The sequence below is a fragment of the Tahibacter sp. genome, assembly GCF_032229445.1.
GTDB lineage: Bacteria > Pseudomonadota > Gammaproteobacteria > Xanthomonadales > Rhodanobacteraceae > Tahibacter.
Genome location: NZ_JAVTWC010000070.1, coordinates 1 through 57,326, shown reverse-complemented (window position 1 = coordinate 57,326; position 57,326 = coordinate 1). Strand labels below are relative to the sequence as shown.

Sequence of the window (57,326 nt, the reverse complement as noted above, 5' to 3'; positions counted from 1 at the left end):
ATCTGATCGGTGCGCAGCGCGAGCGTTGCCGTATCGGTTCGGATCGCGCCGCCGGTCATCGCCGCGACGATGGTGAGCCCTGGGGCACCTGGGGCTGCGCCAGCGTGATCGTGCGGGCCGGCGGTTTTCGCGCACGTTCGCTGACGTTCGAGAACCGCTTCGACTATCGCGCGCATCTGGAAAAGCCGGTATTGGAAACCGTCGGCGCCAACGGCGCCCAGGCCGTTGCGCTGATGCTGGATACGGGCTCCGACCGCGTCGTGCTCGAAGACTGCGACATCGACGGACACCAGGACACCTTGTTCGCCGAGGCCGGCCGCACCTGGCTGCGCCGTTGCCGCGTGCGCGGCAGTGTGGACTTCATCTTCGGTGCGGGCGAGTGCGTACTCGACGACTGCGAAATCGTGTCGCGCTTCCGGCCGGGCAAGGAGCGTCAGGGATACCTGACCGCGCCCTCGACGCCGGCGACGCAGTCCGTCGGCCTGCTGCTGCGCCGCTGCAACCTCTCGCGCGAGGCCGAGGTGCCCGCGGCCAGCGTTGCCTTAGGCCGGCCTTGGCGCCCTACACGCACGTTTGCCGACGGCCGCTACGGCGACCCTGCCGTAAGCGGTAGCGCCGCGTTCATCGACTGCTGGATGGATGCGCACATCGACGCGCGCTGGGATGCGATGAACTACACCGCGCGCGACGGCAGCCGCGTCGCCTTCGAACCCGGCGACGCGCGGTTCGGCGAAGCCGGCAGCCGCGGCCCCGGCGCGCGGGTCAGCGAACGGCGGCCGCTGCTCGATCCGCAGACGGTGCAGCAGTTGCGGCGATATCGGCCGTTCCGGTAGGCCAGGCCGCGCGCGCCTGACGTGCGCGCGACAAACCGGAAGCCGCCAACCGCGCGAGTTGCCGGCTGGCGAAACACGTATGCCGCTATGCTGACGCGGTTTTCGCCAACGACGTTCCAGGCGAGTCCGCGAGCGTGACGGGAAACTTCACTTCGGCCTGCGCTTGGCCGGAAACCCTGCTTTCGGCAACAGCGTCTCCATATCCCACTCGCTTTCGTCGAATGCGCGATAGGTAGCGCCATCGGTGGGGTAGCCGCCGACCTCGTCCTCGCTGTCGATGATCTTGCCGCGGCCTTCGACCGTGTCGGCGACGATGCGCGCGTCGATGCTGTCGCGGTCCCAGGGGCGCGCGCCGGCGTCTTCGAGCACGGCGTCCTGCACGGCGCTGGCCGGCAACGGCGTCACGCCGTGGGGCAGGGCGGGTGCACTCTTACGCATTGTCCATTTTGCCGGCGTTGTCGTATAGCGGCCGAGTTCGGGCAGTGGCCGGCCGAGGCGGTCGACGGCGATGTTGTCGTGCAGATACAGGTCCACGTCGCCGGAGCCGCCGAGCATGAACAGCGCGACGTCCGCTGGCGTCGACGGCCCGGCGCGCAGCACGTTGCCGATCAGGCCGAGCGCACCGATCTGGCGCGCGTGGTCGCCCCATTCTTCCTGGATGAGGTTGTAGTGCACGGCACGCGGGCCCGGGTCGTAGATCAGGTTGTTGACCATGAGGCCGCGCGCGCCGCCCTTGAACAGCGCACTGCGCTCGTGGTTGTGCGCGTAGAGATTGCTGACGATCAGGATGTCGCTGACGTTGTCGTGGATCAGCGAGCCCTTGGAATGCTCGCCCTTGGCGTGCGTCGAATGAGCCAGGCCCTCGGCGATGATGTTGTGGCTGAAGGTGATGCGGTGCGAAACCGCGTCGCGCCAGGCGTCGGGCGTGTCGCCGACGAAGCGCGCGCCCGAGGCGGAGAGGTTTTCGTCGGTCGCCCAGGTCAGGCTGCAGTGGTCGACGATGATGTCGCGCGCGCCGGTCAGCGTCGACAGCGCATCGACGTCCCAGCGGCCGCCCTTGTGCACGCCGGCCTCGCCCGGACGGATGCGGATATGGCGCACCACCACGTCGTGGGTTGCGATATCGATGCCGCCGCGGATCAGCGTGATGCCCGGCGACGGCGCGGTCTGGCCGGCGACGGTGAGGAACGGTTCGCGGATGACGACTTCGCTGCGATTGAGGTCGATCACGCCGCCGACCTCGAACACGACGATGCGCGGCCCTGGGGTGTTGAGTGCTTCGACGAGCGAGCCGGGGCCGCTGGCCTTGAGCGTGGTGACACGTAGAACTTTGCCGCCGCGGCCGCCCGGCGTCTGTGCGGCCCAGCCCTGAGCACCGGGAAATGCGGTGGCGGCCACGGCAGAGCCGAGCATCGACGAGAACAGCAACGCCAGGAGAACGAGGTAGCGAAGCAAGGCCGGTCGGCCGATGGCAACAACGGGGCGGGGCGCCTGCATCACGGGTCTGATCTCCTGGGGGCATAGCAGATTGAACCCGAAACGCGCGTCCCGGGCACCGGTGCATTGTAAATGACACCGGTTTCCTTTATACAAGCCCCACGCTGCCGCCGGCCCGGTCGGCAGGCGCGAGCGGGGTTTCCGGAGCGTTCCCGAAATGAGGTCAGGCATGAGCACAGCGCTGCCCGTCAGCGACAATCCCGCGGAAGCCGTCGCCGACGAGCTGGTCGCCGCGCGTCTCGCGGCGCGGCCGTTGGCGCGTTTTCCGGGCGTGCTGCCGGCGGACCTGGCCGAGGCCTACCGGTGTCAGGACGCTGTTATCGCGCGCTGGCCAACCCCGGTCGCCGGCTGGAAGGTCGGCTATATCGCGCCGGAGCGGCGAGAGCCGCAGGGCGATCCACGCCTGGTCGGCCCTATCTTTGCCGGCAACATCCGTCCGCTCGACGGCGCCGAAGGCGAGTTCGCCGTGATTGCCGGCGGATTCGCCGCGGTCGAGGCGGAGTTCATGTTCCGGCTGGCGCGCGACATCCCGGCGCAGGTGCACGACTGGACTCCCGAGGAGGCCGCGCGAGAAGTCGCGGCGCTGCATGTCGGGATCGAACTCGCCGGCAGCCCGCTGGCCGACATCAACGTGCTCGGTCCCTGCGCGGTCGTCGCCGATTGCGGCAACAACGCGGGCTTGCTGCTGGGGCCGGCGATTGCGAACTGGCAGGATGTCGCGATGGACGACCTGCGCTGCAGTACCTGGATCGATGGCCAGCTGGCAGGGCGCGGCGGCGCCGCGACCCTGGCCGGCGGTCCGCTTGCCGCGCTGGCCTTCGCGCTGTCGCGCAATGCGCGCTGCGGCCGCACGATGCGCGCCGGCGAGTGGATCACGACCGGTGCCGCGACCGGTATCCACGACATCGTCGCCGGCCAGCACGCGGTCGTCGATTTCGGCGCCTACGGCCGCCTGCGTTGTCGCGCCGTGCCGGCGCGCGCCCACGGGGGCGGCGCATGAAGACGCGACGTCAGTTCCTCGGCGCGGCCGCCGCGGTCCTCGGTGCGGCGGCGACGGGCCTGCGCGCGGCGCCGGTGTCGCGCATCGAACTCGCCGCGACCGACGTGCACGTACGCGGCTATCCCACGGTGGAAGCGCTGCGCTGGATCGGCGAGACGCTGGAACGCGAGACAGAAGGCCGCGTCGGTGTGCGTCTTTATCATTCCGGCCAGCTCGGCCGCGAGTCCGACCTGATCGACCTGGCCCGCTTCGGCGCGATCGACATCGCGCGCGTCAACATGGCGGCGCTGAACAACCCGTTCCCGGCGACGCGCATCCTGTGCCTGCCGTACGTGTTCGACGATACCGCGCACATGCGTCGCTCGCTCGACGGCGCGATCGGCAAGGAGATTCTTTCCAAATTTGCACAACGCGATCTCGTCGGTCTCGCGTTCTACGATTCCGGTGCGCGCTGCATCTACAACAACAAGCGGTCCATCGTCGCGCCGCAGGATCTGCGCGGCCTCAAGATCCGCGTGCCGCCGTCGGACATTTTCATGCACCTGATCCGCGCGCTCGGCGCGAACCCGACGCCGCTGCCTTACGGCGAAGTCTATTCGGCGCTGCAGACCCACCTGATCGACGGCGCCGAAAACAACTGGCAGAGCTTCCACACCACGCGTCAGTTCGAGGCGGCGCAGTACTGGTCCTACAGCGGCCATTCGTACTCGCCGGAAGCGCTGCTGATGTCGCGCCGGCGTTTCGATCTGCTGCGGCCTGACGATCGTGAGCGGCTGCTCGACATCGCGCAGCGCTCGGTCGGGTACATGCGCTCGCTGTGGGACGAATCCGAGAAGGCGTCGCGCGACTACGTGCTGGCGCGCGGGGTGCAGGCGAACGACGTCGACCGCGCCGCGTTCGAGCGCGCCGCGGCACCAGTCGTCGCGCGCTATCGCGAGGACGCGGCCGTGGACCGATATTTCCGCGGCATACGCGAACTTTCGGGCAAGGCCTGAGCGCGGCGGCGTACACACGACAGAACAAGTGGCGACCACGCCGCAGGCGTCACCGATGGGAGGAACGATGCAAGTCAGCGAAACCGGGAACTGGTCATCGATGACGGGTGTGCTGCAGCGCTGCGCACGCCTGGCGCTGCTCGTCGCAGGGACCGCGCTCGTCAGCCTGGCCGCAGTCCAGGCCTGGCAGGTGATCGCGCGCTACCTGCTGAACGATTCGCCGGGCTGGACCGAACCGCTCGCGCTGCTGCTGCTCAATACCGCGATGAGCCTGGGTGCCGCCGCCGCGGTTCACCAGCGCGCGCATTTCGGCTTTCCGCTGCTGGTGCACCTGTCGCCGCCACGATTGCGGCGCGTGCTAGAAGCGTTCTCGTCGCTCGTCGTGCTGGCCCTGGGTTCGGTGCTCGCGATCGGCGGCGTGACCTTGCTGTTCGACGGTTGGGGTGTGCGCATGGCCGGCACAGTGCTGCCGCAGGGGCTGATGTTCCTGCCGCTGACGCTCGGCGGCACGCTGATGGCGCTGTTCGCGCTGGCCGAACTGGTGACGCCGCGCAGTCCTGCAGCGGAGCCGCGCTGATGGCCGCGACCCTGCTGTTCGGCTGTTTCATGGTGTTGCTGCTGACCGGCGTGCCGGTCGCGTTCGCGCTGCTCGGCGCATCGCTGACGACGCTCCTGTACGTGGGCATGCCGGCGCTCGTGCTGGTACAGCAGACGGTGTCCGGCGCGAGTGCCGCCTCGCTGATCGCGATTCCGTTGTTCATCTTTGCCGGCGAAATCATGCTGCGCGGCGGTATTTCCGAACGCCTGATCGCGCTCGCCAGTTCGCTGGTCGGCCATCTGCGCGGCGGGCTCGGACAGGTCAGCGTGCTGTCGTCGCTGTTTTTCGGCGGCGTGTCGGGCTCGGCCATTGCCGACGTGTCGGCGATCGGCGGCGCGATGATTCCGCAGATGGTGCAGCGCGGTTTCGACCGCGACTTTGCCGTCAACGTGACCATGACTGCGGCCCTGGTCGCCCTGCTGGTTCCGCCGTCGCACAATCTCATTTTGTACTCGGCCGCAGCCGGTGGCGGCATCTCGATTGCCGACCTGTTCGCCGCGGGCGTGATTCCGGCGTTGCTGCTGACCGCGACCGTGATGCTGACCGCCTGGATCATTGCGCGCCGCCGCGGCTACGCCGTGGAGGCGTTTCCGGGCTTCGGCGCGGTGCTGCGCCGCCTCGTCGCGGCTCTGCCGGGTCTGCTGCTGGTCGCCCTGATCTTCGTCGGCATCCGCGCCGGCGTGTTCACCGCGGTGGAAAGTGCGGCGATTGCCGTGTGTTACGCGCTGCTCGTTACCAGCCTGCTGTACCGCCAGGTCTCGCGCAGCGACTTCGTCGCGACCATGGTCCACGCCGCGCGCACGACCGGCATGATCCTGTTCGTGATCGCCTCGGCCGCGTGCTTCGGCTGGCTGCTGGCCTACCTGCAGCTGCCGGCGGCGGCGGTGGAACTGCTGACCGGCCTCGACGTGAGCCGCCATCTGTTGCTGTTGCTGATGATCCTGATGCTGCTCGCGCTGGGCACCTTCATGGACCTCGCCCCGCTGATCATCATCTGCACGCCGATCTTCCTGCCCGCGGCCAAGGCCATCGGCGTGGATCCGGTGCATTTCGGCGTGATCCTGATCCTCAAGGGCGGCATCGGCCTGATCACGCCGCCACTGGGTTCGGTGCTGTTCGTCGGCACGGCGATCGGCAAGATCACCATCGGAGAGGCGCTGCGCACGATCTGGCCGTTCTACCTGGCCGCGTTGGCGGTACTGCTGATCGTGGCGTTCGTGCCCGAATTGTCGCTGTGGCTGCCGCGGGTGCTGAAGTAAGGCGCAGCGAGCCAGGGCGGCGCACGACGGCGGCGCGGACTTGCCCGGATTTCTCACCCCCCTTCTACTGCGGCCGCCGATACGCTCGCCCTGGCGCGCGCTGCTCCCTCGTGTCGGCTCGACGTAGCGTCGACTACGCCTTCGCCGTCAATGAAGTACGCGGCGCGCGTCAGGACGGCATCCCGACGGCCTCGCTACGAAGCGGCGTGAGAAATCCGGGCTAGAATCGTGGACGCAAGGCACTGCCCGGACGGATCCGCATGACCCGACGCTCCCGCGACGCGAGCAATGACACGGCCGCCACCCTCAGCGGCGGTGGAACCATCAACGACATCGCACGCCTGGCCGGCGTATCGAAGAAAACGGTCTCGCGCGTGATCAACCGTTCGCCGCTGGTGCAGCAGGAGACGCGCGAGAAGATCGAGGCGCTGATCCGCGAAGTCGGCTACGTGCCCGATCCGATGGCGCGAGGGCTCGCGTTCCGCAAGTCCTTCCTGATCGGCATGGTCTACGACAACCCGAATGCCCAGTACATCGTCAACATGCAGGAAGGCGCACTCGCGAGCCTGCGTGGCTCGGGCTTCGAGCTTGTCGTGCATCCCTGCGACAGCAAGAGCGAGGACTACATTGCCGGGGTGCGCCACTTCGTCGTGCAGCAGCGTCTGCACGGCGTGATCCTCGTGCCGCGCGTGTCCGAGGACAGCGCGCTGGTGGAAATGCTCAATCAGGTCGGCTGCCGCTATGCGCGCATCGCCGCCGTGTCGCTCGACGAACCCGCGCGCATGATCGCGACCAATGACCGGCTCGGCGCGGTCGAGGTCGCGAACTACCTGGAATCGCTGGGCCATCGCAACATCGGCCTGATCACCGGTCCACAACGCTACCTGTCCACACGTGAGCGCGGCGCGGGTTTCCTGCAGGCGCTGTCCAGGCGCGGTATCGAACTGCCGGCGACGCACATCGTCGAAGGCGGCTATACCTTCGAATCCGGCGTCGCCTGCGCCGAGCGCCTGCTCGCGCTGGAGCCGCGACCGACTGCGATCTTCACGCTCAACGACGAGATGGCGGCCGGCGTCTACAAGGCCGCCTTCAAGATGGGCCTGTCGATACCCGACCACCTGTCCGTGGTCGGCTTCGACGATTCGCCGATGGCCTCGCGCCTGTGGCCGTCGCTGAGTTCCGTGCGGCTGCCGATCCGCGACATGGGTGCGTTCGCCGCGGCGATGCTGCTGGCGAGCGAGGGCGATGCGCGGGCAGCGCCGCTGATCGCGCCGCATCTGGTGATCCGCGAATCCTGCCAGTCGCCGCGCTGAGGCTAGCCTGGGCGGCCGGTCAGCACCGTGGCGTCCCCGCTCCTTCCACGCCTACTTCATGTCTTCCATCTGCAGGCCGTCGATCGTCGGTATCGGGTTGGTCAGGCGAACGCGCAGCGAGAGGTCCGTCCTCGAATCGGCATTTTCGAGTGCCTCCTTGAGGCTGATGCGGCCCGCGACGTAGAGCCGGTACAGCGACTCGTCGAAGGTCTGCATGCCGATGTTGACACCCTGCTTCATCGCGTCCTTGAGCTGGTCGATCTCGCCTTTCTCGATCAGGTCGGCGACGTAGGCCGTTCGCAGCAGGATTTCCACCGCGGGTACGCGCTTGGCGTCGACCCCCTTGGCCAGGCGCATCGCGATGACGGCCTGCAGGTTCAGGGACAGGTCGATCAGCAACTGGTGGCGCGCTGAATCCGGAAAGAAATTGATGATGCGGTCCAGGGTCTGGTTGGCGTTGTTGGCATGCAGCGTCGACAGGCACAGGTGGCCGGTCTCGGCGTAAGCGATCGCGTGCTTCATCGTTTCGCGGTCGCGGATTTCGCCGATCAGGATGACGTCGGGGGCCTCGCGCATCGCATTCTTCAGCGCGTTTTCGTAGGACAGCGTGTCCAGGCCGACCTCGCGCTGGTCGACGATCGACTGCCGGTGGCTGTGGATGAACTCGATCGGTTCTTCGATCGTGAGGATATGGCCGGTACGGTTGCGGTTGCGGTGGTCGATCATCGAGGCCAGCGTGGTCGACTTTCCCGAGCCGGTACTGCCGACGACGAGGATGAGTCCGCGAGGCAACATGATCAGATCTTTCAGCGTCGACGGCAGCGTCAGCTGCTCCAGCGTCGGGATGTCGCTGCTGATGTAGCGCATCGCGATGGCCACGGTATCGCGCTGCCGGTACACGTTGACGCGGAAGCGGCTCGCATCGGGCAGGGCAACGGCGAGGTTCATCTCCAGCGTCGCCTCGTATTCCTTCTGCTGTTTCTCGCTCATGATCGAGTACGCCATCGTCCGCACGTCCTCGCCCGTCAGCGGGGTCTCGCCCACATGCCGGGTTTCTCCCTCGATCTTTATAGATGGCGGCGCGCCGACACTGAAGAAGCAGTCGGAAGCCTTTTGTTTCACCATCAGCTGCATGTAGCTCGTGAGGTCATGCATCGTCGTCACTCCAGCCGGGTCATGTACGCTTCGTGCAGCGAGATCTCGTGGGCGCGCGCCAGTCCCGTCGCGTGCTCGGTCAGTGCGGTCATGCCGTCGCGCAGCGCCTGCGCCTGCAGTGCCGCTTCGTCGACGCCGGTCGTGATCAGGCTGCGCAGCGCTGGCGTCGCGACGAGGTATTCGTAGGTCATGAGGCGACCGGCAACGCCGGTGCCCGAGCAGCGTGTGCAGCCGGCGCCATGCTGGAACACTTCGTCCGGGCCGACCCCGAGCAGCACGAGCACGTGCGGGTCGACGGCCTCGACGACGCGACAGTACGGACAGTTGCGCCGGACCAGGCGTTGGGCCACGACGCCCAGCAGGGTCGCGCGCAGCAGATAGCTCGGTATTCCCATCTCGATGAGCCGGGCGATCGTCGACACAGCCGAATTCGTGTGCAGCGTCGACAGCAGCAGGTGTCCCGTCTGCGCGCTTTCGACGGCGATGCGCGCGGTTTCCTCGTCGCGGATCTCACCGACCATGATGACGTCGGGGTCGTGGCGCAGGATGTTGCGTAGCGCCTTGGCGAAGGTCATGCCGACTTCCGCGTTGATCGGTATCTGGGTGATGCCGGGGATACGGAATTCGACCGGATCCTCGACCGTGATGATGTTGAGGTTGCTGCGCATGACGGCATGCAGCGCGGCATACAGCGTCGTGCTCTTGCCCGAACCGGTAGGTCCGGTGGCGAGGATCATGCCGTTGCTGCGGTCGAGCGCGTCGACGAGATGCCGGGTATCCGTCGGCGAGAGGCCGATCTCGGTGACGTCGTTGAGGCCGATGCGCGCCAGCAGCAGGCGCAGCACGACGCTGGGACCCTCGACCGACGGCATGATGCTGATGCGGATGTCGATCGTGCGGTTGTGCTCGCGCACGTGCATCTGGCCGTCCTGCGGCAGCCGGTGTTCGGTGATGTCCATGACGCCGAGGATCTTGATGCGCCCGACGATGGCGGGCAGCAGCGTGCGCGAGAAGCGGCGGATCGGCGTCAGTTCGCCGTCGATCCGGAAAATTAGTTCCACGTCCTTCTCGCCCGGGCGGATATGGACGTCCGACGCGTGCCGGCGGATCGCTTCGAGGAGAATGCCGTCGACGAGGTGGACGACTGGCCTGGCCGACGACAGGGCCTCAAGTTCATGCCGGGCAGCGGCCGTCTCGGGCATCGCCGCTTCGAGGGCCGCAAATTCCTCGCTCTCGGCGATGAACTCGTAGCTGGCGTCGATCTTTCTGAGCAGCGAATCCTCCGCGGCGACCTCGATCTGCAGCGAACGACCCGTCAGGAACTGCAGCAACTGCACGGTTTCGATATTCGACGGTTCGGCCATGGCCACACGCAGCTGCTCGCCGTCGTAGCCCAGCGGCAGCACGCGATGGTCGCGGGCGATGCGAGCGGGAATCTCGTCGAGAATCGCCCGCGGGATTTCCTTGTCGAGCGCGGCGATGTGCAGGTTGAACCGGCGCGCCAGCGCCGTGGCGCTGCGAGCCTCGCCCGACGGGGGATCGGGCGCAGAGGACACGGGGTTGCGGACGACGGGCGGCGGCGTCACGGCCAGCCGCGCGCGGGGAGCTGGGCAGCCGTACGCACGACGTTCGCAAGCCTGGCGTCTGGCGGGCCGGAACGGCGTCGCGATGCCACCGGCGACGGCAGCGCCGGAAAGGCGCCGCCACTACCGGGGATTTCCTGGGAATCCTGGTTCATGCCGTCCGCGCGAGGGCCGCGATACGAGCCAGCATACGCTGAATCACGGTTTGGCAGCATTGTCCAGCTTGCTACCTTGTCCACTGACGGCGGGCCGCTCCAAGGCCCGATCGGCCCGGTGTGGCGGTGAAATCGGCTAGCCGCGGCGTGCGCCAGGGAATCGCGTCGCTGAGTCCGGTATCCGTCCGGGCGAGGGGAGCGAGCGCAGGCAAGGCCGCGAGTCAGCGCGAACGCGATGACGACGACGCACGGGCTATGGCGGCCCGCCACCGCCCCGGATGCAACGGGATGGCGAAGGCGAGTGTCCTTTCGCCGTCGCTCGGCGGGTGTTTTTCGCTCGCCATGACACCGGTTACCAACCGGACCGAAAAACGCTACCATCCGGCCCTGTCACGGCCCATCGCGGAGCGCGCATGTATCGCAAGACCTACCACGCCTGTCATCCCGACTCGATGCAGGGCGTCAGCAATGATCAGCTGCGCGAGCGGTTCCTGATCGGTGACCTGTTCGTCGCCGATACCGTGGTGCTGAACTACACGCACTACGAGCGATTCGTGATCGGCGGTGCTGCCCCGGTGACGCAGCCGGTGAGCTTGCCGGCGCAGACCGAGCCCGCTTCGGCGGTGGGCAAGCCCTTTCTCGAGCGTCGTGAACTCGGTGCCGTCAACGTGGGCAAGGGCACGGGCCGCATCCGTGTCGACGGGCAGAGCTATGAGCTCAAGCCGCGCGATGCGCTGTATCTGCCGATGGGCTGTGCCGAGGTCGTGTTCGAGTCGGTTTCGGCCGAGGAACCGGCCGCGTTCTACCTGGCCTCCACGCCGGCGCATGCGCGCTACGAGATCGTGCACATTTCCATCGACAGCGCCGTGCCGCTGCAGCGAGGTGCACTGGCGACGTCGAACGAGCGCACGATCTACCAGTACATCGTGCCGGCGACCTGCAAGTCCTGCCAGTTGCTGTTGGGCCTGACCCTGCTCAATACCGGCAGCGTCTGGAACACGATGCCACCGCACCTGCACGACCGGCGCAGCGAGGTGTATTTCTATTTCGATCTCGGCGCGAGCGACCGTGTCTTCCATTTCATGGGCGAGCCGGATGCGGCACGCCATCTCGTCGTCGCGAACCACGAAGCCGTGGTGTCGCCGCCGTGGTCGATCCACATGGGCTCGGGAACTGCGAACTACGGTTTCATCTGGGCCATGGGCGGGGAAAATCTCGACTACACCGACATGAACGTTCTCGATATCTGCCAGTTGAAATGAGGCGCATATGAGCGACTTGTTCGAGCTGAGCGGCCGCGTCGCGCTGGTGACGGGCGCTAACACGGGGCTGGGGCAGGGCATTGCGCTGGCGCTCGCGCAGGCCGGTGCGGACATCGCGGCGATCGGGCGCTCGGCGCCGGATGAAACCGCGGCGGCGGTGGCCGGCAGCGGCCGGCGCCTGCGCTGGATCGAGGCGGACCTGGATCGCGTCGACGGGCTCGGTGCCGCGGTGGATGCGGCGGTCGCGCAACTCGGCCGTGCCGATATCCTCGTCAACAACGCCGGCACGATCCGGCGCAACGCGGCGCTGGATTTCACCGAGGACGACTGGGACGCGGTGCTCGGCGTCAATTTGAAGACCGCGTTCTTCCTCGCCCAGGCCTTCGCGCGCCACTGCGTCGCCACAGGGCAGGGTGGCAAGATCGTCAACATCGCCTCGATGCTGTCGTTCCAGGGCGGCATCCGCGTCGCTTCGTATACTGCCAGCAAAAGTGGAATCCTCGGCCTGACCCGGCTGCTCGCCAACGAATGGGCAGCGCAGGGCATCAACGTCAACGCGATCGCGCCGGGCTATTTCGCCACGGCCAACACCACCGCTCTGCGCGCCGACGAGCAGCGCAACCGCGACATCCTCGCGCGCATCCCGGCGGCGCGCTGGGGCGAGCCCGCCGATCTCGGCGGCGCGGCAGTGTTCCTGTGCTCGCGCGCGGCGGACTACGTGCACGGCGCGGTGCTGCCGGTCGACGGCGGGTGGCTGGCGCGCTAGGCATGGGGCCACAGCGCCGACAGAGCGTGGTTCTGCGGCGGGCACTCGCGCCGATCGCGCGGGCAGGCGCTGCGTTGGGTAGGTGGTGGCGTGCGGCCGCGCCGGTCGCCGCCAGCGTGCGCATCGCCGATCGACGCAGGGCCTATAGCGGCATTGTCGTCGCGTTCGCCGTGCTCGCTTCGCTCGCATGCATCGGTACCGCTTCCGCGCAGCTGCGCCTGCCGCCGCCACTGCGCATCGTCATCGCCGGCGATTCCACCGCGAGCGAGTACGACGCCTCGCGCTGGCCGCGGCGCGGCTGGGGCCAGGAACTGCCGGGCTGGTTCGACGCGTCGGTCGAGGTGCGCAATCGTGCGCAGAGCGGGCGCAGCGCGCGCAGTTTCATCGAGCAAGGTTGGGTCTACGACGTCGCGCGCGACCTGCGCGCCGGCGACCTGCTGCTGATCCAGTTCGGTCACAACGACGAGAAGCGCGACGACCCGGCGCGGTACAACGAACCGCAGCAGGCGTTTGCGCTGTGGCTGCGGCAATACCTCACGCTGGCGCGCAACGTCGGTGCAACGCCGGTGTTGCTGACCCCGGTCGCGCGGCGGCATTTCGTGGCCGGGCATGCCCGTGACCTGCACGGCCCGTATGCGCAGGCCGTGCACGCGCTCGCAGGGCAGGAACGCGTGGCACTCGTCGATCTCGGCGGTGCCAGCCTGCGCTGGCTCGAGGGCCTCGGCGAGGACGCCTCGCGCGACTACTACCTGCACGTACCCGCACAGAACCTGCACGACAACACCCACTTCCACCAGCGCGGTGCGGCGGCGATCGCCTGTCTCGTCGTGCAGGGGCTGCGTGCGCGCGGCCTGGTCGATGCGACGCGCCTGCGCCGCGATACCGACTGCGGCATTCCGGACGACGCCGACACCGTGCGTCCCGGCGCTTCGCGTGTCGCGCGCGACGGCGACTACCGGCGCGCGCAGCCGGCGCCGCACGGTGGTGGCGGTACGACGGTCGCCTATCCGTTGTTCGATGATGTGCCGGACCTCGACCTGATCCTTCGCCGCCGCGTGCTGCCGCCCGGCGCCGGCATCGGCCTGCACCGGCATACGCACGACGAGATCTACTACGTGCTGTCGGGACAGGGACGCTACGTGCTCGACGGTGTCATCTACGAGGTCGGCGCCGGTGACGCGTTGCTCACGCGTACCGGCAGCCACCATGCGCTGCACCAGGTCGGCGAGGCCGACCTCGTGATCCTCATCAATTACCGCAAGAAATAGCGCCGAAGACTGGGGGTGGTCATGCTCAGGCTGCGGCCAGTGCACGCGGCCGGCGCGAGGCGAACCAGGCGCCGACCAGGCTTTCGAGCACGCCGAGCACGAAGACCGTCGCGGCCATCACCGCGCCCTGCAGCGGCCGGTTGAAGAAGAACGGTCGCATGGCTTCGAGTTCCTTGAGCTGGCTGTCGATCGCGGCGGCGGTCGCGCCGGAATGGCGGATCTGTTCCCCGTAGAACGCGATCATCGCCTCGGGCAGCGCATCGCCAACCGCGGTATAGAACACCCAGGTCGCGAGGCCGAACAGGACTCCCGCGACGGCCGAGACGCCGACACCGGTGGCGAGCGCCGCGCCATAGCCGATGCCGCCGTGCCGCTGCGCTTCGTGGCGCATGGCGAAGTACGTCGCGCTGAGGCAGAGCAGCATGCTCGAGTAGCCGACGATCTCCCCGACCTTCATCCACTCGGGCTTGGCCCCGAAGATGAAGAAGGGCAGAAACAGCGCAACGCTGATGAGGGCGCCGCTGATCAGGCCGTAGCGTACGAAGGTGTTCATGGTGAGGGCTCCGCGTGAAGGTGAAGCCAGCCTAAGCTGGCGCTACGCCGTGCGGCATCGCCCGGGCGGGTGATTTTCGGGTGAGTGCGGCGCGGCGGCAGGTGTGGTCGAGGTCTGCGCCCCCCGCGCGTCGCCGTGGCGTCGCGTGCCCGATTGCCGCGCAGCGGCAGGCGCGGGGGAGACTGGGCCGCACAGGTGGCAGATCCGGCAAGCGCGTTACACGCGCCGGCGCGATCATGCTCAGGCCAGCCCGCGCTCGCGCGCCGCCTTCAGCGCTTCGACGCGCCGGCCGACGCCGAGTTTGGCGTAGACATTGGCCAGATGCGTCTTGACCGTGTTCTCCGACACCGACAGCGCGCGGGCTATCTCCTTGTTGCTGAGTCCCTTGGCGAGGTGCTGCAGGACTTCGCGTTCGCGCAGGCTGAGTTCCGCCGCTGAAGGTGCGCCGTCGCCCGGGTGCGGCACCGGCAGCGGCGCACCCGCGATCGGTGGCGATGGCGCCGGGGTTTCCGCGGGAGGTGATCCGAAGGCTTCGGCTGACCGCGGCGATCCGCGCAGGGCCGCCGCAGGGCCGCCGCAGGCTTTGATGTGTCCTGACGCCGCCGCGCGAGCTGCAGGCCTACGCTCATCGCCACGATCGCGATCGCGGCGCCGACCAGTTCACGCCCCCAGCCCAGTCGCATCGGCGCCAGGGTGATCAGCCACAGGCAGGCCATCACCGCAGCGGCCAAGCCGCCGTAGCCGAGCAGCAGAACGTAGAAGGAAGGAACGCGCATGGCGGCAGGATAGCGCAGGACCGAGCACCGTCAGGCGCTCGGGAAACGGCCTGCCCGGGCGATCCCGGGCACTTCGGGAACCTTGGCGTGTTGCATCTGCACGGTCGGAGCGGGACCCCGCAGCGGCCACGGTCTCACTGCGGGTTGCCACGGCCGCGACGCACCTGCACGAGCTGCGCAAGGATGCTGACCGCGATTTCCTGCGGCGTTTCGGCCGCGACGTCGAGCCCTATCGGCGCCTGCAGGCGCTGCAACGTGTCCGTGTGTTCCTGCAGTGCTTCGATGACCTGGCGGATGCGCCGGCTGCTGCCCATCATGCCGAGGAAGGCCGGCGGACGTGCACACAGTTGGCGCAGGCTCGCGATATCGGCGCCGAAGTCGCGGTTCAGCAGCACGGCGTAGACGTCGCGCGGCGTGTCGAGCGCGTGCGTGAGTTCGGCGTAGCTGCCGCTGTAGACCCGCGCGCCGACGAACGCGGCGTCGGCCACGCAGTCCGCGCGGGTGTCGAATACCGCGATATCGAAGTCCAGCAGCCGTGCCGCTTCGCACAGCGCGGCGCCGCAGTGGCCGGCGCCGACGATCAGCAGGCGCGGATTCGGCCGCAGCGGCAGCCCTGCGTCGGGCCGTGGCAGTTCGACGCGCAACCCCGCGGCGAGTTGCGCGGCGGCGTGCTCGGCGCGGGCACGATCGGTCGCGCCGGCCCAGCAGCGCAGTTCGAGGTGCATGCGTCCGCCGCAGATGCCGGCTGCGTCGATGCCGCCGCCAAGATCGATCTCGAGCGCGACGGCCTCGTCACGCGGCGCTGCGAGCAGTGCGCGTGCGGCGGCGATCGTACGTGCCTCGGCCAGTCCGCCGCCGATGCTCGCGGCCGTGGCATCGGCGCACACCAGCATGCGCGCGCCGCGCTTGCGCGGCGTCGCGCCGAATGTCCCGATCACACTCGCGACGACGACGGCTTCGTTGCGCAGCCGCAGGGCGAGTTCGGCGAACAGGCGCTCATCCATGCGTGGACTTCCGGCGGATCGGCGTGCGGCTCCGATGCAGCGCGCGCTCAGGCGTCGACATCGAGTGCGTCGGCGACGGCCTGCGGTTGCGTGGCGCGCGCCCGTTCGATCGCCGTGAAGATCGCTTCCGGCGTGGCGGGCGAGGACAGGTGCACCGGCTGCGGCAGGCTCGCGAACGCCGCGACGGCTTCGCGCAGGGCCTCGCGCACGCTGAGCGCGAGCATCAGCGGCGGTTCGCCCACGCCCTTGCTGTTGAAGATCACCTGGGTGCTCGGCACGCGGCTGCGCCGGAACAGTTCGACGCGGAAATCGCGTGGCACTTCGCCAAGGGTCGGGATCTTGTAGGTGCTCGGTGCATCGGTCAGCAGGCGGCCCTGGTCGTTCCAGCGCAATTCCTCGCAGGTCAGCCAGCCCAGGCCCTGCACGAAGCCGCCCTCGATCTGGCCGCGGTCGATGGCCTCGGCCAGCGAATCGCCGACATCATGCAGCAGGTCCACGCGACGCAGCGTGTGCACACCGGTAAAACCGCAGACTTCCACTTCCGACACGGCCGCGCCGAACGCAAAGTAATAGAACGGATGGCCACGGCCCTGCTTCGGATCCCAGCTCAGGCCCGGCGTGCGGTAATAGCCCGTCGCCGACAGGCTGATGCGCGCGTTGTAGGCGGCGTGTACGATTTCGGTGAAAGGCAGGCCGGTCAGGGTCTGGGGCTCCGGTTCCCGCGTTTCCCATGACGGGTTTGGGATAGACAGGCCGAGCTCGACTTCCCGCTCGTCGATGATCGTTGCTTCCAGCGGCGCGTCTACACCATCCACATTCGGCCCGACCGTTGCAGTGAAGGGCGCATGCGACGCCGCCCGGGAGATCGCTTCGTCGCGGTCATCTTGCCGGGCCGCAAACACGCGATCGTCCGCAAAACAAACCGCCTCCGGCGCACACCCCAGCATGCTCGCCGCCACCGGCACGAGCCGGTCGCGCAAGGTCTCGCAGGCTGCCTTGACCGCCTGCCCGTTGAGGTCGGATCCGCTGCTGGCTGCGGTCGCAGAAGTGTTGGGTACCTTGTCAGTACTCGTCGGCATCACGCGGATGCGCGCGGTGTCCACGCCGAGCACGCGGCTCGCGACGGCCAGCATTTTCGTGTGCAGGCCCTGGCCCATCTCGGTGCCGCCGTGGTTGAGCTGGATGCTACCGTCGGTATAGATGTGCACCAGTGCGCCGGCCTGGTTGTACTCGGTCTTGTTGAACGAGATGCCGAACTTCACCGGCGTGATCGCGATGCCGCGCTTGCTGTGCGTGTTCGCGGCGTTGAACTGCGCGATCGCACGGCGGCGCGCGTCGAACTCGCTGCCGCTCTTGAGCTGCCGCCACAGTGACGGCAGATGGTTGTCGACGACGGGCTGGCCGTAGGGCGTGTGATTGCGCGCGCCGTCGCCGTCGTCGCGGTAGAAATTCCGCTCGCGCACGAGGTCCGCCGGCAGGTTCAATTCCGCGGCGATGCGCGCGATCACCTCTTCACCGACCAGCATGCCCTGCGGTCCGCCAAAGCCGCGGAAGGCCGTGTTCGAGGCGAGGTTCGTCTTCGCGATCAGGCCGGTGATCTCGACGTGCGGACAGAAGTACGCGTTGTCGATATGCACCATCGCGCGCATCAGTACCGGCGGCGACAGGTCTGCGCTCCAGCCGCCGTCGGCGTAGAGCTGCACGCGCAATGCCTGCAGCACGCCGTCGTTGTCGAAGCCGACCTCGTAGCGCGCGAAGAACGGATGGCGCTTGCCGGTCAGCTGCATGTCGAGCTGGCGCGACAGCTTGATGCGCACGGGCCGGCCGGTGGTCCAGGCCGCGAGCGCGGCGACCGCGGCGAACGGGTTGGCCTGTGTCTCTTTGCCGCCGAAGCCGCCGCCCATGCGCAGGCAGCGGCAGACCACGCGGTTGCTCGGAATGCCGAGTACGCGCGCGACGATGATCTGGGTTTCGGTCGGGTGCTGCGTCGAGGCCGTGATCTGGATCAGCCCGTCCGCGTCGAGCTGCACCCAGCTGGCCTGGGTTTCGAGATAGAAATGATCCTGTCCGCCGATCGCGATCTCGCCGCAGACGCGCTGCGGCGCGCAGTCCAGCGCGGTCGCGGCGTCGCCGCGCGCAACACGCGCCGGCGGCAGATGGAAGGCCTGTTCGACCATGGCCTGGCTGATCGACAGGCAGGCCGGCAGTGCCTCGTAATTTACCTTTACACACCCCGCCGCGGCGCGCGCAGCGGCCTCGTCCTCGGCGACGACCCAGGCCACCGGCTGGCCGTGGTAGCTCACGAGCGCGGCGGCGATCAGAGGCTCGTCGTGCAGGATGGGACCGGTGTCGTTTTCGCCGGGAATGTCCGCAGCGGTCAGCACGCGGACCACGCCCGGCATCGCCGCCGCCGCCGTCGTGTCGATCGCAAGCACGCGCGCATGCGCGTGCGGCGACTGCACCGGCCACAGGCTCAGCAGGCCCGACGGCGGATGCTGCTCGTCGGTATAGATCGCGCTGCCGCTGACGTGGCCTTCCGCGCTTTCATGCTTACGGCTCATGTCAGCGTCTCCGGCAGGTGCTCGGCGACGAACTTCGCGAACAAGTTCGCGCAGAGGCTGCGGCGGTAGTCCGCGCTTGCGCGGTGATCGCTGAGCGGCTGGAACGCCTCGCGCAGCAGGGCCTGCGCCTCGCGGACCGTCGCTGCATCGAGACGCCGCCCGCGCAGGAAATCTTCGACCGTCGTCGCACGCCGCGGCACCGCGGCGACGCCGCCGTAGGCCAGGCGGCTCTCGACGACACGCCGGTCCGCATCGAGCGCGAGCATGAACACCGCCGCCACGATGCTGATGTCGTCGGTCTGGCGCTTGGCGACCTTGTACGACGCGCTGACCGATCCGTTGCGGCGCGGCAGCGTGACCGCGACGATGAGTTCGTCGGCCGCGCGAGCGGTCTTGCGGTAGTCGAGGAAGTAGTCGGCAATCGCGACCTCGCGCGGGCCGTCCGGACCGTGCAGATGCACGGTCGCATCGAGCGCCAGCAACACGGGCAGCAGGTCGCCGATCGGCGAAGCCGTGCCGAGGTTGCCGCCGAACGTAGCCCGGTTGCGCACTTGGCGCGCCGCGAACCACGGCAGCATCTGGTCCAGCGCCGGAAACAGGCCAGCCAGGCGAGCCTCGATCTGCGACAGCGCCACGCCGGCGCCGATGCGCACGACGTCGGCGGCAACGTCGAGCGTCTGCAGTGCGGCGATGCGATCCAGCGCGATGAACGCGCTCGCGACCGGCTTGCCGTGGCTCAGCTCCACGCCCAGATCGGTTGCGCCGCCGACCCACGCCGCTTGCGGATGCTGCGCCTTCAGCGCGAGCGCCGCGTCCACTGTCAGCGGGCTGAAGTACTGCGCGAGTTCACCCGCAGGCAGGTCGGCCGGTTCGCGCAGCAGCGCGGAAAACGCATCCTCGGCCGCTGGCTGCAGCGCCAACACTTCGGTCGCCGCGCGGATCGGCCGGTAGCCGGTGCAGCGGCACAGATTGCCTTCGGTCGTGCCGTCGCCGAGTTCGCCGCCGTAGTAACCCGCGAACAGGCTCATGACGAAACCCGGGGTGCAGTAGCCGCACTGGGAGCCGGCGCAGTCGACCAGTGCCTGCTGCACCGGATGCAGTTCCGTCGCGCCGTGCGACAGGGCCTCGACGGTCAGCACCTGGCGGCCGGGCAGGGCGCCCATCGGCAAGAGACAACTGTTGACCGCGCGGTACTGCGGCCGGCCGTGTTCGTCGGTATCGACCAGCGCCACGGTGCAGGCGCCGCAGTCGCCGTCGGCGCAGCCTTCCTTGGTGCCGGCCAGGCGCTGGCGCTTGAGCCAGCGCAGCAGGGATTCGGTGGGATCGTCGCCGCGCAGGTCGACGCATCGGCGGTTGAGCTGGAACGTGCACGCTTTCGTCATCGGCCGATCGTAGCGCGGCATGGCGGCCTTTGGCACGGTGTGACGCGGGAACGCCCTGCAACAGGATCCACCTTTGCGTCATCGCAGCGATGGTGCAGACTCCGCCGTCATGCCCGATAGCGGAGCCGCCGTGAATCCAGCCGTTGCCGACCGCGAAGCCCTGCGCGCCTTCGCCTGCGCCATGCCCAAGGCCGAACTGCACATCCACATCGAGGGCTCGCTGGAGCCTGAGCTGATCTTTGCCCTGGCGCGGCGCAACGGCGTGGCCTTGCCCTATGCCAGCGTCGACGCGCTGCGCGCTGCCTATGCGTTCACCAATCTGCAGAGTTTTCTCGACATCTACTACGCCGGTGCGAGCGTGCTGTTGCACGAGCAGGACTTCTTCGACATGGCCTGGGCGTATTTCCTGCGCGCCAAGGCCGACAACGTCGTCCACGCCGAACTGTTCTTCGATCCGCAGACGCATACCGACCGCGGCGTGCCGTTCGAGGCCGTCATCGACGGCCTGCACCGCGCCTGCCGGCAGGCGCATGACGAACTCGGCATCCGCGCCGAACTGATCCTGTGTTTCCTGCGTCATCTCAGCGAAGAGGCGGCGTTCGCGACGCTGGAACAGGCCAAGCCGCACCGCGACAAGTTCATCGGCGTAGGCCTGGATTCCAGCGAAGTCGGCCATCCGCCGGAAAAATTCCAGCGCGTCTTCGCCGCCGCACGGGAGCTTGGTCTGCATGCCGTCGCGCACGCGGGCGAGGAGGGGCCGCCGCAGTACATCTGGGATGCGCTGGATCTGCTGCAGGTGCAGCGCATCGACCACGGCGTGCAGGCGCTGCGTGACCCGGCGCTGGTCGCGCGCTTGCGCGAACAACGCATTCCGCTGACCGTGTGCCCGCTGTCGAACATCAAGCTCTGCGTGTTCGGCGATCTGCGCCAGCACAACCTGCGTGAGCTGCTCAGGCAAGGCCTCGTCGCGACGGTGAACTCCGACGACCCGGCGTATTTCGGCGGCTACATGAACCAGAATTTCGTCGAGACGCTGGATGCGCTGGAACTGGACGCGGCTGAGCTCGTGACGCTGGCGCGCAACAGCTTCGAGGCGAGCTTTGCGAGCGAGGCCGACAAGCAGCGCTACGCCGCACTACTCGACGCCTGCCGCCGCGAGCACGGCATCGCCGCGTGAGGACGGCGGTCGCTTGGCTGGCGTTCGCCGCAGCCGCACCGGCCACGGCGGGTGAACCGCTGATCCTCGGCATGCTCGTGAGTACAGGCAATGCGTCTGTGCTGCGTCTGATGGCGCGCATCGACGACGACGGCCGCTGGCGCAAGGCGGACGACCTGATCAGCGCCGCGATGGCGGCGAACCGCCTCGGCAGCGTGCAGTACGGCAACAGGGCCGACGCGCCGCCCCCTGTGGTGGATCTCGGCACGTTCGCCAGTGCCGTAGTCGGCGGCGATTTTGATTTGCGCGAGTGGCACGGACACACGCCGCGTGGCAAGGTCGTGCGGGAGGCAGCCGTCGACGCTGCGCAGATGGCCTGGTCGTGCAATCGCGGCTGGGGCTTGCGTTTGAAGGCTGACAAATGGCCGCCGGTTGCGGGTTCGCTGGTCGCGAACAGGGCCATCGATGTGCGCTATTTCGTGCCCGAGCCCGACAAGGATGCCGACACGGAATCCTGGGCACTGGCGTCGGCTGAGCAGGAAGCGCACGCGCTCGCGGCGTATCGCAGCGAAAGCAGCGGACGGCAGCAGGGCATTCCCGACGACATCGACGCGGCCGCCCTGTCGCGCCTCCCGCTGCAGCACATCCAGGCGCGCAGCACCGGCCTCGGTACCCAAGGCCGCCTCGTGTCGATGTCGGCGTTGCGTCTGCTGCGCACCGAACCTCTGTCGGGAGAACCTCTGCCGGAAGAACACTGCGAGCAGCCGTCGCTGGTCTACACCGCACTGTTTCATCGCGACGCGGCCGGTAAGGTGACGCGCCTGCAGAGCAAGGCCGAGGTGCAGGACTGCAGCGAAGGGTGGGGTCCGAACGCGAAGCGTCAGCCCTGGCTGGTGCTGTACGTTTCGGGCAAGCCGTATTTGCTGCAGATGCAGTACGGCCTTGAGGCGCATTCGACCGGTGTCTACGAATTCGACGGCGACGGGTGGACGCCGGCGGCCGAGCCGATGCTGAATCTCGCTGAAAGCGGGTGTTGAGCCACATCACGGATCGGCCATCGCGCCGGCAAGGGAAGGGAACATGGGAAAGCTGACCACGCACATACTCGACACCGCGCACGGCAAGCCCGCTGCGGGAGTCGCCATCGAGTTGCACGGCATCGCCGTCGGCGCACGCCTGCTGCTGGTTCGTGCGCAGACCAATGCCGACGGGCGCTGCGACGCGCCGCTGCTGGCCGACTACAAGCTGCAGCCCGGCATCTACGAACTCGATTTCCACATCGGCAATTATTTCGCCGGGCTCGGCGTGGCGACGCAGCAGCCGCGATTCCTCGATGTGATCACTATCCGAATCGGCATCAGTGACGCGAGCGCCCACACCCACGTGCCACTGCTCGTATCGCCGTACGGCTACAGCACCTACCGCGGTTCCTGAGGATCGCGCGTGGTCGACTACGTGATCGAATGCCTGACCTTCCTGCTGCGCTGGCTTCACGTCGTCGCGGCCATCGCCTGGATCGGCGAATCGTTTTATTTCGTCGCGCTGGACCGCGGCCTGAAGCCGCCCAAGGACGCGGAAGCGAATCTTTACGGCGAATCCTGGTCCGTTCACGGCGGCGGCTTCTACCGCAAGCAGAAATACCTGCCGGCACCGCTGCAGCTGCCGGCCGACGTGCATTGGTCCAAATGGAAATCGTATACGACGTGGATGTCGGGCTTCGCCCTGTTCACGGTCATGTATCTGTTCTCGCCGCAGGTCTACCTGATCGATCCGGCGGTGGCGGCATTGAGCACGCGCGACGCCGTGCTGCTCGCGCTCGCGTTCCCCGTGATCGGCTGGCTGCTCTACGACGGCCTGTGCCGCCTGCTCGATGATCGCGAGGAGATGCTCGGCGCTGCTGTCGCCGGACTCGTGCTGTTGCTGTGCTACGCCGCCACGCACGTCTTCGCCGGCCGCGCCGCGTTCCTGATCGCCGGCGCCGTGCTCGGCAGCATCATGTCCGCGAACGTGTTCTTCGTCATCATTCCCGGCCAGAAGAAGATCATCGCGGCCCTGGAGAAAGGCGAGACACCCGATCCCGGCCCCGGCCGCCGTGGTAAGCAGCGCTCCGTCCACAACACCTATTTCACCTTGCCCGTCGTCTTCGCGATGCTGAGCACGCATTACGCGACCGCCTACGCGCACGGTGACGGCTGGCTGGTTCTTGCCGCGTTCATGGCTGCGGGCGCGCTGATCCGCCAGTTCTTCGTGCTTTGGCACAGCGGCGATCGCGCGTGGTGGCTGCTGGTCGCAGGGGCGGCCGTGCTGATCGCCGTGTTCGCCTGGATCAGGCCCGTGCCGCGTGTCGCTGCCGCAACAGCGGCGCCCGTCGCGGCACGTTCGACTGGCACCGTACCCGCCACGCCGGCACCGGATGGAACTTCGCTCGCGACCGCGACAGCGGAAGTCCGCACGCCACAGCCTGACACCGAGGCGATCCGGATCGTCCTCACGCGTCACTGCGTGCAATGCCACTCCGCGACACCGACGCTGATGGGCGTCGCGCCCAAAGGCATGATGTTCGACACCCCACAGCAGATCGAATCCCACGCCGCCGTCATCGAACGCCAGGTCAGCGTGCTGCGGGTGATGCCGCCGGGGAACATCACGCAGATGAGCGAGGCGGAGCGCGAGGCGGTAACGCGGTGGTTTACCAATCGTTAGCTCGAACCTGCTAACAGGTTGGCGGTGAGCGCAGCGAACCCCAACATCCGAGGCTCACTCGCCGCGAATACCGCATGCCTGTACCGCGTGCACTGCCGAGCGCATTGCACCGGACAGGAGCGAAGATCGATGCAGAACTGCCGAGTCAATGACGTGTCGGTGTGCGTGTCGAAGCGGAATCCAACGCCGCCAGGATTTCCGCCGTGAACTTCGCGACATCGAACCGCGCACCGGTAGGATCCTCGCCGCGCCGCACGATCACGACGCTGCGGCTCGGCACGATGATCAGGTACTGCCCCCGATTGCCGAATGCGCCGAAGGTGTCGGCGGGGATGCCGGGCGAACGGTTGAGCAGCCAGAACGTCGCGCCGTAGCCGAAGTCACCGGTGGGTGGCTGTGGACCGGAAGGCGTGGCGACGTACTGGCGCCAGCCCTCGGGCAGCAGACGTTCGCCGTTGAACAGGCCGTCGTTCTGGTAGAGCAGGCCGAGTCGAGCGAGATCGCGTGCGGTGGTCCATACCTGGCTCGACATCACGAAGTTGCCGCGCCAGTCCGTTTCCGGAACCGTTCGCGTCATGCCGATCTTCCACAGTAGCTGCGTGAACGGGAACGCGAGCGCCCTGGCGTCGTCGCCGGTCCGCTCGCGCAGGCCGCGCAGCGCGAGCACGGTGTCGTTGTTGGCATAGCGGAACGTCGAACCGGGCGGCATCAGCGCCGGCGAGCCGGCTGCGTCCTGGTCGACCGTCGCGCCGCCGAAATACAGCGCGTCGGTGCGATTGCCGGCGGCCGTGCTGTGCAGGCCGCTGGCCATGCGCAGCAGGTTGTCGGTGGTGATGGCCGCGCGCGGATCGCCGGGCATCTGCCACTGTGCGATGGCCGCGGGCCGGGCCGGATCGATCGAGCCTTCGTGCTGCGCGATGCCGATCAGTGTGCCTGCCAGGCTCTTGGCGACCGACCAGGTGCGTTGTGCAACGTTGGGGCCGAAGTCCTTGCGGTATTTCTCGGCAACGATGCGTCCATGCTGCACGACGATGACGGCCGTGGTCTCGTTGCCTTCGCCGAACTGCGTGCGGTCGAAAGCGGCGCTCACGCTTCGGGTCAGTGCGCGCGCGTTGCCCTGTACGCGGCCGGTTGCTTTCCTGTCGCCCAGTGGCCAGGGTTTGCCGTCGAGTTTCGGCCGCGGCGCATCGAAACGCGGCAGCGCGGTGACGGCATCGGCTGTTGCGCCGATCGGTAGCTGCGTGCAGCCGAGGTTCGGCCGCCATGCCGCGATGCGTGGCGCGAGCGCGTCGTCGAAGGGGACCGAGACGATCTTGCGCGGCTTGTCGACGCTGGCCGTCAGCATCGGCACGATCGCATCGTATTCGGGATAGATGCCCTTGAGTTCCAGCGTCGACAGCTGTTCCGGCGTACGGCCGGCGTTGAACACGCCGCTGCAGATCGTCAGCGCCTTGTAGCCCGCGGCGATGGCCCGGTCATAGGTAGACGGCGGCTTCTGATCGGCCAGTGCAGCTACCGGTACACACAGGCACAGCACGAGGCTGATGAGGCGTTTCATGCGGTCGTGATCCTCGGACTGGTCTGCTGGGCGACAGCACCAGGGTAGCCGCCACCACGGCGGCACCGGTGACGGCGCGAAATGTCGATGCTACGACAGGCCGGGTAACTTACTACTCGCGCGCGCAGCGTGGCGAAACTGCCGGCATCCGTTGCGTGAGCCTCGATGAACAGCAGGCTCATGCTGCGTCGGCCGACGCAGCAGCTTTCAGCCAAAGACCTCGAGCGCGGCGCGCGCGGTATTGCCGTTGAGCTGCGCGAGGATCGACGCATCCTGGTAGCCGCCGGCGACGACGAACAGGATCGGAATGCCCAGCCGCCTGGCCATGCGGAACACGAACCGGTCGCGCTCGAACAACTGCTGCGTGCTGAGTCCCGCGCGGCCCTTGGGATCGTTCTCGTGGCAGTCGACGCCGGCCTGGTAGAGGATCAGGTCCGGTGCGCAACGCGTGATCTGGGCGGCGACGTCCTCCAGCGCCTGCGCGTACGGACCGAATCCGTCGCGGGTCACGTTGATCGGATAGATCCACGAGCGCGCAGAGCCCACGCAGCCGAAGCGTGTGCCGAAGATCGAGGCGGTGTACAGATTCGGCAGCCGGTGGGTGAATTCCTCGGTGCCGTTGCCGCCGTGCTCGTCGCAGTCGACCACGAAGATGCGCTTGTCCGGCAACCGATGTGCCACGAGCGCCAGTCCGTTGATCGCGCAGAAGCCGCTGCCGCGGTCCCAGAGCGCGTGATGGAAACCCCGCGCGAGGTTCATCGCCACGCCATGTGTCAGTGCGTGCTGCGCGGCTTCGAGCTGGCCGCCGAGCATCGCCAGCACCGCATCGCGTACGAGCGGGCTCCAGGCGATGTACTGGCTCGATGCGAGCGGCTCTTCACCGCGCAGGAAATGATCGATATACGTCTCGTCGTGCAGGCCGTACAGCAGGCGCGGATCGACCTGCCGCGGCGCGCACAGCTCGATCCCTTTGCAGTCGCGCAAGGCATCGGCCAGCACCGCGAGCCGCGAGAACAGCGGCGAAACTGGCGGCGCATAGTCCGCCGAATAGTAGGCCCGAAGGCGGGTCACGGCATGGCCCCTTGCGCAAAGCGGTCGGCGAGATCCTGCAGCTGGCCGATGGTTGCGTTCAGCGGCGAGAACATCGCGGCGCGGACCTGCGCTTGCAACTGGCAGCTGAAGGCGCGTGCGCGCGATGCCGGCGAGATGGCCAGTGTCGTCAGCCGCAGGAAGCGGGTTTCTTCCAGCGCGCTCGCTGCCAGCACGTTTCCGCGGCGCGACTGCCGCAGCGGCACCGCATCGGGGTTGCGCCGGATCGCACACAGGCTGCCCGGTGGAATGCACACGCCGAACAGACGGAACGGGCCGACCGAAATCGCCGACTGGTTTTCGCCGAGCCCGACTTTCTCCAGCAGCAGCGGACGGCCCAGCGCATCGACGATCACGTTCACCGATCCGTGGCGCCGGATACGCCCGTGCGCAATTTCCAGAAAGTAACTTTCGGCTTCCGAGCAGCTGCCGACTTCCGGCTTGACCGGCATGCCGGGCAGGTCGGGCGCAGGATCGCCGATGCCCGTCAGCATCTGCGTGAGCAGATGAAGGAATACGCGGCTTTCCTCGTACTCGAGGCTATCGCCGAGCGCCGCGAGCGTGTCGCCCAGCGCATGCAGGCGTGCGGCGTGCGCTCCGGTGTCCGGCGCACTGTCGCGCGTCGCGGGATCCAGCAGGCCGCGCCAGCCCGTCGTCAGCCCCGCGTTCAGCAGGGCGCCGGCCAGCGCTTCGGTTTCGGCCGTGGGCCAGTCGGCGAAGACCTGCAGGTCGCTCGCGTTCAACGGATCGCGCGGACGGTTGATCAGGCGCGACAGATAGCGCGTCGACTGGGCATAGCCACAGCCGCGGCGCTCGGACTGGTGGGCGAAATGCTCGTCCAGCATGTCGACGAGCGTCGTGCACAAGGCGAATCCCGCCGCGTCGAACGCGCGTGTCAGTTCGTGGGCCATCGTCGTTCAGTCGTCAGGTGGCCGCAGCGCATAGGCTGCAGGCGCCGGCATCTTTTGCATGATGCACGCCAGCGGGCCCGCGGCGCGAGCCCGGCTCGTGCCGGGGACGCGTCGCGGGCCCGCATGGCGGCCAGGGGCCGGACGGGTCGTCAGGAGAAGTCGACCGTCTTTTCGAACGAGCGCAGCTCGTGGCGGGCCAGGGCGAGGTTCGACTTGGTGCGATCCAGTACCACGTAGAGGAACAGCTTCTGGTTCGACTCCAGCGGACGCAGCAGGTGGTACTGCCGGGTCAGGCTGATCAGGACGTCTTCGACCGTGTCGTTGAGCTTGAGGCTGGCCGCGACCTTGCGCTTGGCGCGGATGACTTCCGAATTGCCCGCGGCGGCCAGATCGAGGTCGATGCCCGTGCCGTCGCCGGCCAGCAGCATGCCGCTTTCGGTATCGACCAGCGCCGAAGCCACATAGCCATCGATGCTGCGCAGCGGTTCCAGACTGATTTTTGCCATGATGTACGTTGCCTTTGTGGAGTAGTGACAGTGCGTTGCGTCCCGCCCGCCGTCGATCTGGACGAAGCAGGACACGAAAAAACCCGTGGAGCGTGCCGGTGCGACCGCGTGATGCGGCAAACTCACGCGTTCGGCGCAGCGTGAGCGCGAGGTCATTCGTAGTGCTCTAGCGGACGCGGCGACGTCAGGGCGTCGGCCGGGCGAAGGTACTGCAGCAGGGCAGCAGGTTGAGCCGGATGCCCTTGCCACGGCGGTTTCGCTTCACCGTGTGGGTGGACGATAGCGAAGCGTCTGTGCAGCGAACATAGGGGTTACCCTGACCAACATGATGAAATGTGACGCGATCGCGAAGATTTATGCCAAAACACCTGTGTGTGTCACAGTCTTTTTCGATGCGTGAAGGCAATGCGCGGCGGGCTGCATCGCTTCCGCGTGTCACAGGCTGGTCCTGGCATGGCCGCTGAGCGCCGACGCGAGACAACGATCCTCATTCTGCTGGCGAGCGAGATCGCCACGGTCGGCCTGACTGCGGCGCTCGCTTCGCGGTCCCAGTTGCATGTCGTTGCGATCGCGCATTCGCTGGAGCAGGGCTTCGCCGCGCTGCGCAAGCATGTTCCCGAGATGATCGTGTCAGGCCCCGAGTGGCTGGCGCCGCTGCAGGCGTTCCTCGAGGAAGCCGGAATGCGGGCGCGCATCGTGGTGTTCGGTGCACAGCGCCATCTGGGTGCCAACGCCGAGCGCACCGCCGCGGCGGCCTGCGGCTATGTCAGCTACCTGACGCCGGGCCGGACCTACCTGCCATTGGTCGACCTCATCGCGGACTGTGCGCAGCCGGCCACTCACGCCGAACCGGCCGTGTGCAGGCGCTGCGCCGCGCGCCCGACCCTCAAGCCGCCGAAGCTGGAGCTGTCGCGTCGCGAACTGCAGGTCTTCGTGGCGATCGGCAAGGGCTTCCGCTCGGTCGATATCGCCGGGGAGCTGGGCATCAGCGTGAAGACGGTTGAAACACACCGCGAGAGCATCAAGGCCAAGCTAGAGCTCGGATCGGCGCGTGAACTCAGCGCGGCCGCGACCGATTGGTGCCGCGGTGGGTCGTCGTGAACGTGCGGAACGCCTGGCCGGAAAGGGAATAGGCCGCGGGGCCAGCTAACGCGGGCAGTCGTACCACGCCACGCCGCAGAACGCCGACCAGGCCACGGTCACGGATTCGCAGCGAAACTGCCACTCGGTCCAGCCCAGGCGGTGAAATCCCGACAGCAGGATCGCCATGTCGCCGTCCGTCGCCGTCAGGGTGAACTGAATGATGCAGTCGTCGATCGGCCGCGACGGTTCGTCGTGCGGCAGGAACTGTCGCGTGCTTTCGCTCCAGAGCCGGACACGCTGGTCACGGACGTTGTGGAACACCAGCGAACACGGCTTGATGAGCTGGTCTGTGCCGTGCGGATTGGCCTCGTGGCCCTTGCCGATATACGCGAAACGCAGGTCCAGGCGCGTGGTCGTGACGCCGACGTCGATGCCGACGATCTCGGCATCGTGGAGCTTGAACAGATCGATCCGCGTAGCGGTTTCGTACAGGGCCTGCAAGGCGGGGTCCTCGATGACCGTGCGGTGGCGCCGCGTGTTTACGACCCGTTCCGCTCTAGCCGGCGACATCGTGCGCTACGCAGCGGGAAGCCCCGCGGCAGGCAGCCGGACGCGCGGGGCTGTCCTGCTGTTCGTCCGCGAGGCTGTGCGCTACGACTACTGCGGCGCAAACGCCTTCGAAGCCTTCTTGTCTTTCTTCGCGGCCTTTTTTTCCTTCATCGTCTTGTCGGGTTTCTTCTTCGTGTCTTTCTTCTGGTTCAGGCCCTTGCTCATGCGGTGCTCCTCGTGGTGGTGTCGGTGACGGCTGTGGCGTGCCGCGCGGTGGCCGCAGTATGCACCGGCCGGCGTGGACGATGCGCGAGGCGGATCAGCGCCGCGTCGCCAGTACGCCGTCGAGGGCGAGCTGCGCGGCGAAGCCGGCTTTCTGCAGCCGTTTTTCCACTTCCCGCGGCACATCGCGGCCGCTGGTGAGCTTATTCGGGCTGCCGGTGTAGTGGAACAGGCGGCCGCCGCGGCGCAGCACTCGCGCCAGCTGGCCGTAGAAGGCTTGCGAGTACAGCTCGCCGGCAATGCCGAAGCGCGGCGGATCGTGCAGCAACGCATCGACCGACGCATCGGCGATCTGCGTGATCGCCTGCGACACGTCGGCCTGCACGAGTTCCAGGCGCCCGCCGGCTGCTGCCGCTGCCGGATCCGGCGACCACGGGTTGAGTGTGCGCAGCCACAGTACGTCGGTGTTTTTTTCGAATGACCGGATGCGCGCCGCGCCCGCATCGAGACAGCAGGCCGCGAAGTAGCCCAGTCCGCCGCAGGTGTCGAGCACGACCTTGCCCGACGGCTCGATCAACGCCACCTTGCGGCGCGCATCGTCGAACGGTGAGGTCTTCGCCGTCGGCAGCATCTTGATGCCGTCGATCTCAAAGGTGGGTGCGCCCCACTCGGTGGGTACGAGCTTGATCAGCGAACCCGAGAAGCGCGACACCGGCGCGAACGCATCGCCGTCCCAGTAATGGATCGTGCGGTCCTTCAGGCGGTGCGGGTAGGGATAGCGCTGGCCGTGCCAGCGCCAGGCGTCGGCTTCCAGCGTCGCATCATGGCGCGTGCGCTCAAGGTCCAGCGAGCCGGTCCAGGTCGGCATGCCGGCGTCGCGCGCGGCGAGCAGCGCGTCGGCCAGCGCGAGGGTCAGCAGCGGACCGGAATAGTGCGAAGCGATGAGGGAGTCTCCGGGAATGCCCGGCGTGGGCAGCGCGGCGGCATTGTCCCAGGATCGGGCCCGGCGTGGCGATCGGGAACGCGCCGCGGTGTGCTTCCGGACGGCGCGTTGCAGGCAGGCGAGGTTGCGATCGACAGCGTCGAACCCGCACATCGCCATCGGGCGATGGCTGCAGGATGGTCGAAACCGCGGTCGAAGACGGCCGGTCCCGTCGCGGCGGCGAGGCTTGCGCGGCAGCGCGGAGAGGGCTCGGCCGATGGCCCGTATCCGACACGCAAGCGCAGTCGGGAACGCGGACCTATCACGCGCCGCACGGCCTTGCGCCGTGCTTGTAAGGTTCGCGACAAAATTGATACTTTGCCTCGGCATTCGCGCCGTCGCGCGCCTGCTGGCCGCACCTGTCAGGGGAATGGCGGGGTATCGGTCGAGTGCAGAGTTTCCTTCCGAGCATTCCAGTCCGACCGCCGCACGCGAGTGACCGCGTCGCGTTCGGGCCCGCATCCACCAGCCAGCTACCGCAGCCAAAGGATCGCCATGACCGACAGCCGCAAGCCCAGCGACCCCGTGCGTCCGCTTTCGCCCGCCGAGCGCAAACTGGTCGACCAGATCGACCGCACCTGGACGCGCGACCGCGCGTTGACCGAACTCAAGGCGCACCTGCAGATCGCGATCGAGGTCGAGCTCGCGACGATTCCGATCTATCTGTACACGTATTACTCGATCGACCGCACGCCGGCGCCGTTTCCCGACTCGGACCTGTCGCGCTTCGCCGATCAGGCCGGTGCCATCATCATGAGCGTGGCGGTGGAAGAAATGCTGCATATGTCGCTTTCTTCCAATGTTCTTTTTTCGCTGGGCGTGCTGCCGCAGCTGTACCTGCGCTCGCCGGCGCCGTATCCGACCAACCTGCCCGGACACCAGAAGCTCGGACCCGACGCCAAACCCCTCGCGCTGCCGCTGGCGAAGTTCTCCCTGGCGCAGCTGTGGCATTTCCTCGAGATCGAATATCCGGCCGAGGCCGACGCACCGCCTGAAGGCGGTAGCTGGGAAACCATCGGGCAGATCTATTCCTACGTGCGCTGCATCATCAGCTCAAAGCACATCACCGACGCGGACTTCCGCCAGGGCGAGAAGCTGCGCCAGATCCAGTCGACGAACTATTCGCCGAACAACATCGACACGGTGTTCCCGGGCGGCAGCTTCGACAAGACCTGTCCGGTGCCCGCGAGCGCGGCCGGGTCGGCCGCGACCGTGGCGGTCTATCCGAGTCGCGGCGACAGCCATGCAGGCCGAGCCGAACTGATCACGATCGATTCGCGCAAGAACGCACTGCAGGCGATCCAGACCATCGACGCGCAGGGCGAAGGCTTCGGCCCGAGCAAGTTCGACGACCCGTCCCAGCAGGAGGTGTCGCACTACTGGAAGTTCCTCTCGCTGCAGTCGCAGCTCGCTGGCTACGACAGTAAGCACGAGAACCTGCCCAAGCGGCCGAAACCGCCCGCGCCGGCGGCACGGCAGTTCACGCCGGAAGAACTTGCCTGCGTCGTATTCGATTTCCCCGACAACCCGGTGGCGTCGAGCTATCCGGCCGGGCGGCGCGATCTCGCCAATCTCGTGAGCGGCCTCTACCAGTACATGCTGATCCTCACCGAGACCATCTTCCTGCAGGAGCCGGCGCAGCAGAAACGGTACTTCAACCAGGCGCTGCACCGCTCGATGATCTGGATCCTCGACAAGATCATCCGCACGATGCGCGGCGTGTTCCTGCAGCAGACCAGCGACGTCACCGGCAATCCGCGCCTTGCGCCGACCTTCGAGAACCTCGACCTGGGGCCGCGCGATCAGGCCTTCGCCACGCTCGTGACGATGTGCGCCGACCTCGACGCCCGTTACGGCAGCGAGTCGTGGTACAGCGCAGATCTCAAGGGCTACGTCGACATGGTGCCGAGCCTGCCCGACGTCAGCGCGTTCTGGGCCGCGCCGGCGCAGCCGGGCTGCGACGTATCAAAGTACAAAGGTGTGCCAAAATTCCCGGCGAGTCCGCCGGCTACGGTCGGCGACGACGAGGCGCGTCACGCCTGCATGGGCCTGAACCACTGCGCCGGCCAGGGCCGCACGCGCGATAACGACTGCGCCGGCCAGGGCTACTGTTCGACGGCGCTCGAATACAACTACGCCAACCCGGGTTCGCCGAATGTGTCGGACCATACCTGCCATGTGAAGAACGACTGCGCGGGGCAGGGCGGCTGCGGCCTCTACGGCACCGGCGAGGAACAGAACGCGCCAGCGCACAACCAGTGCGCGACGCTGGGCTCCTGCGCCACGCCGATCAATGCCGAGCGTTTCAGCACCGACGGGCCGAACCGCGGCAAGGGCGTGTGGGTGCGCGCGCGGGAAGTGTTTGCGGAAAAGACCTGGCCGACGCTGCGCAAGAAAAATCCCAAGCTGCCGGCGAAACCGCCGAAAGTGCCGTATCCCAAGCTGTTCCAGTACGGGCCGACCATCGAATGGATCCAGGACTACAGCGGTGAAGGCATGACCGCCTGCGGTTCCAGCGGCATGAGCGGCGCGGGCAGTTGTGCCTGAGGCCACGACGACGGACGGCGCTGCGGAAACCACGCCGCAGCGCCGGGGCGGGCGTGCCCGGGAAAACGACCTCGGCCTGGGTGTAGGACTGCGCAACACGCACTTCGACCACATCCTGGCCGAGCGCCCCGCGGTCGACTGGTTCGAGGCCATCTCGGAGAATTTCATGGACTCGGGCGGGCGCCCGGGCGCCGTGCTGCGCGAGATCGCGCGGCACTATCCGGTCGTGCTGCACGGCGTGTCGCTGTCGATCGGGAGCACCGACCCGATCGATCGCGGCTACGTGCGGCGCCTGCGCCGGCTCGCCGAGGAGGTCGACGCGCGCTGGGTCAGCGACCATCTGTGCTGGACCGGGGTGCTCGGCATCAACAGCCACGACCTGCTGCCGCTGCCGCTGAATGCGGAAGTGCTCGCCCACGTCACGTCGCGCGTGCACGCGGTGCAGGAACTGCTCGGCCGTTCGCTGGTGCTGGAGAACCCGAGCACCTATCTGCGCTTCCGCGATTCCGACGTGAGCGAGCCCGATTTCCTGCGCGCGCTGTGCGACGCGACCGGATGCCGGCTGCTGCTCGATGTCAACAACGTCTACGTCAGCTGCTACAACGCCGGCACAGATCCGCAGGCGTATCTCGATGCGTTTCCATTCGAGCGCGTGGTGCAGTTGCATCTCGCCGGCCACCAGCACTGCGGCACGCACATCGTCGACACGCACGACCGGCCGGTCAGCGATGCGGTGTGGGCCCTGTTCGCCCACGCGTGGCAGCGCAGCGCAGGCGCGGCGACGCTGCTCGAATGGGACGGCGACGTGCCCGCGTTCGCACGTGTCCATGCGGAAGTGCTGCGTGCGAAGGAGTTCATGGCTGCCGTGGCGGGCCAGTCCGCGCCGGTGGACGCGGTCGCGTCGGGACCCTGGGCGCGTGATTCCGCGGCGGATCAGGCGCTGTCGACGCCGGTCGATTTCCTCGTCCCCGACGTCATGGGTCGCAGCCGGCTGCAAACCGCATGAGTGTCGTCGCGCCCCGCCTGCAGGCGCTGCAGCGCTGGATGCTCGATGCGCTGATCGCGCCGGAATCGGCCGATCGCGCTGCGGTCGAGCAGCACGTCCAGCCCGGCGCGCGCATCGACGCCGCGGCCTGTCTCGGCATCTACCGCCGCAGTTATGTGCTGCGCCTGCGCCGCTGCCTCGCCGAGCAATTCCCCGCGACGCGCCATGCGCTCGGCGCGCCCCTGTTCGACGACTTCGCGGACTCTTACCTGCGCGACTGCCCGTCGGACAGCACGACACTCTACGAACTCGGGCGCCGCTATCCGGGCTGGCTCGAGGCGAATCGTCCCGACCGCGACGCGCCCGAGGACCAGCGCGAGGACTGGATCGACTTCCTCGTGGATCTCGCAACGTACGAAAGGGAATTGTTCCACCTGTTTGACGCCGCGGGCCACGAAGGGCAATCCTGGCCCGATGCCTGCGCCGACGACCGCGATCTGGTGCTGCAGCCCTGCCTCGCGCTTGCGCAGTACCGCTATCCGGTGGCGTGGTACTACCACGAGGTGCGCGCCGGCCGGGCTCCGGCGTTTCCGCCGTGCGCGGATTCGTGCGTCGTCGTACTGCGCCGCGACTATCACACGACGACGTATCCGGTCAGCGGCCTGCACTATCGGTTTCTCGCGCAGCTACGGCAGAGCGGTTCGATCGCTGCGGCGCTCGACGACATCGCGGGCTGGACCGGGCGGACGTCGGCCGCGGTCCGTGAATCCTGGGCGGCCGAGGTCCGGCAGGCCTGGATCGAGGCGGGTTTCTTCGTGAATCGCGGCGGCTGAGCGGCGCAGGACATCGCAGGCCGCCACGTGCGTCATGCTGCCGGAGAATCGCAGGCGCGTCATCGCGCCGCGATCAGAACCAGTAGTCGGACACGCAGCGACCGTCGCGCGGCAGATCCTCGAAGGTGTCGAGACCGTCGAAGTGATCGATCGGTATCCGGGCGACCGCGTCGGGCTCCGCCAGCCGGAGATTCACGGCGATGCGCCGGCGCCCTTCCTCGTCGCGTTGCGTACCGCGCCAGAAGGCCACGCAGCCGCAGCGCGGGCAGAAGTGAAACTCGAGCGCCTTGCCGCGGATGTACGCCTGCGTGCTGCCCGCGACCGTGATGCCTTCGTCCTCGTAGTCGTAGGCCCACAGCACACCGTAGCGTCGGCAGGCCGTGCAGTTGCAAGCGGTGGCGCCATCGGGCAGGCCGGCAAATTGCCAGCGCACATGCCCGCAGAGACAGGATCCTTCGATCATTCGCGATGACGCTCCCACGTCCGGTTCACGAGTGGCCGATGACCACGCCGGCAACGGCGCCGATGTCGTCATGACGGATGTGCGTGTGGCCGCACACTGGCCGGGAATCCTATCGTGATTCGCGCAGGCCCGGGACCGGTACAAACGGGAAGACCGCGCCGACAGGGTCGGCGCGGTCTTCGTCATCGGCGTGATCGCTGGCCGTGCCGGCGAATCACGCGGTGTGCTTCAATGTTGCGTATGCCTCAACGACACCGGCCGAAGCGATCCGGGCTCGCACCGGGGCCACCACGCGGGCCTGGCGGGTTTTCCCAGTTCGTACCCGGGCCGCCACGCCGACCCGGCGGATTGTCGTCGCGATCGCGCCAGCAGCGGTCGGTCTGATTCCAGAAGCCGTACTGCGGATGCCAGTAGCCGAAATTCCGGTTGTAGTAGTAGCCGCCATTCTTGCGCTCGAAGCGATAGCGCTGGTTGCCCTGGCGGTAGTGACGGAAGTCCGGCGATGCGCCGGGGCCGCCGCGCCAGCCCGGCGGATTCTCCCAGTTGGTTCCGGGACCGCCGCGCGGGCCGGGCGGATTGTCGTCACGATCGCGACGATGATCGCGCGCATCCGCCGCCGTGGCGGCGGCGAGGGCGAAGAGGGTGGTCAACAGCAAACGGGTCAGTTTCATCAGCAGACTCCTGCGGTGTGCTCTTGTGGGAACAACGTGGGCACGGCGCGCAGGTTGACACCCGCTATGTGAACAGCCGGAGTAAGGGGGGGCATGGGCGACTCTGCCGTATGCGCGGCGTTCAGCGGCATGAAATCCACGTGCACGCGGCTGGCGAGCGATGGCATCCCACTGTCGATGCGTCGCGCCACGGATGTGTTCGCTGGGACGGCTTGCGTGCCGGCATTCCGTCGGTCAGAGGCAAACAGTGAACGTTGTAGAAAGGTCCACTTCGTCACAATTGCTGCCAGGCCCGGCACGGTCGATGACGAGGAAATCGCTGACGTCGTCCAGCGCGAGCAGCGGATGATGCCAGGTGCCGGCCCGATAGTTGACACCCTGGCCGTTGCTCGCGAGGAAGGCGCGCGGCGTGCCCGCAGGATCCTCGGCGACGACGACGAGATACGGCCGCTGCGACAGCGGCACGAAAGCCTGGCTGCCGAGCGGATGGCGCTCCAGCTGCGTGATCGCGAACGGCAGTTCGCGGGGCTGGGCGCGGAACAGGCTCAGTACCGGGCGGCCGCCGTCGCGGTCGGTGTCGATGCGCGCCAGATCATGGAAGCGCGTCGTGGTGCCGGCATTGATCGCGTAGGTCTGCGCGGCCGATGCGGGCTCGATGACGTCGCCGAACGCGGCAAAGGCTTCGCGCGTCAAGGCCTCGACGCGCAACGGCAGCGGTTCGCTCACGCCGGTTTCCCGCGCAGCCGGAGTCGCGACACGCCGCCGTCGGGGTGGATGTTGAAGCGGACATGCGTGACGGGTCGGTGCGGCAGGATGTCGCCCGCGAAGAAGAAATGCTGATGGTCCATCTGCAGCGTCTGCTCGGGCAGCAGCGTCGGCCAGAACATGGCCTGGGTCACCAGCGACTGCGGTGTGCCGGCGCCGACGTGAGCGCCCTGCAGCGAGCAGCGGTCGGGAAAGTTGCCTTTGAAATGCGCGGTATCGACTTCAATGGCCTCGATGACCCCGGGCAGCGCAAGCGCGATGACGCACCAGTCATTGCCCGGTTCGCGGCGGCGTCGCGTTTCCCAGCCATCGCCCATGTTCACGCCGCGGCCCGGCAGCAGCAGGCGGCTGGCGAGGCCGAAATGCTCGTTGTTGGTCGCGACGACATGACCGCCGTTGAGCGCGCTGGCCAGGTCGATCAGGCCGTCGGCCTCCGGTTCGCTGCCGAACTGCGGCGCGGCGTGGACGCGCAGGCGCGCCAGGCCGCCGTCCGGATACAGATTCACGCGCAGGTGCGTGCACGGCGTTTCGTCGCTGATCGCGAAATAGTGGTGGCTGTTGCCAGCGAGGTTCACGCTGGGCAGCAGCGGCGTCCATTCGGTGTGCGCGTCCGGATCGCTGCCGATCAGATAGCAGGCTTCGATCGATGCGGCTGGCGGGTAATTGCCGGTGAAATGGCTGGTATCGAGATCGACGCCATGTACCCGGCCCGGACGCGCCAGGCGCACGATGCACCAGTCGTGACCGCTGACGCGCTTGCGCCGCGATTCCCAGCCGTCCATCCACTTGCCGTTCTCGTCGTACTTGCCGGGGATGAACACCGCCGGATCGGGATTGAGCATGCGCGACTTGTCGGCGAAGAAATCGTCGCTTGCGGCGAGCGCGACGGCGCCGAGTCGCGCATCGGCAAGGTTCACGTAGCGGCGCACGAAGTCGGGCGCATTCGGATCGGTGGCGGCGACGGCCATGCGGCAAAACCTGGGTCGGGAACTTAAGCGCCGATCCTGCCTTGCGCAGCAGCAAAGGTCGAGGGGCCGGCGCGGCGATGCGTGGCCAGAACGTTGCGGGATCAGTCGAGGCCGTCGCGGAAGATGCGGTCGCCGTCGCGCCAGGCAGTGGCGTAGAACACGCGCTGGTTGCCCTGGTTGTACGTGCCGGCGATCAGCAGCCGTTGCGACGAGAGCAGGACGTTGCTCAGGGTCAAGCCGGTGTAGCCGTTCTGCAGCGCCGTGCGCTTGCCCTCGGGAGCGAAGGTCGTGTCAGGCTGGCCGTTGGGTAGCAGGCGCGCGAGGCGTATCGCGGCGACCGGTTCGATCACGGCGCGAGCCAGCGTGAGCTTGCCGTCGGGGCCGAGCGCGATGCGCGCGTCGGGATAGGCGATGCCGCGTTCGTCGCCACCGAAATCGACCACGCGGAAACCGTTCGTGCCGTAGCCGGTATCGAGCTGTCCGTCGGGCAGCAGGCGCGCGACTGTGAGGCGGCCATAGCTGGATCCCTGCCAGTTCGTCGCGTGGTGGCTGTTGCCGACGACGAGGATGCGGCCGTCGGCCAACACGCGCAGCTGCTGCGCATTGGCGCGCAGGTCGGGCTCGAGCAGGCTCGTGCCCTGGTTGCCGAAGCTCGTGTCGGTCGAACCGTCGGCGCGCAGGCGGCGCACGGCCATGCGGTAGTGCGTCGTGCCGAACTGGATGCCGCCGAGCAGGATGCGGCCCTGCGCGTCGCGTGTGAAGCCCAGCGGCGCGATGTCGTTGGGCAGCACGAGCTTTCCGCCGACACCGAAACTCGCGTCGAGCTGCCCTTGCGCGGTGAAGCGCAGGAGCACGTCGCTGTTGGAGTCGACCAGCAGCCACGCGCGCTGCTGCGCATCGACCTGCAGGTCGAGCAGGATGTCCTGGCCGCCGGCATCGACTTGCGCGCGGCCCTGGTTGCCGTAGGCGCCGTCGAGCTGGCCGTTCGGTAGCAGGCGCGCAAGGCCGACGTCGAAGCTCGGCCCGACACGGCCGGCGACGAGCCACTGGCCGCCGTCGAGCCGCGCGACCGAACGCGCGTAGGCCGGATAGTCGGCGGCGCCATTGCTGAAATCGATCTCGCTGACGCCGACGGAGCCGAAGTTCGTATCGACGCCGCCGTCGGGCAGGAATTTGGCGACCGCGAATCGTGTCGCCGTGCTGTAGGCGCTGACGCCGGCGACGCCGGCCGTGACCAGGCTGCCGTCGTCGCCCTGCGCGGCGCCGGGCTCGAACAGCTGGTATTGCGGCGCGGTCACCGCGCGCGTGGCGATGCCGCCGAACGCGAAACCGGGATCGGGATCGCTGTCGGCGGCGTGGACGGCAGCCGTCGCGAACAGCGCGGCGGTGAACAGACGGGCGGCTTTCATACTGAGTTCCTTGTGCTCGCAGCGCGACAGTCGCTGCGAGCACAAGGACGGAGCCGGGCCGGATTTGCTGTCAGGCCGTGAGCAGCGCCTCGAGCCGGAAGCGCGCGATGCGTTCGACCTGGTGCAGCGCCTCGGCGAATTCCTCCTCGCGCGTGTTGTCGATTCGCGTCGCCAGGTTGTCGAGGATGCTGGCCCGCGTATGGCCGCGCACGGCGAGGATGAACGGAAAGCCGAAGCGCTGTTCGTACTCGGCGTTGAGCGCGTGCAGCCGTGCGAATTCCTCGGCGCTGCACTGGTCGAGCCCGGCGCCCTGTTGTTCGCGCGTGGAATCGGCGGTCAGCTCGCCACGCAGCGCCGCCTTGCCGGCGAGCTGCGGGTGCGCACGCAGCAGGGTCAGTTGCGCGTCCTCGCCGGCGTCGACGACGGACTTGCACATCGCCGCATGCAGGTCGTCGATGCCGGCGAACGGGCGCAGCGGCCAGACGTCCTCGGCTACCCAGGGCGAGTGCTCGAAGATGCCGCCAAGCCGTGCGGTGAACGCGGTGAGGTCCAGTGCGTTGAGTTCGTCGATGCTCATGCGGGTTCCCGGTACGGATGGCGCTGCTGCCAGTGGCGCGCGATGTCGATGCGGCGGCAGACCCAGACACGATCGTGGCGCGCGATATGGTCGAGGAAGCGCTGCAGCGCGATGAAGCGGCCCGGCCGGCCGAGCAGGCGGCAGTGCATGCCGATCGACAGCATGCGCGGCGTCTCGTCGCCTTCGGCGTAGAGCACGTCGAAGCTGTCGCGCAGGTAATCGAAGAACTGCGTGGCGGTATTGAAACCCTGCGGCGTGGCGAAGCGCATGTCGTTGGTGTCGAGCGTATACGGCACGACGAGATGCGGCCGGCGCGAGCCGTCGCCGAGTGTGACCGCGGTCCAGAACGGCAGCTCGTCGCCGTAGTAGTCCGAGTCGTAGGCGAAGCCGCCATGCTCGACGACGAGGCGGCGCGTGTTCGGGCTGTCGCGGCCGGTATACCAGCCCAGCGGCGCGGCGCCGGTGAGTTCGCGCTGGATCGCGACGGCGCGCTGCAGATGCTCGCGTTCCTGTGCTTCGTCCATGGCCTGGTAGTGGATCCAGCGCCAGCCATGGCTCGCGATCTCGTGGCCCTGCTCCAGGCAGGCGCGCACGAACTCCGGGTTGCGCTGCATCGCCATCGCGACGCCGAACACGGTCAGCGGCAGGCCGCGCCGCTCGAACTCGCGCAGGATGCGCCACGCGCCGACGCGCGAGCCGTATTCGTAGATCGACTCCATGCTCAGATGGCGCGCGGGATAGGCCTGTGCGCCGATGATCTCGGACAGGAACTGCTCGCTGCCCGCATCGCCGTGCAGCACGCAGTTCTCGCCGCCTTCCTCGTAATTGAGGACGAACTGCACGGCGACGCGCGCATTCCGTGGCCAGTCGGCATGCGGCGGATGGCGGCCGTAGCCGATGAGGTCGCGCGGGTAGTCGTCGGTTGCGGTCATGCGGGATGGCGGTGGGGCAGGGCTTGCGAGTGTCGGCGCTGGTGCGCGTGGCTGGCAAGCCGGCCCCAGGATGCCGGACGGGTTTTTAATGACCGCCTTGTTACAGTCCGCGCTTTGCCATGTTGCGGGACGGCTCATGTCCGAAATTGCTGCGTCGGCCTGGCGCGCGCGCCTGAATGTCGCGGCCACGCCGCTGTTCGCCGGTGCCGGCTGGACGCTGCTGGTATTCCTATTGCTGATGCCGGCGGCCTGGCTGCTCGATCCGGTGTTCGGCAGTCAAAGCCTCGGGAATCCAGGGTTGCCGCGCCTGCTGGTCGGCAATGCATTGCCCGCGGCATTGCTGGCGCTGGGCCTGCTGGCCGTGAGCGGCCGCCCGCTGGCCTCGCTGCTGCTCGCTGGCGCGGCGTATGCGGCACTCGTGATCGCGAGCACCATCAAGCTCGAGCAGCTCGGCCTGCCGCTGCTGCCCGCGGATTTCCGCTTCCTGAGTCTCGGCGGCGGCGCGACCCTGTTCTGGCACTACGTCGCGCTGGAACATGTGGCGCTGCTCGCCGCGCTGCTGCTGGCTGCGGCACTGGCCGCGTGGCGGGAACCGCGTCGCTGGCGCCCCTCGGGGGCAGTGCGCCTGCTGCTTGCGGCGCTGGTGCTGTTCGCCGGCAGCGGCCTGTGGCACGGCAGCGCCGCCTGGCGCGCGGGCTACGACGGCTGGAGCGCGGGCTTCGAACCGTGGACGCCGGCCGAGAGCGTGGCACGGCTCGGCGTGGCGACCAATCTGCTGATGTTCCATTGGGAACTCGTGCGGCCCGACCGCCAGCCCCCGGACCGCGACCGCGTGCTCGAATTCGTCGCCGAACATGCGCAGGCCTTCGCGCGCAGTGCCGATCCGCAGGACCGCGGCGAACTGCCCGATATCGTCGTGGTGCAGAGCGAGTCGTTCTTCGATCCGGCGCGGCTCAACGGTGTGGATGCCAGCACCAGCCTGCCGAATTTCCGCCGCCTCGCCGCCGCCACGCACGCGGGGGAGCTGCGCGTGCCGACCTTTGCCGGGGGCACGATACGCACCGAATTCGAAGTGCTCAGCGGTGTGCCGCTGGCTGCGTTCCCCGGCGTGGAATACCCGTATTTCGAACTCGTCGACGCTCCGATGCCCGGGCTCATGCGCACGCTGGTCGAGCAGGGCTACCGCACCAGCGTCGTGCATCCCAACGACGCCGCATTCTGGAATCGGCGCGAGGCGCTGCGGCATCTCGGCGCGCAGCGCTTCCTCGCCTTGCCCGAGTTCCGCCACGCGCCCAAGTCCGGCCTGTTCGTCGCCGACGCCGCCCTGACCGACCAGGTGCTCGCCGAGCTCGCCGATGACGGCCCGCCGCAGTTCCTGTTGGCGATCAGCATGGAGGCGCATGGTCCCTACGAGGTCCGCCCGGGCCTTGACGAGAACCTGCTCGCGGCCATCCCGCTGCCCGATCTGCTCGACGAATACGGCGCGCGCACGCTGCGGCATTTCCTCTATCACCTGGCCAACGCCGATCACGAACTCGGCCGGCTCGCCGACGTCCTGCAGGCGCGCTCGCGCCCGACCGTACTGCTGTTCTACGGCGATCACCTGCCCGGACTGCATTCCGCGTTTGCACAATTGGGCTTTGTGGACGGACAGCCGCCGCGCACGCAGCCAGTGCCCTACCTGATCCTCGACAACCGCGGCGCCGTCTCGCGACTGGAGCACACACGGTCGTGGATGCTGCCGGCCGTGCTGCTGGAAGCGGCCGGCGTGCCACCGGACGCCTACCTCGCCCTGGTCGGCGCACTGCGCCAGCAGCCAGCCGCGCTGCTGCCCGGCAACGGCAGCGTGCCCGAGCCGCGCTTCGCCGAGCTGGCGCGGCTGCGCGTCCGCGACGAATTTGATCTCGGCGAATTCGCTTCGGCGCTGGACACCGGCGCGGGCAATCCGGCCGGCGCGGAATCGCCTCTGCCCGACATGCTCGACGAGGCCGCGGAACCGGCGGCGAACTGACCGCGTACGCACGGCCGTAACCGGCGCGTGTGGCACACTCGCCGGCCGTCGTACCACCCAGGAAACCCGATGACTCCGCCGAATTCCGCCCAGGCCGGCCAGCGCGCCACGCCCGACCAGCTCGTCGACGTCGCAGCGCTGCAACAGGCGTATTTCGACCGGCGTCCGGATCCCGCCACAGCGGCGCAGCGCGTCGCCTTCGGCACCTCGGGCCATCGCGGCTGTTCCTTCGACGGCAGTTTCAACGAGGCGCACGTTCTGGCGATCACCCAGGCCATCTGCGACTACCGCCGCGAGCAGGGCATCGACGGCCCGCTGTTCCTCGGTATCGACACCCATGCGCTGTCGCGGCCGGCGTTCGACAGCGCGCTGGAAGTGCTCGCGGCCAACGGTGTCGAGGCGCGCATCGCCGCAGGCGACGAATTCACGCCGACGCCGGCAATTTCCCACGCCATCCTCGTGCACAACCGCGGCCGCGAGCGCGGCCTCGCCGACGGCATCGTGATCACGCCGTCGCACAACCCGCCGCAGGACGGCGGCTTCAAGTACAACCCGACCCACGGCGGCCCGGCCGACACGGCCGTCACTGGCGCGATCGAGCAGCGCGCGAATGCGCTGCTGCAGGAAAACCTCGCCGCCGTGCGGCGCATGCCGTTGGCCCAGGCGCGTCGCGCGCCGACCACGCGCGAACACGACTTCGTGTCGGCGTATGTGGCCGATATCGCCAATGTCATCGACTTCGATGGGATCCGCGCCAGTGGCATTCGCCTCGGCGTGGACCCGCTCGGCGGCGCGGGACTGGCCTACTGGCAGCGCATCGCGCAGGACTACCGGCTGGCGCTCGACGTGGTCAATACGCGCATCGATCCGCAGTTCGGCTTCATGACGCTGGACTGGGACGGGCGCATCCGCATGGATCCGTCCTCGCCGCCGGCGATGCGCAGCCTGGTCGAGCTGCGCGACCGCTTCGACGTCGCCTTCGCCTGCGACCCCGACCACGATCGCCACGGCATCGTCACGCGCAGCGGCGGGCTGATGCAGCCGAACGCCTACCTGGCGGTCATGGCGGATTACCTTTTTACGCATCGTCCACAATGGCCGGCGAATGCCGGCGTCGGCAAGACCCTGGTATCGAGCGCGTTGATCGACCGCGTCGCCGCGCGGCTCGGCCGGCCGCTGGTCGAGACGCCGGTCGGCTTCAAGTGGTTCGTCGACGGGCTATGTTCCGGCACGCTCGGCTTCGGCGCGGAAGAAAGCGCCGGGGCGTCGTTCCTGCGCCGCGACGGCGGTGTCTGGAGCACCGACAAGGATGGCCTCGCACCGGCGCTGCTGTCGGCCGAGATCACCGCGCGCCTCGGCCGCGATCCGCACGAACGCTATCGCGAGCTCTGCAGCGAACTCGGCGAACCCTACAGCAGCCGCAAGGACGCGCCGGCCACGCCGGAGCAGAAGAAGAAACTCGCCAGGCTTACGCCGGCGCAGATCGGCGCGACCGCGCTCGCCGGCGAGCCCATCGAGCAGGTGCTCGACAAGGCGCCCGGCAATGGCGCAGGCATCGGCGGAATCAAGGTGGTCTGCGCCAACGGCTGGTTCGCCGCGCGGCCCTCGGGCACCGAGGCGATCTACAAGATCTACGCCGAGAGCTTCCGCGGCGAAGACCATCTGCAGCAGATCCTCGCCGAAGCGCAGGCCGTGGTCGACGCGACGCTGGCGGAGTGACGCGTCGCCGGGGGGCGCGACTTCTGCTCCTTCTTCCCCGACACGGTCGGGGGAGAGGGCTCTGAGCCGCACCGTCGCCGCGTAGGCAATGCCGCGAATTTCGCGGACTTTTTCGCGAACATTGTTCTGCAGCGGTTCGTCCCCACGTCACGGGCAGTTCAATACCTGCGAGACCTGCGAGATGCCGATGACTGCGCTTTCCATCCTCGAACTCGGCCGGGTCTGCGAAGGTTCCGATCGCCGCACCGCCCTCGACAATGCGAGGGACCTCGCGCGCCACGCCGAAGGCTGGGGTTATCGCCGCTTCTGGGTCGCCGAGCATCACAACATGCCGACCGTCACGACGGCGGCGACATCCATCGTCATCGCCCACATCGCCGCCAGCACGCAGACGATTCGCGTCGGCGCCGGCGGCATCATGCTGCCGAACCATGCACCGTACGTGATCGCCGAACAGTTCGGCACGCTCGCGACGCTGTATCCGGGACGCATCGATCTCGGCCTCGGCCGTGCACCCGGCACCGACCAGCTGACCCTGCGCGCGCTGCGGCGTGATCCGGGCAATGCCGAGAATTTCCCGGCCGACGTGCAGGAACTGCAAGCCTTCCTCGCGCCAGTGCGTCCGGGCCAGCGTATCGAGGCGGTGCCCGGTTCCGGTACCGAAGTACCCTTGTGGATTCTTGGGTCGAGTCTCTACGGTGCGCAGCTTGCGGCCGAGCTGGGCCTGCCGTACGGCTTCGCCTCGCATTTCGCGCCGGACGCGCTGGACCCGGCACTGAAGATCTACCGCGACCGCTTCAGGCCCTCGGCGCAGCTGGACCGGCCGTATGCGCTGGTCGGCGTCAACATCATCGCCGCACCCACCGACGAAGAAGCGAAGTTCCTCGCGACCTCGCAGCAGATGTCGTTCGCCAACATGGTCCGCGGCGCCCGCAAGCTCACCCAGCCGCCGATCGCCGACATCGAAACCTACTGGACGCCGCAGGAAAAGGCCCAGGCCACGCGCATGCTCGCATGCAGCATCATCGGCAGCGCCGGCACCGTGCGCCGCGGTATGCAGGCATTCGTCGAGCGCACGGGCGCGGATGAACTCATGGTGGTTTCGGACGTGTTCGATCCGGCGCTGCGGCTGCGCTCATTCGAGATGATTGCCGAGGCGGCGGCGTAAGCGGGCGGGACGATTCGGTGACCACGCCGGCCAGAAGTGATGGCTGGCGAGGAAAGGTAGGTGCGAGCTTTGCTTACCTCCCTGCGCAGTGGGGAAAGCTGAAGTTGCTGGCGTTGCCTCGTGGACGGCCTCGGCGAAGCCAGTCGCGTTCCCGCCGCCATCAGCTTGTCCACCCGAGGCATGTCTGAGCGCGTGCACGCAGGGCTGAGTGCTCGAATGACGGGTGCGAGGCCAGGTCATATCCCGAAGCTGATCGAACTGGAGACTGGATGGTGAGCACTCTGAGACTGATTGGTTGGGAGAAGGGCTTTCAGACAGTTTCCCTGATTCGTGCGATCTGCGAATACGGTGACTTGTCTCTCTCCGAATCAAAGCAAATGGTCGAAAGCCTGCTTGACGGGCAAACAGTAGCTATCGAGTTTGTGGATTTAGAGAGAATGAGCGATTTTCGACGCATTGCGTCAGGCTTGGGAGCAATATGCGAGTCCGAGGAACTGACCTTTCGAACGAGTCGTCCGGGTAGCTGACGTGAACAAGGCTCCGAGTGCGGGGGCCGCGCGACCCGATCGCATCGGCGCGCCGCCGCCGTTCGCTGTCCCACCGCCGATAGCCGTTGCCCGCACGAGGTCACAATGACGATCACGATTACCGCCTTCGAACGCTCGCCCGATGGCGGCAAGGGACTGGCGCGCGATACGCGCGTGCGCTGGGCGCTGGAGGAAGCGGGCCTACCGTATGCGGTTCGCCTGGTGTCGTTCCAGGCAATGAAGGAACTCGCGCACCGGGCGCTGCATCCGTTCGGACAGATCCCGACCTACGAGGAAGGCGATCTCGTGCTGTTCGAGACCGGGGCGATCGTGCTGCATATCGCGCAGCGCCACGCCGGCCTGCTGCCGGCCGATGCCGATGCGCGGGCGCGGGCGACTACCTGGATGTTTGCTGCGGTCAACACCGTGGAACCGCCGATCCTCGAACTTGCCAACGCCGTGCTGCTGGAACGCGACACGACGTGGAGCACGGAGCGTCTTCCGCGGGTCCAGGATCGCGTGCGGGACCGGATGCGACCGCTGTCCGAATTTCTGGGCGATGCCGACTGGCTCGACGGTGCGTTCAGTGCGGGCGACCTGATGATGGTATCGGTGCTGCTGAGGCTTCGCGCGTCGGGCATCCTCGACGAATTCGCGAACCTGGCCGCCTATGTCGCGCGCGGCGAAGCGCGATCGGCTTACCAGCGGGCCTTCGCCGCGCAGCGTGCGGTCAACACGGCTGAGATCAAGGAAGGTTGAGCAGAGGGCGGCTGTACCAAGATTGCCCCGATCCCCCTGCCTGCGTCGCGGGCAAGGCCTATGAATCCGCCCCGTTGCCCTCCCCCCCACGCGTGCGTGGAGGAGAGGACCACACGCGACGTGCTTACGGCAAAGCGATCGCCGCCTGATACGCAAGCCACGCATCCAGCCGTCCATGCCCGACCATGTGGTTCGGCCGCACGCCCGATGACGTGCCGCCGCAGGTCTGGCTGAACGGCACGCTGGCGCTGACGACGGACTGGCGCAGCAGTTGCGCGACAAGGGTCGGGTTGCCCTTGAGCGAGGGCTTGGCCGACATCATCAGCGCGACCACGCCGGCGACATGCGGTGTCGCCATGCTCGTGCCGCTCATGCTGCCGTAGCTGCTGTTGCGGATGCTCGAGCGCACGCTGACGCCCGGCGCACTGAGGTCGGGCTTGATCGCGCTGAGGCCGGGAACCGGACCGCGGCTGGAGAAACTCGCGAGGCTGTCGCTGGTGCTGCCGGTCGCGCCGACGACGAAGGCTGACGCGTAGATCGCCGGCGGATCGCCGATGGTCGAGCACGACGAGCCATCGTTGCCCGCTGCCGCGACGACGACCACGCCACCTGCAACGAGATTGTCGACGGCGGTCCTGATCTCGTTGCCGGTGGTGCAGCCCTCGGACGCGACGCAGCCCCAGGAATTGCTGGTGACGTCAGGCGCGAGGTCGGGATTCGGGCTGGCATTGGCGAGATTGGTCGGTGCCAGCATCCACTGCAGGCATTCGATATAGCGCGCCGGCGTGCCGTAGCCCGCGGCCATGTTGCGGCAGCCGACCCATTTCGCGCGCGGCGCCACGCCGATCTGGTTGCTGCCGCCGTCGTCGCCGGCGAAGGTGCCGGCGGTGTGCGTGCCATGGCCGTTGTCATCGCAGGGCGCGGTGGCGTTGTTGCCGCAGCTATTGCCGGAGGTGTTACGGATCGCGTCGTGCCAGTGGTAGTTGTGATTCGCCGTGCTGCCGTTCCAGCCGCGGTACTGCGGCCGCAGTGCCGGATGGTTCCACTGATAGCCCGTGTCCATGCCGCCGATCACGACACCCTGGCCGCGGAAGCCGGCCGACCAGACCGAAGGAGCCCGAATCCGCGTGACGCCGGTGGCGACGGCCTCGATCGCCTTGTCCGTCGCCTCGAGCTTGGGCAGGCGGCTCGTCAGCAGCGGGTTCGGCTCCACGCGCGCGATGCGGCCCAGTGCGGAACCCCGGGTGGCTTGCGCGAGTTCCTCGAGCGCCTGCGCCGGCAGTTCGGCCTGGATCACATTGGCAATCCAGTACGGTTGATACGCGATGCCGCGCTTGTCCAGCCACGCGCGCACATCGGTCTGCGATTCCTCGGCGCGTGCGATCAGGTTCGCCACGAGGATGCGGCGACGCAGCAGATAGTCGGTATCGCTGGCCAGTGGCGTCGTCAGCGGTGTCGACTGGTCGTCCATGACCAGCAGCACGTCCTGAGTGGCGGCGCCACGGTAGTCCAGCAGTGCGGGATTGATCTCGGCGGCGCCGGCGCTGCCGGCGGCGGCGAACAAGGCGAGCCAGAGCAGACGGCGTTTGCCGCGCGGCGGCGTGACGTGAATGGTGCGATGCATCGGATTCCCCTCCCAGGGTGTGGTGACCACGGCGGACGCCGCGATCGGTGAGCCGTGCGTTCCCCGCAACGACGGCGTGAACCGTTGCCAGGCCACTACGCGTACGGTGCCGCACGCATCCCGCCGGGCCGGCGAAAAATTAATTCGGCCATCTTTGTACAAATGTCACACATTGTCGACGGCCCCGCGTGTGCGGCGGCGCGCGGTGTGATGCCGCGCGTGGAAGGCGCTGATGGTCAGGTATCGCCAGCACCGCGGGAGGTTCCGATCGCCGGACGTGGGATGCGCCTGCTGTCGTGCCCTTGCGTGGTTGTCGCATGCTTCACAGCAAGCGACCTGCTACGGGTTTGGAACTTATTCCTTTTTCAGCGGCACCGGCGGCTTGCCGAGTACGCCAATCGCGAACCGTGACGCGTCGATGCCTGGATTGGCCTTCGCGAAAAGCCCGACTTCGTCAACGTCGTAGACGACGTCGTACTTCGTTGCGCGGGTGCGCGTGCCCAGCTGGATCGACCAGTTGCCGAGATACAGCACGGCACCCGGCTTGAGCTCGAAGTACTGCTCGGAGCCGGTGATGCGGTTGTCCCAGTCGACCCGCGGCGCTTCCAGCATGTGGAAGTGATACTTCCCGGGCGGCAGCGGTGCGGCGAAGTCGTAGATCAGGCTGCCCGTCGCGCGCCTTTCCAGCACCACGGTTTTCGTCTCGCGCGTGTCGGGATTTCTGAGGACGAGGCTCCACAGGTGTGCCACGGCATTGGCGCCCGTAAGGCGGATCTGGCCGAACACGATCGATTGAGGCGGTTCGGCGCTCCTCGCCTCGAAACCCGCGAGCAGGAAAACGCAGAAAACGGTAAACGTGAGGATTTGGCGCATCGCGGCGTCTCCGGCAAGGGGAAGGTGCAACTTGGGATCGGGCACGCCTGCGCGAATGGCGCGGCTGCCGTTGCAGGGTGGAACGGTGCCTCAGCAGTGCAGGACGTGCCGCGTGGCGACACGCGGTGCCGGCCGCGGAGCAGGGGATCACGGCATGCTGTCCGCCGCAAGAACCGCTGCCCGATGGAAATCGACTGCGTTCTGGCGCTGTCCGCGATCCGATGTTTCAGGCAGGTTGCGGCCACGGCATTCCCTCGGGGTCGTCAGCTAACCCCTGTGTCGCGTGTCGGCCGCTCCTCCCACGGCCAGGAGGCAGGCTGGCTTGTCGCGGGACGCGCCTGCCGAACGCGACCGCGGAAATCCGCGCCCACCGTTGTGCTCGTCCGCGCCTGCGTCGCCGTAAGGGTTGGCCAAGCCGAGCGCTGCGCGCCGCCGCGGACAGGGGGTCGATCAATCTGGAACGGGTGGGAGATTGGGCGCCCAGGCGTCAGTGAGTCAGTTGGATAACGCCAACGGCAGGAATTCAAGTGACCCGATTCACGACGCGCACCTACCGCGTACTCGACCAGCAAATACACAAGTACACGAGTTCCGTCGTATCCGGGGGCGGCCTGGTCGGTCCCGGCGGTGGAGAGGTTTCCGTCCATACCTCGACCACCCACCATACCGACCAGGACATCTGGGTGATGGATCTGGCCAGCGGCGCCGAGCGAAAGCTGGCCTATCGCGAGTTCACGGTCGACGTGCGCCCTGGCCATCGCGTGGTGGAAGTGCGCAACCGCAAGGACAAGGCCGTTCGCGCCTTCAACATCGACACGCAATACAACTTTGGCCGCGATGCGACGTATAACCCCTGGCAGTTGACCGGCTGGCACCGGTTCGGCGGCGCGGCGCTGTACACCACGCTGTCGTTGATTCCCGGGCTGGGTCTGGTGATCGCGGTCGTGGTCCTTCTGGTCACGGCCGTATCCGGCCGCTACCACGACGCCGACACGGGAATCGCGCCGATTCGCCTGATCGCTGCCGGAACATTCCTCGGCTGGCTGGCCGTCCTCGCCTACGGCGCCTTCCAGCCATCCAGCTATGTGTCGTTCGGGAACTGGTGGATGGCGTGGCATCTGTGGCCGGGTGTCGTCGTGCTGGCCGGCCTGATCGGCATTTCCCGCGCGATGACCCGCACCAGCGTCGCGCACGGTCGTGAGATTTCGGCCCTGGTCCAAGCCGCCGAGCAGGTCGTTGTGCGCGCCGGAAAACATCCGGCTGCGGGCACGCCCTGACGCGTTCGCAGGCGCCTTCGGGCAGCGTGACTCGCGTGCCTGCCGGCAATCGAGCGATCTGGGATTTTGCCGGACTGCGTTGCGTCAGCCGGCGGCTGGTGCCTCGCGGAAGCTCGCAATCTCGTCCAGTGCCTTGCGTGTGATCGCGGGCACCTGACAGCCTTCGGCGGCGTGGCCGACCACCAGCAGCAGGTAAGGCACTTCGTGCTTCGGGCGGCCGAGCAGCGCGTTGAGGAAAGCCATGGGGCTCGGCGTATGCGTCAGCGTTGCTAGTCCGGCGTGATGCAGGGCAGCGATCAGCAGGCCGCAGGCGATGCCGGTCGACTCGTGCGGGTAATAGCGTTTGGCTTTCTGGCCATCGACCTGCGCACCCGTGCGCTCGTAGAACACCGCGATCAGCCACGGCGCGATGTCCAGGAAGGGCTTGTCGGCATCGGTGCCCAGCGGCGCCAGGGCGTCCAGCCACGCCTGTGGCGCGCGCCGGCCGTAGAACTCGCGCTCCTCGGCTTCCGCGGCATCGCGCAGGCTTCGCTTCACGGCCGGGTCTGAAATGGCGACGAAATGCCAGGGCTGCTGATTCGCGCCGCTGGGCGCGCTGCCGGCAGCGCGCAAGCAGGCCTCGATCACCGCGCGCGGAACCGGCGTGGCGGCGTAGTCGCGCACCGTGCGGCGGCGTGCAAGCTCGTCGGCGAAGGCCTTCGCGCGGGCCAGGCGTACGTCGTCGCTGTACTGAGGCGACGGGGGCAAGGGGTGCAACTCGGCCATGTTCATCCTCTGCGCTGAAATCCTGTTGCCGTGCGGCGGCTGCGGCTGATGCGCTGTCGACACCGGCGGCAACGCGACGCGATCACGGCCGGAACGAGGCTGGCCGCCGCCATCGCGATGGTAGCCGGATGGGAGGGCGATTCGCGTTGCGCCGATGGATCGCCAAGCCGCTCCGGCATCCGGGCAAGTCCTGCCGAAACGGCGGCAGCCGACGACGAGAAAAATTCCTGGGCAGTGAATCCAAACGCCGGGCAGCCTGCGTCCAAGCGTCCGAAGCGTTGCACTGATGCGGCGCAACTCAGGAGCAGGAAGATGACTGCATTCGATGGAATGCGACGTGGGACAGGTTCCCTCGTCCTGGCCGCGCTGGCGCTGTTCGCCGCGTCCGCAGGTGCCGGCATGTTGCCGGACACGGCCGCCGGCAAGGTGCTGGATGCAAGGCTGAAGGCCTTCGCCTCGGGTTCCGAGGAACAGCTGGAGCGATACAAGGCGCTGCATGAGCCGGCGCTCGATATCAAGCGCGAGCTGGACTTCTATGGCGCCACCGGCGGTTTCGACGTGCTCAAGGTCGAGCGCAGTGAGCCGCATGCGATCACGGCGGTGGTCCGGGCGCGTGACGCCGACAGCATTGGGCGGATCATGCTGGAAGTGGAGGCCGCGAGCCCTGAGCGCGTTGCCCGCCTGCAACTGCAGCCGTCGACGGACGTGCCGGCGGAGTTCATGCCGGCTCGGCTGGATCTGGCCGCCGTGCTGACCGGGATCCAGGCCAAGGCCTCAAGCATGGCCAAACGCGGTCAATTCTCCGGCAATCTGTTGATCACGCGGCGCGGGGAAACGCTGCTGAGTCGTAGCTGGGGCCATGCCGAGCGGGATAAGGAGCGCGCCAATCGTGCCGAGACGCCGTTTCGCATCGCCTCCATGTTCAAGATGTTCACGGCGGTGGCGGTGCTGCAACTGGTCGATGCCGGCAAGCTCGATCTCGATGGCAAGGTCGCCACCTATCTGCCCGACTATCCCAACCGCGAGCTGGCTACGCAGGTCACTATTCGCCAGTTGCTGACGCACACCGGGGGAGCGGGCGAGATCTTCACGCCGGAATATTTCGCGCGACGCGAGCAGGTGCGCGAACACCAGGACTACCTCGCATTGTTCGGCACTCGCGCCCCCGAGTTCGTGCCGGGCAGCGCTGCGCAGTACTCGAACTACGGCTACGTCCTGCTGGGTGCCATCGTTGAACGGGTCAGCGGCCGCAGCTACTACGACTACTTGCAGGCGCAGGTATTCGAACCGGCCGGCATGCATGCCACCGGCGCCTTGCCCGAGCAGCAGGTCGGTGCTCAGCTGGCGGTCGGCTACACCGTCCAGGACGGCCGGCTGAAGGACAATCGCGAATTTCTGCCGTGGCGCGGCACGGCCGCCGGCGGCGGCTACTCCACGACAGGAGACCTGCTGCGCTTCGTGCAGGCGCTGCAGTCGGGCAAGCTGCTCTCGTCCACACGGCTGGCACAGGCCACCCAGGCACAGAATGGCGATGGCTGGTATGGCTTTGGCTTTCTGGTCGGTGGCGTGGGCCGCCTGCGTTGGTTTGGTCACGACGGTGGCGCCGAAGGCATGAGCGCGAGCCTGCGCGTCTATCCCGAACTCGGTTACGTGCTGGTTGGCCTGGCGAATGTCGATCCGCCGGCGGCGGAACGTCTGACGGAGTATTTCAGCAACAGAATGCCGCTGTGAGGCCAGCGTCGCTGCTGCCCGCAGCAGCGACAGCTCGCCATCCCTTTCTTGTGGAGAATGAATATGGAATTTGTTCCCATGTTGATCATTCCGGCCGCGGTGATGCTGGCGCCGGTCCTGATCACCGCACTGGTCTTGCGCTACCGCCGCGCGCGTAGCGAAATGCGCTACCGGCTGCTGCTGCAACTGGCTGAAATGGGCGTTGCACTGCCGGCGGCACTGCCCGGAGAAGCCACGCCGCAGCACTGCGACCGCCGCCGCGCGCTGGTGTTGCTGGCCGGTGGTATCGGCCTGAGCGCCATGTTGTTGAGTCTGCCGCTCGAATACCACGTCGGACACCGCGTGGCTGAGCTATGGGGCCTGGGCATACTGCCTGTCGTATTGGGGCTGGGCTATCTCGGCAACTGGTACCTGGCCCGGCGCGGGGACGCGCATGGATGATCGCGATGCGCAGGCGCGCATCGATGCGGTTCTGGTCGAACGGGCGGTGCGGGACAGTGATGCTCGCGCCTTTGAGATTCTGGTGCGGCGCCACCAGGGCATGGTCCGTGCCCAGCTTCGGCGCCTTCTCGGGGACAACGGGGCCATGGCCGATGATCTGGCGCAGGAAACCTTTGTCCTGGCCTGGCGCAAGCTGGGCCAGTTTCGCGGTGAATCGCGTTTCACTACCTGGCTGTACCGCATCGCCCACTCCTGTTTCCAGCAGTACTGGCGCAGCAGGGGGTGGCGGGTGCAGCAGGAGTCGGAGCTGGAGGGCGACGGTGCAGAAGCCCTTGGCCTCGCGCTGGCCGATCCGGGACTGGGGCTCGACATCGACGCGGCGTTGCGGCGCCTGTCAGACAACCAGCAAGCGGCGCTGCTGTACTGCGTGCAGCTCGAACTCAGCCATGAAGAGGCCGCGCTGGTGCTGGACATGCCGCTGGGTAGCGTGAAAACGCATGTGGCGCGCGGCAAGGCGAGGCTGCGGCAACTGCTGCAGGACCCGGTGACGCAGCATGAACGGAGCAACCGAAATGACTGAACTTTCCGACCCGTCGCTGGATAACCTGCTCCGTCGATCTTTCGCCGGCGCGGTAGCCGACGAGGGCTTCACCGAACGCGTCATGCACGTGCTACCCGCGCGCCGCCAGCGGCCGTGGCTGCTGCCGGGCGCAGCGCTGGCCGGTGGGCTGCTGGCCTGGCTGGCATTGCTGCCCGCGCCGCCGTGGCGGCAGATCGTGCAGGAATGGCTGGCGGGCGGCTTTGACATGGCATCGGTGGGCGTCTGTGTGCTGCTGCTCGGCGTGTCCCTGCTGGGCTGCGGCTGGGCGCTGGCCGAAGAGTAGGGCGGTGCTGGGAGCAGGGCAGATTCGATGCGCAGGTCGCATGGGAAATCGCGGCTGCAAAGCGCATGCGGCACGCCTCTACCCCTCGAGTCTGACATCGCCAGTCCCGCAGCATGATCTCTGGATCCGTCTCTCGCCGTAGGTGAAGCCGTGGGCGTGGCAAAGCGCTGCCTCGCGACCTCTCCACCCCTTCGCAGTGCGCCGGCCACGACGGTCGCAGCTGCCACGCAGAAACGGAGCCATGCATGAAGACCGCAACCCATACCGTGTGCCGGCTCGTCGCCGGCGGATTGCTGCTGTGCCTGGGTCTTGCCCATGCCGTCGAGGACGGCAGCGCGTCGCGCATGACCTGGGAGGAAGAGCGCGACAAGGACGAACTCGAGAAACGCGAACGTGTCATGGGCGAGCGGTTTGCGCGTGACAACGATGCAGCCTACGCGCGCAGTCTCATGGCGGCGGCGACGCGCGAGCGTGAAACGAATGCGCGGCTGATGCCGGGCGCCAAGGCCGGCGATCTGACCCTCGGCGAGGTGTGGAGCAATCTCGGTCCGTCGCGCATGCGCAGCGGGCCAATGGACAGCGGCCGCGTCTCGGCCATCGTCACACATCCGGACAATTCGAGCATTGTATACGTCGCATCCGCTGGCGGCGGCGTGTGGCGCTCGCTCGACGCGGGCGCGAGCTGGAAGGCCATGACCGACACCTTGGGCAGCCTGGGCACCGGCGCGCTCGCGATGGACGCCAACCTGCCGAATCGCCTGTACCTCGGACTCGGCGATCCGCGCAAGACCGGCTTTCTGTCCGGTGTCAGCACGTCGCTGGGTACTGCGCCGGGGCTCGGTGTGCTCAAGAGCACGGACGGCGGCGTTACGTGGGGATCGCCGGTGCTGCTCGGCGAGAGCAGCAGCATTCGCAAGATCGTTGTGAGCCCGAACAACAGCAACCTCGTGCTCGTCGGCACCGACCGGGGGCTTTACCGTTCGACCAACGCAGGCGCTTCCTATCAGCTACAGCCGCTCGATGGCGGCGACGGCAAGCCCGAGGTCTGGAGCATTGCCTGGGCCGGCAGCAATCGTTTCACCGTGAGCACGCGAGCCAGCAACGGCGGTAGCGGAAAGATCTGGCACTCGAGCGAGCAGGCCGCCGACTGGACACCTGCGGCCGGTATCCCGGCCAACTTCGGCCGGATCAGTCTCGCGAGCGCGCCGAGCAGCCCGAATGTGCAATACGCGCTCACCTATCACCTCACCAACGCGCTCACGCATATCTACAAGACCACCGACGGCGGCCAGGACTGGTCGTCGCTGAACATCGACCAGGAAAGCTACGTCAACCATGCCGAACCGGTGCGCAAACTGCTCGGCACTCAGGAGAAGTACAACCAGATGGTTGTCGTGAATCCGACCACGCCCAATATCGCCTACTTCGGCGGCCAGCTGCGTCTCGCACGCACCGGCGACGGCGGCGCGACGTTCAGCATCGTCAACTCGACAAGTACGGACGCAGTGAACTACGTGCACCCGGACTTTCACGCGGCCGCCTACGACGCGTCGAACCGGCTCTACGTCGGCAACGACGGCGGTGTATTTCGCAGCGACAACGCCGGCCAGACCTGGACGCCGCGCAATCAGGGACTGATCACGCATCTTGTCTACGGCATCGCATCGTCGGTGGACGACCTCGGCGAAATCCTCGTCGCGCTGCAGGACAACGGCATCTTCCAGAGTTCCGATACGGGAACGAACTACTCGCGTATGGCTGGAGGCGACGGTTTCTGGGCACTCCTGTCGCAGAACGATGCGCGCAAACTCATCGTCGCGACAAACGGCGGCACCTATCAGTCCGACGACGGCGGCCTGACCGGCGGTGAACTCGCGTTCACCGGCATACCGAACGGTGCGGCGAGCTTCATCGACCAGAGTCCTGCCGTCGCCAGCGGCGAGACGCTGTACGCAGCGTCGGGCGGCAAGATCTATCGCAGCACCAACTTCGGCAAGCAGTGGCAAGCCGTTGCTGCGAACGGCCTGGTCGGCAGCGTTCGCTGGGTGCGCGCAGGCCGCAACAGCGGCGTGCTCGTCGCCATCGTCAGCAGTAGCCCGGGCCAGATCTGGTTCACGCTCGACAACGGGGCGCACTGGACGCAGGCGGCCACACCGGCCAACGCCGACGGCAGCTTCATCGACGCGGCGGTCGGCGACGACAACCAGTTCTATGTGATCAGCGACGGCTATCGCAACGACAAGAGCCGCATCTGGACATCCAACGATCCGGCCAGCGGCTGGTTCCCCGGTGCCTGGGGCGGACTGCCGACCGGCGTTCGCGTCAATGCGCTCAAGGCCGATCCGGTGCGCAACGGTACGATCTACGTCGGCACCGACCTGGGCATGTATCGCTCGATCAACAAGGGCCTGTCGTTCAGTCGGCTTGGTGCCGGCCTGCCGCTGGTCAGCGTCGCCGACATCTGGGTTGCCGGTGACGGCAGCCAACTGCGCGCAGGAACCTACGGTCGCGGCGTCTGGAGCATGGGGCTGGCGAACTGAGGTCGCCGCAGGCCGAATCGTTGGCCGGCACACGAGACTCCGGTCGGGAAATTCCGTAGGGATCTCGCCGCAAGACCAGCGCGGCGAACAGACGCGCTGGCGGCCGAAACAACATATCGCGATGAACAGCGCCGGGCT

The 57,326-nt window shown here is 67.6% G+C and carries 50 protein-coding genes and 1 pseudogene (1 of these 51 running past the window's edge); 27 read left to right on the top strand and 24 right to left on the bottom strand.

Going from position 1 to position 57,326, the window contains the following annotated elements; genetic code table 11:
• Positions 1-833, top strand: the 3' portion of a protein-coding gene (locus RUU78_RS13245) for a pectinesterase family protein (protein ID WP_313917333.1). 268 nt of this gene lie to the left of the window's left edge; 833 of the gene's 1,101 nt are visible here — the last part of the coding sequence; its start codon lies off the left edge, out of view; the stop codon is at positions 831-833.
• A gap of 147 nt (positions 834-980) precedes the next feature.
• Here RUU78_RS13245 and RUU78_RS13240 read toward each other — a convergent pair whose 3' ends face one another.
• Positions 981-2,333 carry a hypothetical protein gene (locus tag RUU78_RS13240; RefSeq protein WP_313917331.1) on the bottom strand — a complete coding sequence of 451 codons (1,353 nt, stop codon included), beginning with the start codon at positions 2,331-2,333 and terminating at the stop codon, positions 981-983.
• 166 nt (positions 2,334-2,499) lie between these two features.
• On the opposite strand from RUU78_RS13240, the gene RUU78_RS13235 reads away from it, so the two are divergent.
• From RUU78_RS13235 to RUU78_RS13215, 5 genes are all read left to right on the top strand, one after another.
• Positions 2,500-3,330 carry a 2-keto-4-pentenoate hydratase gene (locus RUU78_RS13235; RefSeq protein WP_313917329.1) on the top strand — a complete coding sequence of 277 codons (831 nt, stop codon included), beginning with the start codon at positions 2,500-2,502 and terminating at the stop codon, positions 3,328-3,330.
• Complete coding sequence (locus RUU78_RS13230; RefSeq protein ID WP_313917328.1) at positions 3,327-4,325, top strand: TRAP transporter substrate-binding protein; 999 nt, start codon at positions 3,327-3,329, stop codon at positions 4,323-4,325. Before RUU78_RS13235 ends, RUU78_RS13230 begins: the two co-directional genes overlap by 4 nt.
• A 67-nt stretch (positions 4,326-4,392) precedes the next feature.
• Entirely contained in the window at positions 4,393-4,902 is a 510-nt protein-coding gene (locus tag RUU78_RS13225; RefSeq protein WP_313917326.1) for a TRAP transporter small permease, read from the top strand.
• Positions 4,902-6,182, top strand: a complete 1,281-nt coding sequence (locus tag RUU78_RS13220; RefSeq protein WP_313917324.1) for a TRAP transporter large permease — start codon at positions 4,902-4,904, stop codon at positions 6,180-6,182. The genes RUU78_RS13225 and RUU78_RS13220 overlap by 1 nt, the downstream gene beginning before the upstream one ends.
• Before the next feature lie 260 nt (positions 6,183-6,442).
• The gene (locus tag RUU78_RS13215; protein WP_313917322.1) at positions 6,443-7,495 is read left to right on the top strand and encodes a LacI family DNA-binding transcriptional regulator; all 1,053 of its coding nucleotides are present in this window, start codon (positions 6,443-6,445) and stop codon (positions 7,493-7,495) included.
• Positions 7,496-7,546: 51 nt separating this feature from the next.
• Here RUU78_RS13215 and RUU78_RS13210 read toward each other — a convergent pair whose 3' ends face one another.
• Both RUU78_RS13210 and RUU78_RS13205 read right to left on the bottom strand, forming a co-directional pair.
• Entirely contained in the window at positions 7,547-8,650 is a 1,104-nt protein-coding gene (locus RUU78_RS13210; protein ID WP_313917320.1) for a PilT/PilU family type 4a pilus ATPase, read from the bottom strand.
• A 5-nt stretch (positions 8,651-8,655) separates the two neighbouring features.
• Positions 8,656-10,206 carry a GspE/PulE family protein gene (locus tag RUU78_RS13205; protein ID WP_313917318.1) on the bottom strand — a complete coding sequence of 517 codons (1,551 nt, stop codon included), beginning with the start codon at positions 10,204-10,206 and terminating at the stop codon, positions 8,656-8,658.
• 595 nt (positions 10,207-10,801) lie between these two features.
• Here RUU78_RS13205 and kduI point away from each other — a divergent pair.
• The 3 genes from kduI (at position 10,802) to RUU78_RS13190 (ending at position 13,684) form a co-directional block, all read left to right on the top strand.
• Positions 10,802-11,650 carry a 5-dehydro-4-deoxy-D-glucuronate isomerase gene (gene kduI, locus RUU78_RS13200; protein WP_313917317.1) on the top strand — a complete coding sequence of 283 codons (849 nt, stop codon included), beginning with the start codon at positions 10,802-10,804 and terminating at the stop codon, positions 11,648-11,650.
• A 7-nt stretch (positions 11,651-11,657) separates the two neighbouring features.
• Positions 11,658-12,416: a 2-dehydro-3-deoxy-D-gluconate 5-dehydrogenase KduD gene (gene kduD, locus RUU78_RS13195; protein ID WP_313917315.1), complete on the top strand. Its 759-nt coding sequence runs from the start codon at positions 11,658-11,660 to the stop codon at positions 12,414-12,416.
• Between the two features lie 170 nt (positions 12,417-12,586).
• Entirely contained in the window at positions 12,587-13,684 is a 1,098-nt protein-coding gene (locus RUU78_RS13190; RefSeq protein ID WP_313917335.1) for a cupin domain-containing protein, read from the top strand.
• A 25-nt stretch (positions 13,685-13,709) separates the two neighbouring features.
• Here the strand turns inward: RUU78_RS13190 and RUU78_RS13185 are convergent, their stop codons facing one another.
• The 5 genes and pseudogenes from RUU78_RS13185 to RUU78_RS13165 form a co-directional block, all read right to left on the bottom strand.
• On the bottom strand, positions 13,710-14,237 hold the full coding sequence (locus RUU78_RS13185) for a DUF4199 domain-containing protein (protein WP_313917313.1): 528 nt from the start codon (positions 14,235-14,237) through the stop codon (positions 13,710-13,712).
• A 240-nt stretch (positions 14,238-14,477) separates the two neighbouring features.
• Positions 14,478-14,660 (bottom strand): annotated as a pseudogene (locus RUU78_RS13180) (LuxR C-terminal-related transcriptional regulator); the annotation flags it as partial.
• A gap of 487 nt (positions 14,661-15,147) precedes the next feature.
• A complete protein-coding gene (locus RUU78_RS13175) occupies positions 15,148-16,017 on the bottom strand; it encodes an XdhC/CoxI family protein (protein ID WP_313917311.1) in 870 nt (289 codons plus the stop codon).
• 47 nt (positions 16,018-16,064) lie between these two features.
• Positions 16,065-18,578: a molybdopterin cofactor-binding domain-containing protein gene (locus tag RUU78_RS13170; protein WP_313917309.1), complete on the bottom strand. Its 2,514-nt coding sequence runs from the start codon at positions 18,576-18,578 to the stop codon at positions 16,065-16,067.
• On the bottom strand, positions 18,575-19,960 hold the full coding sequence (locus RUU78_RS13165) for an FAD binding domain-containing protein (RefSeq protein ID WP_313917307.1): 1,386 nt from the start codon (positions 19,958-19,960) through the stop codon (positions 18,575-18,577). Before RUU78_RS13165 ends, RUU78_RS13170 begins: the two co-directional genes overlap by 4 nt.
• A 130-nt stretch (positions 19,961-20,090) precedes the next feature.
• On the opposite strand from RUU78_RS13165, the gene RUU78_RS13160 reads away from it, so the two are divergent.
• Genes RUU78_RS13160 through RUU78_RS13145 form a run of 4 tightly spaced genes read left to right on the top strand, consistent with a single transcriptional unit; the run spans position 20,091 to position 23,819 of the window.
• Positions 20,091-21,137 carry an adenosine deaminase gene (locus RUU78_RS13160; RefSeq protein ID WP_313917305.1) on the top strand — a complete coding sequence of 349 codons (1,047 nt, stop codon included), beginning with the start codon at positions 20,091-20,093 and terminating at the stop codon, positions 21,135-21,137.
• A complete protein-coding gene (locus RUU78_RS13155; RefSeq protein WP_313917303.1) occupies positions 21,134-22,153 on the top strand; it encodes a hypothetical protein in 1,020 nt (339 codons plus the stop codon). The genes RUU78_RS13160 and RUU78_RS13155 overlap by 4 nt, the downstream gene beginning before the upstream one ends.
• Positions 22,154-22,196: 43 nt before the next feature.
• The gene (gene uraH / locus RUU78_RS13150; RefSeq protein WP_313917301.1) at positions 22,197-22,550 is read left to right on the top strand and encodes a hydroxyisourate hydrolase; all 354 of its coding nucleotides are present in this window, start codon (positions 22,197-22,199) and stop codon (positions 22,548-22,550) included.
• Positions 22,551-22,559: 9 nt separating this feature from the next.
• Positions 22,560-23,819, top strand: a complete 1,260-nt coding sequence (locus RUU78_RS13145; protein ID WP_313917299.1) for a urate hydroxylase PuuD — start codon at positions 22,560-22,562, stop codon at positions 23,817-23,819.
• A gap of 145 nt (positions 23,820-23,964) precedes the next feature.
• Here the strand turns inward: RUU78_RS13145 and RUU78_RS13140 are convergent, their stop codons facing one another.
• From RUU78_RS13140 to RUU78_RS13125, 4 genes are all read right to left on the bottom strand, one after another.
• A complete protein-coding gene (locus tag RUU78_RS13140) occupies positions 23,965-25,377 on the bottom strand; it encodes a serine hydrolase (protein ID WP_313917297.1) in 1,413 nt (470 codons plus the stop codon).
• A 207-nt stretch (positions 25,378-25,584) separates the two neighbouring features.
• On the bottom strand, positions 25,585-26,448 hold the full coding sequence (locus tag RUU78_RS13135) for a hypothetical protein (RefSeq protein WP_313917295.1): 864 nt from the start codon (positions 26,446-26,448) through the stop codon (positions 25,585-25,587).
• Positions 26,445-27,377: a hypothetical protein gene (locus RUU78_RS13130; RefSeq protein WP_313917293.1), complete on the bottom strand. Its 933-nt coding sequence runs from the start codon at positions 27,375-27,377 to the stop codon at positions 26,445-26,447. Before RUU78_RS13130 ends, RUU78_RS13135 begins: the two co-directional genes overlap by 4 nt.
• A 149-nt stretch (positions 27,378-27,526) precedes the next feature.
• Complete coding sequence (locus RUU78_RS13125; RefSeq protein WP_313917291.1) at positions 27,527-27,883, bottom strand: roadblock/LC7 domain-containing protein; 357 nt, start codon at positions 27,881-27,883, stop codon at positions 27,527-27,529.
• A gap of 453 nt (positions 27,884-28,336) precedes the next feature.
• Here RUU78_RS13125 and RUU78_RS13120 point away from each other — a divergent pair, with 453 nt between their 5' ends.
• Positions 28,337-28,984 carry a LuxR C-terminal-related transcriptional regulator gene (locus tag RUU78_RS13120; RefSeq protein WP_313917289.1) on the top strand — a complete coding sequence of 216 codons (648 nt, stop codon included), beginning with the start codon at positions 28,337-28,339 and terminating at the stop codon, positions 28,982-28,984.
• Between the two features lie 45 nt (positions 28,985-29,029).
• On the opposite strand, the gene RUU78_RS13115 is transcribed toward RUU78_RS13120, so the two are convergent.
• Entirely contained in the window at positions 29,030-29,467 is a 438-nt protein-coding gene (locus RUU78_RS13115; protein WP_313917287.1) for a hypothetical protein, read from the bottom strand.
• Between the two features lie 367 nt (positions 29,468-29,834).
• Positions 29,835-30,839 (bottom strand): SAM-dependent methyltransferase, encoded by a 1,005-nt coding sequence (locus RUU78_RS13110; protein WP_313917285.1) that lies wholly within the window; start codon positions 30,837-30,839, stop codon positions 29,835-29,837.
• Positions 30,840-31,214: 375 nt separating this feature from the next.
• Between RUU78_RS13110 and RUU78_RS13105 the strand changes: the two genes are divergently transcribed.
• The 3 genes from RUU78_RS13105 to RUU78_RS13095 are packed head-to-tail and all read left to right on the top strand — an operon-like array spanning position 31,215 to position 35,084.
• Positions 31,215-33,266, top strand: a complete 2,052-nt coding sequence (locus tag RUU78_RS13105; protein WP_313917283.1) for a ferritin-like protein — start codon at positions 31,215-31,217, stop codon at positions 33,264-33,266.
• Positions 33,259-34,272 (top strand): DUF692 domain-containing protein, encoded by a 1,014-nt coding sequence (locus RUU78_RS13100; protein WP_313917281.1) that lies wholly within the window; start codon positions 33,259-33,261, stop codon positions 34,270-34,272. Before RUU78_RS13105 ends, RUU78_RS13100 begins: the two co-directional genes overlap by 8 nt.
• On the top strand, positions 34,269-35,084 hold the full coding sequence (locus tag RUU78_RS13095) for a DNA-binding domain-containing protein (RefSeq protein ID WP_313917279.1): 816 nt from the start codon (positions 34,269-34,271) through the stop codon (positions 35,082-35,084). Before RUU78_RS13100 ends, RUU78_RS13095 begins: the two co-directional genes overlap by 4 nt.
• 73 nt (positions 35,085-35,157) lie before the next feature.
• Here the strand turns inward: RUU78_RS13095 and RUU78_RS13090 are convergent, their stop codons facing one another.
• From RUU78_RS13090 to puuE, 7 genes are all read right to left on the bottom strand, one after another.
• A complete protein-coding gene (locus tag RUU78_RS13090; protein WP_313917278.1) occupies positions 35,158-35,547 on the bottom strand; it encodes a GFA family protein in 390 nt (129 codons plus the stop codon).
• Positions 35,548-35,792: 245 nt separating this feature from the next.
• Positions 35,793-36,218, bottom strand: a complete 426-nt coding sequence (locus RUU78_RS13085; RefSeq protein ID WP_313917275.1) for a hypothetical protein — start codon at positions 36,216-36,218, stop codon at positions 35,793-35,795.
• A gap of 234 nt (positions 36,219-36,452) precedes the next feature.
• Positions 36,453-36,944 carry an ureidoglycolate lyase gene (locus RUU78_RS13080; protein WP_313917274.1) on the bottom strand — a complete coding sequence of 164 codons (492 nt, stop codon included), beginning with the start codon at positions 36,942-36,944 and terminating at the stop codon, positions 36,453-36,455.
• Positions 36,941-37,951, bottom strand: coding sequence for an allantoicase (gene alc / locus RUU78_RS13075; protein ID WP_313917272.1), 1,011 nt, complete (start codon positions 37,949-37,951; stop codon positions 36,941-36,943). Before alc ends, RUU78_RS13080 begins: the two co-directional genes overlap by 4 nt.
• 101 nt (positions 37,952-38,052) lie before the next feature.
• The gene (locus RUU78_RS13070; RefSeq protein ID WP_313917270.1) at positions 38,053-39,360 is read right to left on the bottom strand and encodes a hypothetical protein; all 1,308 of its coding nucleotides are present in this window, start codon (positions 39,358-39,360) and stop codon (positions 38,053-38,055) included.
• A gap of 70 nt (positions 39,361-39,430) precedes the next feature.
• A complete protein-coding gene (gene uraD, locus RUU78_RS13065) occupies positions 39,431-39,937 on the bottom strand; it encodes a 2-oxo-4-hydroxy-4-carboxy-5-ureidoimidazoline decarboxylase (protein WP_313917269.1) in 507 nt (168 codons plus the stop codon).
• On the bottom strand, positions 39,934-40,869 hold the full coding sequence (gene puuE, locus RUU78_RS13060; RefSeq protein WP_313917267.1) for an allantoinase PuuE: 936 nt from the start codon (positions 40,867-40,869) through the stop codon (positions 39,934-39,936). Before puuE ends, uraD begins: the two co-directional genes overlap by 4 nt.
• A 136-nt stretch (positions 40,870-41,005) precedes the next feature.
• Here puuE and RUU78_RS13055 point away from each other — a divergent pair, with 136 nt between their 5' ends.
• The 4 genes from RUU78_RS13055 (at position 41,006) to RUU78_RS13040 (ending at position 47,053) form a co-directional block, all read left to right on the top strand.
• A complete protein-coding gene (locus tag RUU78_RS13055) occupies positions 41,006-42,880 on the top strand; it encodes an LTA synthase family protein (protein ID WP_313917265.1) in 1,875 nt (624 codons plus the stop codon).
• A gap of 69 nt (positions 42,881-42,949) precedes the next feature.
• On the top strand, positions 42,950-44,599 hold the full coding sequence (gene pgm / locus RUU78_RS13050) for a phosphoglucomutase (alpha-D-glucose-1,6-bisphosphate-dependent) (protein WP_313917263.1): 1,650 nt from the start codon (positions 42,950-42,952) through the stop codon (positions 44,597-44,599).
• Positions 44,600-44,786: 187 nt separating this feature from the next.
• Positions 44,787-45,767 (top strand): LLM class flavin-dependent oxidoreductase, encoded by a 981-nt coding sequence (locus tag RUU78_RS13045; RefSeq protein ID WP_313917262.1) that lies wholly within the window; start codon positions 44,787-44,789, stop codon positions 45,765-45,767.
• A 632-nt stretch (positions 45,768-46,399) separates the two neighbouring features.
• On the top strand, positions 46,400-47,053 hold the full coding sequence (locus RUU78_RS13040) for a glutathione S-transferase family protein (RefSeq protein ID WP_313917260.1): 654 nt from the start codon (positions 46,400-46,402) through the stop codon (positions 47,051-47,053).
• A 124-nt stretch (positions 47,054-47,177) separates the two neighbouring features.
• Here the strand turns inward: RUU78_RS13040 and RUU78_RS13035 are convergent, their stop codons facing one another.
• Together RUU78_RS13035 and RUU78_RS13030 are read right to left on the bottom strand one after the other, a co-directional pair.
• Positions 47,178-48,677: a S8 family serine peptidase gene (locus tag RUU78_RS13035; RefSeq protein WP_313917257.1), complete on the bottom strand. Its 1,500-nt coding sequence runs from the start codon at positions 48,675-48,677 to the stop codon at positions 47,178-47,180.
• Positions 48,678-49,031: 354 nt separating this feature from the next.
• On the bottom strand, positions 49,032-49,550 hold the full coding sequence (locus RUU78_RS13030; RefSeq protein WP_313917256.1) for a hypothetical protein: 519 nt from the start codon (positions 49,548-49,550) through the stop codon (positions 49,032-49,034).
• 527 nt (positions 49,551-50,077) lie between these two features.
• Here RUU78_RS13030 and RUU78_RS13025 point away from each other — a divergent pair.
• Positions 50,078-50,827, top strand: a complete 750-nt coding sequence (locus RUU78_RS13025) for a hypothetical protein (RefSeq protein ID WP_313917254.1) — start codon at positions 50,078-50,080, stop codon at positions 50,825-50,827.
• 84 nt (positions 50,828-50,911) lie between these two features.
• Here RUU78_RS13025 and RUU78_RS13020 read toward each other — a convergent pair whose 3' ends face one another.
• Positions 50,912-51,592, bottom strand: coding sequence for a nitroreductase family protein (locus tag RUU78_RS13020; RefSeq protein WP_313917252.1), 681 nt, complete (start codon positions 51,590-51,592; stop codon positions 50,912-50,914).
• A gap of 312 nt (positions 51,593-51,904) precedes the next feature.
• Here RUU78_RS13020 and RUU78_RS13015 point away from each other — a divergent pair, with 312 nt between their 5' ends.
• The 5 genes from RUU78_RS13015 (at position 51,905) to RUU78_RS12995 (ending at position 57,188) form a co-directional block, all read left to right on the top strand.
• Positions 51,905-53,323, top strand: a complete 1,419-nt coding sequence (locus RUU78_RS13015; protein WP_313917250.1) for a serine hydrolase domain-containing protein — start codon at positions 51,905-51,907, stop codon at positions 53,321-53,323.
• Between the two features lie 78 nt (positions 53,324-53,401).
• Positions 53,402-53,764, top strand: coding sequence for a DUF6249 domain-containing protein (locus RUU78_RS13010; RefSeq protein ID WP_313917247.1), 363 nt, complete (start codon positions 53,402-53,404; stop codon positions 53,762-53,764).
• Positions 53,757-54,344: a sigma-70 family RNA polymerase sigma factor gene (locus RUU78_RS13005; protein WP_313917245.1), complete on the top strand. Its 588-nt coding sequence runs from the start codon at positions 53,757-53,759 to the stop codon at positions 54,342-54,344. Before RUU78_RS13010 ends, RUU78_RS13005 begins: the two co-directional genes overlap by 8 nt.
• Positions 54,337-54,648 (top strand): hypothetical protein, encoded by a 312-nt coding sequence (locus RUU78_RS13000; RefSeq protein WP_313917243.1) that lies wholly within the window; start codon positions 54,337-54,339, stop codon positions 54,646-54,648. Before RUU78_RS13005 ends, RUU78_RS13000 begins: the two co-directional genes overlap by 8 nt.
• 245 nt (positions 54,649-54,893) lie before the next feature.
• Complete coding sequence (locus tag RUU78_RS12995; RefSeq protein ID WP_313917241.1) at positions 54,894-57,188, top strand: hypothetical protein; 2,295 nt, start codon at positions 54,894-54,896, stop codon at positions 57,186-57,188.
• Positions 57,189-57,326 lie beyond the last annotated feature (138 nt).

Bases quoted from the DNA above. Each gene is read 5' to 3' on its own strand.
- RUU78_RS13235 (WP_313917329.1), top strand. From the start codon at position 2,500: ATGAGCACAGCGCTGCCCGTCAGCGACAATCCCGCGGAAGCCGTCGCC.
- RUU78_RS13230 (WP_313917328.1), top strand. From the start codon at position 3,327: ATGAAGACGCGACGTCAGTTCCTCGGCGCGGCCGCCGCGGTCCTCGGT.
- RUU78_RS13225 (WP_313917326.1), top strand. From the start codon at position 4,393: ATGCAAGTCAGCGAAACCGGGAACTGGTCATCGATGACGGGTGTGCTG.
- RUU78_RS13220 (WP_313917324.1), top strand. From the start codon at position 4,902: ATGGCCGCGACCCTGCTGTTCGGCTGTTTCATGGTGTTGCTGCTGACC.
- RUU78_RS13215 (WP_313917322.1), top strand. From the start codon at position 6,443: ATGACCCGACGCTCCCGCGACGCGAGCAATGACACGGCCGCCACCCTC.
- RUU78_RS13210 (WP_313917320.1), bottom strand. From the start codon at position 8,650: ATGCATGACCTCACGAGCTACATGCAGCTGATGGTGAAACAAAAGGCT.
- kduI (WP_313917317.1), top strand. From the start codon at position 10,802: ATGTATCGCAAGACCTACCACGCCTGTCATCCCGACTCGATGCAGGGC.
- kduD (WP_313917315.1), top strand. From the start codon at position 11,658: ATGAGCGACTTGTTCGAGCTGAGCGGCCGCGTCGCGCTGGTGACGGGC.
- RUU78_RS13185 (WP_313917313.1), bottom strand. From the start codon at position 14,237: ATGAACACCTTCGTACGCTACGGCCTGATCAGCGGCGCCCTCATCAGC.
- RUU78_RS13175 (WP_313917311.1), bottom strand. From the start codon at position 16,017: ATGGATGAGCGCCTGTTCGCCGAACTCGCCCTGCGGCTGCGCAACGAA.
- RUU78_RS13170 (WP_313917309.1), bottom strand. From the start codon at position 18,578: ATGAGCCGTAAGCATGAAAGCGCGGAAGGCCACGTCAGCGGCAGCGCG.
- RUU78_RS13165 (WP_313917307.1), bottom strand. From the start codon at position 19,960: ATGACGAAAGCGTGCACGTTCCAGCTCAACCGCCGATGCGTCGACCTG.
- uraH (WP_313917301.1), top strand. From the start codon at position 22,197: ATGGGAAAGCTGACCACGCACATACTCGACACCGCGCACGGCAAGCCC.
- RUU78_RS13140 (WP_313917297.1), bottom strand. From the start codon at position 25,377: ATGAAACGCCTCATCAGCCTCGTGCTGTGCCTGTGTGTACCGGTAGCT.
- RUU78_RS13130 (WP_313917293.1), bottom strand. From the start codon at position 27,377: ATGGCCCACGAACTGACACGCGCGTTCGACGCGGCGGGATTCGCCTTG.
- RUU78_RS13125 (WP_313917291.1), bottom strand. From the start codon at position 27,883: ATGGCAAAAATCAGTCTGGAACCGCTGCGCAGCATCGATGGCTATGTG.
- RUU78_RS13120 (WP_313917289.1), top strand. From the start codon at position 28,337: ATGGCCGCTGAGCGCCGACGCGAGACAACGATCCTCATTCTGCTGGCG.
- RUU78_RS13110 (WP_313917285.1), bottom strand. From the start codon at position 30,839: ATGGCGATGTGCGGGTTCGACGCTGTCGATCGCAACCTCGCCTGCCTG.
- RUU78_RS13105 (WP_313917283.1), top strand. From the start codon at position 31,215: ATGACCGACAGCCGCAAGCCCAGCGACCCCGTGCGTCCGCTTTCGCCC.
- RUU78_RS13095 (WP_313917279.1), top strand. From the start codon at position 34,269: ATGAGTGTCGTCGCGCCCCGCCTGCAGGCGCTGCAGCGCTGGATGCTC.
- RUU78_RS13090 (WP_313917278.1), bottom strand. From the start codon at position 35,547: ATGATCGAAGGATCCTGTCTCTGCGGGCATGTGCGCTGGCAATTTGCC.
- RUU78_RS13085 (WP_313917275.1), bottom strand. From the start codon at position 36,218: ATGAAACTGACCCGTTTGCTGTTGACCACCCTCTTCGCCCTCGCCGCC.
- alc (WP_313917272.1), bottom strand. From the start codon at position 37,951: ATGGCCGTCGCCGCCACCGATCCGAATGCGCCCGACTTCGTGCGCCGC.
- RUU78_RS13070 (WP_313917270.1), bottom strand. From the start codon at position 39,360: ATGAAAGCCGCCCGTCTGTTCACCGCCGCGCTGTTCGCGACGGCTGCC.
- uraD (WP_313917269.1), bottom strand. From the start codon at position 39,937: ATGAGCATCGACGAACTCAACGCACTGGACCTCACCGCGTTCACCGCA.
- puuE (WP_313917267.1), bottom strand. From the start codon at position 40,869: ATGACCGCAACCGACGACTACCCGCGCGACCTCATCGGCTACGGCCGC.
- RUU78_RS13055 (WP_313917265.1), top strand. From the start codon at position 41,006: ATGTCCGAAATTGCTGCGTCGGCCTGGCGCGCGCGCCTGAATGTCGCG.
- pgm (WP_313917263.1), top strand. From the start codon at position 42,950: ATGACTCCGCCGAATTCCGCCCAGGCCGGCCAGCGCGCCACGCCCGAC.
- RUU78_RS13045 (WP_313917262.1), top strand. From the start codon at position 44,787: ATGACTGCGCTTTCCATCCTCGAACTCGGCCGGGTCTGCGAAGGTTCC.
- RUU78_RS13040 (WP_313917260.1), top strand. From the start codon at position 46,400: ATGACGATCACGATTACCGCCTTCGAACGCTCGCCCGATGGCGGCAAG.
- RUU78_RS13035 (WP_313917257.1), bottom strand. From the start codon at position 48,677: ATGCATCGCACCATTCACGTCACGCCGCCGCGCGGCAAACGCCGTCTG.
- RUU78_RS13030 (WP_313917256.1), bottom strand. From the start codon at position 49,550: ATGCGCCAAATCCTCACGTTTACCGTTTTCTGCGTTTTCCTGCTCGCG.
- RUU78_RS13020 (WP_313917252.1), bottom strand. From the start codon at position 51,592: ATGGCCGAGTTGCACCCCTTGCCCCCGTCGCCTCAGTACAGCGACGAC.
- RUU78_RS13015 (WP_313917250.1), top strand. From the start codon at position 51,905: ATGACTGCATTCGATGGAATGCGACGTGGGACAGGTTCCCTCGTCCTG.
- RUU78_RS13010 (WP_313917247.1), top strand. From the start codon at position 53,402: ATGTTGATCATTCCGGCCGCGGTGATGCTGGCGCCGGTCCTGATCACC.
- RUU78_RS13005 (WP_313917245.1), top strand. From the start codon at position 53,757: ATGGATGATCGCGATGCGCAGGCGCGCATCGATGCGGTTCTGGTCGAA.
- RUU78_RS13000 (WP_313917243.1), top strand. From the start codon at position 54,337: ATGACTGAACTTTCCGACCCGTCGCTGGATAACCTGCTCCGTCGATCT.
- RUU78_RS12995 (WP_313917241.1), top strand. From the start codon at position 54,894: ATGAAGACCGCAACCCATACCGTGTGCCGGCTCGTCGCCGGCGGATTG.